51 protein-coding genes (1 of these 51 only partly in view) are annotated in these 56381 nt (G+C 72.8%); 26 read left to right on the top strand and 25 right to left on the bottom strand.

Going from position 1 to position 56381, the window contains the following annotated elements:
* A protein-coding gene (locus AB0H82_RS07465; RefSeq protein ID WP_362989833.1) for a SpoIIE family protein phosphatase crosses the window boundary here: on the bottom strand, positions 1–2077 show its 5' portion. 305 nt of this gene lie to the left of the window's left edge; the window shows 2077 of its 2382 coding nt (coding positions 1–2077); its start codon is at positions 2075–2077; the stop codon falls past the left edge of the window.
* Positions 2078–2271: 194 nt separating this feature from the next.
* Here AB0H82_RS07465 and AB0H82_RS07460 point away from each other — a divergent pair, with 194 nt between their 5' ends.
* The 6 genes from AB0H82_RS07460 to AB0H82_RS07435 all read left to right on the top strand — a co-directional run bounded on the left by AB0H82_RS07460 (position 2272) and on the right by AB0H82_RS07435 (position 7003).
* Positions 2272–2961, top strand: coding sequence for a restriction endonuclease (locus AB0H82_RS07460; RefSeq protein WP_362989831.1), 690 nt, complete (start codon positions 2272–2274; stop codon positions 2959–2961).
* A 56-nt stretch (positions 2962–3017) separates the two neighbouring features.
* Entirely contained in the window at positions 3018–4193 is a 1176-nt protein-coding gene (locus AB0H82_RS07455; RefSeq protein ID WP_362989829.1) for a S1 family peptidase, read from the top strand.
* Positions 4194–4360: 167 nt separating this feature from the next.
* Positions 4361–4654, top strand: coding sequence for an STAS domain-containing protein (locus AB0H82_RS07450; RefSeq protein WP_362989827.1), 294 nt, complete (start codon positions 4361–4363; stop codon positions 4652–4654).
* Entirely contained in the window at positions 4651–5583 is a 933-nt protein-coding gene (locus AB0H82_RS07445; protein WP_362989825.1) for an anti-sigma factor RsbA family regulatory protein, read from the top strand. Before AB0H82_RS07450 ends, AB0H82_RS07445 begins: the two co-directional genes overlap by 4 nt.
* 77 nt (positions 5584–5660) lie before the next feature.
* Entirely contained in the window at positions 5661–6458 is a 798-nt protein-coding gene (locus tag AB0H82_RS07440; RefSeq protein ID WP_362989823.1) for a thymidylate synthase, read from the top strand.
* Entirely contained in the window at positions 6455–7003 is a 549-nt protein-coding gene (locus AB0H82_RS07435) for a dihydrofolate reductase (RefSeq protein ID WP_362989821.1), read from the top strand. Before AB0H82_RS07440 ends, AB0H82_RS07435 begins: the two co-directional genes overlap by 4 nt.
* A gap of 4 nt (positions 7004–7007) precedes the next feature.
* Here the strand turns inward: AB0H82_RS07435 and AB0H82_RS07430 are convergent, their stop codons facing one another.
* Positions 7008–8234 (bottom strand): FAD-dependent monooxygenase, encoded by a 1227-nt coding sequence (locus AB0H82_RS07430; RefSeq protein ID WP_362989819.1) that lies wholly within the window; start codon positions 8232–8234, stop codon positions 7008–7010.
* Positions 8231–9628 carry an MFS transporter gene (locus AB0H82_RS07425; RefSeq protein ID WP_362989817.1) on the bottom strand — a complete coding sequence of 466 codons (1398 nt, stop codon included), beginning with the start codon at positions 9626–9628 and terminating at the stop codon, positions 8231–8233. The genes AB0H82_RS07430 and AB0H82_RS07425 overlap by 4 nt, the downstream gene beginning before the upstream one ends.
* A gap of 103 nt (positions 9629–9731) precedes the next feature.
* Between AB0H82_RS07425 and AB0H82_RS07420 the strand changes: the two genes are divergently transcribed.
* Positions 9732–10364 (top strand): TetR/AcrR family transcriptional regulator, encoded by a 633-nt coding sequence (locus tag AB0H82_RS07420; protein WP_362989815.1) that lies wholly within the window; start codon positions 9732–9734, stop codon positions 10362–10364.
* A 33-nt stretch (positions 10365–10397) separates the two neighbouring features.
* Here AB0H82_RS07420 and AB0H82_RS07415 read toward each other — a convergent pair whose 3' ends face one another.
* From AB0H82_RS07415 to AB0H82_RS07395, 5 genes are all read right to left on the bottom strand, one after another.
* Complete coding sequence (locus AB0H82_RS07415) at positions 10398–10940, bottom strand: putative immunity protein (protein WP_362989813.1); 543 nt, start codon at positions 10938–10940, stop codon at positions 10398–10400.
* A 77-nt stretch (positions 10941–11017) separates the two neighbouring features.
* On the bottom strand, positions 11018–12133 hold the full coding sequence (locus AB0H82_RS07410) for a DUF5937 family protein (protein ID WP_362989811.1): 1116 nt from the start codon (positions 12131–12133) through the stop codon (positions 11018–11020).
* A 109-nt stretch (positions 12134–12242) separates the two neighbouring features.
* Positions 12243–13343 (bottom strand): C45 family peptidase, encoded by a 1101-nt coding sequence (locus AB0H82_RS07405; RefSeq protein WP_362989809.1) that lies wholly within the window; start codon positions 13341–13343, stop codon positions 12243–12245.
* A 9-nt stretch (positions 13344–13352) separates the two neighbouring features.
* Positions 13353–15017 carry an amidohydrolase family protein gene (locus AB0H82_RS07400; RefSeq protein WP_362989807.1) on the bottom strand — a complete coding sequence of 555 codons (1665 nt, stop codon included), beginning with the start codon at positions 15015–15017 and terminating at the stop codon, positions 13353–13355.
* The gene (locus AB0H82_RS07395; RefSeq protein ID WP_362989805.1) at positions 14996–16465 is read right to left on the bottom strand and encodes a cytosine permease; all 1470 of its coding nucleotides are present in this window, start codon (positions 16463–16465) and stop codon (positions 14996–14998) included. Before AB0H82_RS07395 ends, AB0H82_RS07400 begins: the two co-directional genes overlap by 22 nt.
* A gap of 85 nt (positions 16466–16550) precedes the next feature.
* Between AB0H82_RS07395 and AB0H82_RS07390 the strand changes: the two genes are divergently transcribed.
* On the top strand, positions 16551–17231 hold the full coding sequence (locus tag AB0H82_RS07390) for a TetR family transcriptional regulator (protein ID WP_362989803.1): 681 nt from the start codon (positions 16551–16553) through the stop codon (positions 17229–17231).
* 26 nt (positions 17232–17257) lie between these two features.
* On the opposite strand, the gene AB0H82_RS07385 is transcribed toward AB0H82_RS07390, so the two are convergent.
* The 5 genes from AB0H82_RS07385 to AB0H82_RS07365 form a co-directional block, all read right to left on the bottom strand.
* Positions 17258–17908 (bottom strand): DUF6629 family protein, encoded by a 651-nt coding sequence (locus AB0H82_RS07385; RefSeq protein WP_362989801.1) that lies wholly within the window; start codon positions 17906–17908, stop codon positions 17258–17260.
* Positions 17909–17969: 61 nt separating this feature from the next.
* A complete protein-coding gene (locus AB0H82_RS07380; protein WP_362989799.1) occupies positions 17970–18743 on the bottom strand; it encodes a polysaccharide deacetylase family protein in 774 nt (257 codons plus the stop codon).
* Positions 18744–18861: 118 nt separating this feature from the next.
* Positions 18862–19230: a hypothetical protein gene (locus tag AB0H82_RS07375; protein ID WP_362989797.1), complete on the bottom strand. Its 369-nt coding sequence runs from the start codon at positions 19228–19230 to the stop codon at positions 18862–18864.
* A gap of 155 nt (positions 19231–19385) precedes the next feature.
* Complete coding sequence (locus AB0H82_RS07370; RefSeq protein ID WP_362989795.1) at positions 19386–19889, bottom strand: metallophosphoesterase; 504 nt, start codon at positions 19887–19889, stop codon at positions 19386–19388.
* Positions 19890–19966: 77 nt separating this feature from the next.
* Positions 19967–20437, bottom strand: a complete 471-nt coding sequence (locus AB0H82_RS07365; RefSeq protein ID WP_362989793.1) for an MSMEG_6728 family protein — start codon at positions 20435–20437, stop codon at positions 19967–19969.
* A 262-nt stretch (positions 20438–20699) separates the two neighbouring features.
* On the opposite strand from AB0H82_RS07365, the gene AB0H82_RS07360 reads away from it, so the two are divergent.
* The 7 genes from AB0H82_RS07360 to AB0H82_RS07330 all read left to right on the top strand — a co-directional run bounded on the left by AB0H82_RS07360 (position 20700) and on the right by AB0H82_RS07330 (position 26933).
* On the top strand, positions 20700–21230 hold the full coding sequence (locus AB0H82_RS07360; protein WP_362989791.1) for a DUF4232 domain-containing protein: 531 nt from the start codon (positions 20700–20702) through the stop codon (positions 21228–21230).
* Between the two features lie 239 nt (positions 21231–21469).
* The gene (locus tag AB0H82_RS07355) at positions 21470–21580 is read left to right on the top strand and encodes a keywimysin-related RiPP (RefSeq protein WP_107098009.1); all 111 of its coding nucleotides are present in this window, start codon (positions 21470–21472) and stop codon (positions 21578–21580) included.
* Positions 21581–21606: 26 nt separating this feature from the next.
* Positions 21607–23481 carry a lasso peptide isopeptide bond-forming cyclase gene (locus AB0H82_RS07350; protein ID WP_362989789.1) on the top strand — a complete coding sequence of 625 codons (1875 nt, stop codon included), beginning with the start codon at positions 21607–21609 and terminating at the stop codon, positions 23479–23481.
* A 50-nt stretch (positions 23482–23531) separates the two neighbouring features.
* Entirely contained in the window at positions 23532–23786 is a 255-nt protein-coding gene (locus tag AB0H82_RS07345; RefSeq protein WP_362989787.1) for a lasso peptide biosynthesis PqqD family chaperone, read from the top strand.
* Positions 23783–24226, top strand: a complete 444-nt coding sequence (locus AB0H82_RS07340) for a lasso peptide biosynthesis B2 protein (protein WP_362989785.1) — start codon at positions 23783–23785, stop codon at positions 24224–24226. Before AB0H82_RS07345 ends, AB0H82_RS07340 begins: the two co-directional genes overlap by 4 nt.
* 89 nt (positions 24227–24315) lie before the next feature.
* The gene (locus tag AB0H82_RS07335) at positions 24316–26142 is read left to right on the top strand and encodes an ABC transporter ATP-binding protein (RefSeq protein ID WP_362990054.1); all 1827 of its coding nucleotides are present in this window, start codon (positions 24316–24318) and stop codon (positions 26140–26142) included.
* On the top strand, positions 26139–26933 hold the full coding sequence (locus AB0H82_RS07330; protein WP_362989783.1) for an ATP nucleotide 3'-pyrophosphokinase: 795 nt from the start codon (positions 26139–26141) through the stop codon (positions 26931–26933). The genes AB0H82_RS07335 and AB0H82_RS07330 overlap by 4 nt, the downstream gene beginning before the upstream one ends.
* A 79-nt stretch (positions 26934–27012) precedes the next feature.
* Here the strand turns inward: AB0H82_RS07330 and AB0H82_RS07325 are convergent, their stop codons facing one another.
* Genes AB0H82_RS07325 through AB0H82_RS07285 form a run of 9 tightly spaced genes read right to left on the bottom strand, consistent with a single transcriptional unit; the run spans position 27013 to position 37048 of the window.
* The gene (locus tag AB0H82_RS07325; protein WP_362989781.1) at positions 27013–29109 is read right to left on the bottom strand and encodes a methyltransferase domain-containing protein; all 2097 of its coding nucleotides are present in this window, start codon (positions 29107–29109) and stop codon (positions 27013–27015) included.
* Between the two features lie 21 nt (positions 29110–29130).
* A complete protein-coding gene (locus tag AB0H82_RS07320; RefSeq protein ID WP_362989780.1) occupies positions 29131–30069 on the bottom strand; it encodes an alpha/beta fold hydrolase in 939 nt (312 codons plus the stop codon).
* Between the two features lie 55 nt (positions 30070–30124).
* Positions 30125–30571 (bottom strand): hypothetical protein, encoded by a 447-nt coding sequence (locus tag AB0H82_RS07315; RefSeq protein WP_362989778.1) that lies wholly within the window; start codon positions 30569–30571, stop codon positions 30125–30127.
* Complete coding sequence (locus AB0H82_RS07310) at positions 30568–31500, bottom strand: Gfo/Idh/MocA family oxidoreductase (RefSeq protein WP_362989776.1); 933 nt, start codon at positions 31498–31500, stop codon at positions 30568–30570. Before AB0H82_RS07310 ends, AB0H82_RS07315 begins: the two co-directional genes overlap by 4 nt.
* A complete protein-coding gene (locus AB0H82_RS07305) occupies positions 31497–32657 on the bottom strand; it encodes an Ldh family oxidoreductase (RefSeq protein ID WP_362989774.1) in 1161 nt (386 codons plus the stop codon). The genes AB0H82_RS07310 and AB0H82_RS07305 overlap by 4 nt, the downstream gene beginning before the upstream one ends.
* Positions 32654–33949 carry a M20/M25/M40 family metallo-hydrolase gene (locus tag AB0H82_RS07300; RefSeq protein WP_362989772.1) on the bottom strand — a complete coding sequence of 432 codons (1296 nt, stop codon included), beginning with the start codon at positions 33947–33949 and terminating at the stop codon, positions 32654–32656. Before AB0H82_RS07300 ends, AB0H82_RS07305 begins: the two co-directional genes overlap by 4 nt.
* Positions 33946–34920 carry a sugar phosphate isomerase/epimerase family protein gene (locus tag AB0H82_RS07295; RefSeq protein WP_362989770.1) on the bottom strand — a complete coding sequence of 325 codons (975 nt, stop codon included), beginning with the start codon at positions 34918–34920 and terminating at the stop codon, positions 33946–33948. The genes AB0H82_RS07300 and AB0H82_RS07295 overlap by 4 nt, the downstream gene beginning before the upstream one ends.
* Positions 34910–35962 (bottom strand): Gfo/Idh/MocA family oxidoreductase, encoded by a 1053-nt coding sequence (locus AB0H82_RS07290; RefSeq protein ID WP_362989768.1) that lies wholly within the window; start codon positions 35960–35962, stop codon positions 34910–34912. The genes AB0H82_RS07295 and AB0H82_RS07290 overlap by 11 nt, the downstream gene beginning before the upstream one ends.
* 54 nt (positions 35963–36016) lie before the next feature.
* On the bottom strand, positions 36017–37048 hold the full coding sequence (locus AB0H82_RS07285) for a polyprenyl synthetase family protein (RefSeq protein ID WP_362989766.1): 1032 nt from the start codon (positions 37046–37048) through the stop codon (positions 36017–36019).
* A gap of 463 nt (positions 37049–37511) precedes the next feature.
* Here AB0H82_RS07285 and AB0H82_RS07280 point away from each other — a divergent pair, with 463 nt between their 5' ends.
* The 7 genes from AB0H82_RS07280 to AB0H82_RS07250 all read left to right on the top strand — a co-directional run bounded on the left by AB0H82_RS07280 (position 37512) and on the right by AB0H82_RS07250 (position 46659).
* Positions 37512–38717, top strand: coding sequence for a DegT/DnrJ/EryC1/StrS family aminotransferase (locus AB0H82_RS07280; protein WP_362989764.1), 1206 nt, complete (start codon positions 37512–37514; stop codon positions 38715–38717).
* A complete protein-coding gene (locus AB0H82_RS07275; RefSeq protein ID WP_362989763.1) occupies positions 38714–39832 on the top strand; it encodes a DegT/DnrJ/EryC1/StrS family aminotransferase in 1119 nt (372 codons plus the stop codon). Before AB0H82_RS07280 ends, AB0H82_RS07275 begins: the two co-directional genes overlap by 4 nt.
* Positions 39833–39861: 29 nt before the next feature.
* Positions 39862–40674 carry a methyltransferase domain-containing protein gene (locus AB0H82_RS07270; RefSeq protein ID WP_362989761.1) on the top strand — a complete coding sequence of 271 codons (813 nt, stop codon included), beginning with the start codon at positions 39862–39864 and terminating at the stop codon, positions 40672–40674.
* Positions 40671–41627 carry a UbiA family prenyltransferase gene (locus AB0H82_RS07265; RefSeq protein ID WP_362989760.1) on the top strand — a complete coding sequence of 319 codons (957 nt, stop codon included), beginning with the start codon at positions 40671–40673 and terminating at the stop codon, positions 41625–41627. The genes AB0H82_RS07270 and AB0H82_RS07265 overlap by 4 nt, the downstream gene beginning before the upstream one ends.
* A gap of 11 nt (positions 41628–41638) precedes the next feature.
* On the top strand, positions 41639–42940 hold the full coding sequence (locus tag AB0H82_RS07260; protein ID WP_362989758.1) for a nucleotide sugar dehydrogenase: 1302 nt from the start codon (positions 41639–41641) through the stop codon (positions 42938–42940).
* Entirely contained in the window at positions 42940–44187 is a 1248-nt protein-coding gene (locus tag AB0H82_RS07255) for a benzoate/H(+) symporter BenE family transporter (RefSeq protein ID WP_362989756.1), read from the top strand. Before AB0H82_RS07260 ends, AB0H82_RS07255 begins: the two co-directional genes overlap by 1 nt.
* Before the next feature lie 162 nt (positions 44188–44349).
* Entirely contained in the window at positions 44350–46659 is a 2310-nt protein-coding gene (locus AB0H82_RS07250; protein WP_362989754.1) for a LuxR C-terminal-related transcriptional regulator, read from the top strand.
* Positions 46660–46677: 18 nt separating this feature from the next.
* Here the strand turns inward: AB0H82_RS07250 and sigJ are convergent, their stop codons facing one another.
* Together sigJ and AB0H82_RS07240 are read right to left on the bottom strand one after the other, a co-directional pair.
* Positions 46678–47589 (bottom strand): RNA polymerase sigma factor SigJ, encoded by a 912-nt coding sequence (gene sigJ, locus AB0H82_RS07245; protein ID WP_362989752.1) that lies wholly within the window; start codon positions 47587–47589, stop codon positions 46678–46680.
* 213 nt (positions 47590–47802) lie between these two features.
* Positions 47803–49320 carry a DHA2 family efflux MFS transporter permease subunit gene (locus tag AB0H82_RS07240; protein WP_362989750.1) on the bottom strand — a complete coding sequence of 506 codons (1518 nt, stop codon included), beginning with the start codon at positions 49318–49320 and terminating at the stop codon, positions 47803–47805.
* A gap of 190 nt (positions 49321–49510) precedes the next feature.
* Here AB0H82_RS07240 and AB0H82_RS07235 point away from each other — a divergent pair, with 190 nt between their 5' ends.
* Positions 49511–49996 carry a nuclear transport factor 2 family protein gene (locus tag AB0H82_RS07235; RefSeq protein WP_362989748.1) on the top strand — a complete coding sequence of 162 codons (486 nt, stop codon included), beginning with the start codon at positions 49511–49513 and terminating at the stop codon, positions 49994–49996.
* A complete protein-coding gene (locus AB0H82_RS07230; protein ID WP_362989746.1) occupies positions 49989–51722 on the top strand; it encodes an AMP-binding protein in 1734 nt (577 codons plus the stop codon). The genes AB0H82_RS07235 and AB0H82_RS07230 overlap by 8 nt, the downstream gene beginning before the upstream one ends.
* A gap of 97 nt (positions 51723–51819) precedes the next feature.
* Here the strand turns inward: AB0H82_RS07230 and AB0H82_RS07225 are convergent, their stop codons facing one another.
* Positions 51820–54108, bottom strand: coding sequence for a LuxR C-terminal-related transcriptional regulator (locus tag AB0H82_RS07225; protein ID WP_362989744.1), 2289 nt, complete (start codon positions 54106–54108; stop codon positions 51820–51822).
* Positions 54109–54481: 373 nt separating this feature from the next.
* On the opposite strand from AB0H82_RS07225, the gene AB0H82_RS07220 reads away from it, so the two are divergent.
* Both AB0H82_RS07220 and AB0H82_RS07215 read left to right on the top strand, forming a co-directional pair.
* The gene (locus tag AB0H82_RS07220; RefSeq protein ID WP_362989742.1) at positions 54482–55369 is read left to right on the top strand and encodes a winged helix-turn-helix domain-containing protein; all 888 of its coding nucleotides are present in this window, start codon (positions 54482–54484) and stop codon (positions 55367–55369) included.
* A 122-nt stretch (positions 55370–55491) separates the two neighbouring features.
* Positions 55492–55911, top strand: a complete 420-nt coding sequence (locus AB0H82_RS07215; RefSeq protein WP_362989740.1) for a hypothetical protein — start codon at positions 55492–55494, stop codon at positions 55909–55911.
* Positions 55912–56381: the final 470 nt, after the last annotated feature.

Below are 56381 nucleotides of genomic sequence, written 5' to 3'. Positions count from 1 at the left end.
TGGCCAGCTCCCGCGCGTGGCCGGGAGCGACCGGTTCCGCGGGCAGCTCCCACTCGGTGACCTGCGCGGTGTCGAGTTCGCGGGTGCGGACGAGCAGCAGGGCTGTGTCGTCGCCCGTCGAGCCGCCCGGCAGGAGCTCCGCCACCGCCCGGTCGCACAGCTCTTCGAGCGACGCGTGCCGGTCGCTGAGCACCCGACCCAGGGTGTCGAGTCCATGGTCGATGTCGCGGTCACGGGCCTCGACCAGGCCGTCGGTGAAGAGCGCCAGCAGACTGCCCACCGGCAGCTCGATCTCCATCGACTCGAACGGCAGGCCGCCGAGGCCCAGGGGCGGCCCGGCCGGCAGATCGGGGAAGGACAGCCGGCCCTGCGGGTCGACGACCGCCGGCGGCAGGTGCCCGGCCCTGGCCATGACGCAGCGCCGCGACACCGGGTCGTAGACCGCGTAGAGGCAGGTCGCCCCGGTGGTCACGTCGGTGTAGCCGCCCGGCGGCCCGGGACCGCCCGAGTGCTCCTCCGCCGACTGCCCCACCAGATCGTCGAGCCGCGAGAGCAGCTCCACGGGGTCCATGTCCAGCTGGGCGAACGCGCGTACGGTCGTGCGCAGCCGTCCCATGGTGGCGGCCGCCTGCAGCCCGTGGCCGACCACGTCCCCGACCACGAGCCCGACCCGGGTCCCGGAGAGCGGGATGACGTCGAACCAGTCACCGCCGACCCCCGTCACGTCGTCCGTGGGCAGATAGCGGTAGGCCAGGTCGACCGCCGACTGCTCCGGCAGCTGCTGCGGCAGCAGCTGCCGCTGGAGGGCCAGGGACGCGGTGCGCTCCCGGGTGAAGCGGCGGGCGTTGTCGATGGACACGGCCGTACGGGCGACCAATTCGTCGGCCAGCGCCACCTCGCCGCTGTCGAAGGTGGCGGGACCGGTGCCGCGCACGAAGGTGACGAGGCCCAGAATGCTGTTCCCGGCCCGCAGCGGCACGACCAGGGCCGCGTCGTCGAGCACGAGGCCGCCGGAGGAGAGACTGCGGTACTGCGGCGAACCCGGCGGATACTCCACGGGCCGAGGCCGGCCCGGCTGCCGCGCACAGTCGGCTTCCCCGGCCGAGCAGCGGGCGACCCGCACCAGCGACTTCGCCGCGACGCCGCTGTTGGCCGGCACCTCTCCCTCAAGGACCGCCTCCGCGAGGTCGACCGTCGCCGTGGCGGCGAACTCCGGTACCGCCACCTCGGTGATCTTCTCGGCGGTGACCCGCACATCGAGGGCGGCGCCGATGCCGCGGCCCGCCTCCACGAGCAGGGCCAGCCGTCGCTGGGCCTTGTACCGGTCGGTGATGTCGAACGCGTCCTCGCAGACTCCGAACACGTGTCCGTCGGCGTCCTGGAGCCGGTAGTAGGCGCAGGACCAGAGGTGGTCGTTCTCCGGGTCGCTGGGAGGCCGGCCCTGGAAGTGCAGGTCGAGGAAGGGTTCGCCGGTGTCCAGGACGTGCTGCATGACCGTGTCGAGGGTGGGCGGATGGCCCTTGCTCACGAAGCGCCCCTCGGAGTACATCTCGTCGGCCCGAGAGCCACGGAACTCTTCGAACGGCCGTCCCATCTCCAGTTCGTACGCCGTGTTGCACCAGGTCAGGCGCAGATCGGTGTCGTAGATGGCGAGGCCGACGGGGGACTGGGTGGCCAGCCCGTGCAGCAGCGCCTGCCGGGACTCCCACAGCCGCAGGTCCCGCAGCTCGGTGACGACGACGACGCGCACCGCGGTCCCGGCACCCGCCAGGGGACACACCGCGGTGGCGACGGTCAGCTCGTGCCCGTCCCGGTGCCGGGCGACGCGGAGCTCGTTGCCCCTGGATCCGGCGGGGAGCGGGCGGGCGGCGGGCGCCGGGCCGGGCGACAGCAGGAACGTCGCCAGGGGCCGGCCGATGATCTCCTGCGGCCGGTACCCGAGGAGCCGCTCCGCCGCGGGGCTCCACCCCATGACCGTGTTCCGGGCGTCGACGACCGCCGTGGCCGCCCTGGTGACGTCGAGGGGACCACGGAAGTCAGCGCTTGCCTCAGCGTTCCATGCGTTCCATGCCGTCATGGCGCCACACCAGCCCCGTTCATTCCCTACAGAATCCGTCCTCCCCGGGGCGGGCACAACTGCGGTTCACCCACCCAAGTCGGGCCCGGCGCCGTCACCACCGGGCGGCCGGGCCCTCTTGCCGGGCCCGGCCGGGCCTCCCAGACTGCGGGGCAGGGGCGCGGGGAGCAGGGGAGTGGGGGAGTGGGGGCGCGATGGCGGCACGACGGAGCCGGCGGTCGAGGAAGCGCACGCGCACGCGGGTGCGGGGCTGGGGCGTGGTCGCGACGGTGGTCGCCGCCGTGTGGGTGGCGGGCGGCCGGCCGACGGTGTGGCCCGTGCTCGTGGCCGTGCTCGGCGCCGCCGCGGTGGGCGGGGCCGGGTGGGGGCTGTGGCGTGCGCACCGCCTCGCGGTCGCGCGGGACCGGCGGTGGCGGGAGGACGAGGAGGCGAAGGCGCGGGAGTTGTCGATGACGGAGGTCGACGCGCTCTCCTGGCAGGATTTCGAGCGGTACGTCGCCGATCTGTGCCGCAGGGACGGCTGCACGAGGGTCGTCGTCAGCGGCAGGAGCGGCGATCTGGGCGCCGACGTCGTCGGCCACCTCGCCGACGGCCGCAGGCTCGTCGTCCAGTGCAAGAAGTACGCGCCGCACCGCAGCGTGTCCTCGCAGGACATGCAGAAGTTCGTGGGCACCGCCCGCCCGGAGCACGGCGCGGACGTGGCCCTGTTCGTCACCACCTGCCGCACGTTCACGAAGGCCGCGCTGGGCCTCGCCGTGCGGCAGGACATCGTGGCCCTGCACCGCGATCTGCTGGGGGCCTGGGTCAAAGGTGCCCATCTGGAGTCGCTGATCCCGCTGAACGGGCGCGGCGGCAGCGCACCGCAGAGGCGCTCGCCGACCTGAACGCACCTCTCGTCGCATCCGTATCAGGGTGCGGTATCCCAAGAGGAGGCGACGAGTTGAGGCACAAGCGCATACCCGAGCGAAAGGCCGTTCTGGCCGTGGCCGCGGCGACGGGCATCGCCGCGGTGGGAGTTCTGCTGCAGCACGCCGGTGCGGCGCAGTCCGGGGAGGGGACCGCTTCGAGGACCGTCTCGGGGCCCGAGTCCCGACGGATCAGCGCGGCATCGGCGACGGAGCTGGCCGGTCGGCTGGCCCCGCGACTGGGCGACGCCTACGGCGGGGCGTACTACGACGCGGACAGGCGGCGGCTCGTCGTCAACGTCGTGGGCGACGACAACGACGTGACCGCCCGGGTGCGGGAAGCCGGTGCGGTGGCGCGGAGCGTGCGCAACAGCACGGACGCGCTGGGTGCCGCCGGACAGACACTGGCCCGCCGGGCCGCCCTGCCCGGAACCGCGTGGGCCACCGACCCCAGGACCAACCGGATCCTGGTCACGGCGGACCGCACGGTCACCGGGGAACGCTGGGACAGGCTGGAGGCGGCCGTCGCGTCGCTCGGCACGGGAATGGCCCGCATCGAGAAGTCCGCCGGAGAGTTCAAGGCCTTCGCCTCGGGCGGTGACGCCATCTTCGGGGGCGGCGCGCGCTGTTCGCTCGGGTTCAACGTGACGGCCGGGGACGGACGCCCCGGCTTCCTCACGGCGGGTCACTGCGGGGTCGCCGCCCAGCAGTGGTCGGAGGAGCAGGACGGCGCGCCGATCGGGACCGTCGAGGCGGCGACGTTCCCGGGGGACGGCGACTTCGCTCTCGTCACGTACGACGATCCGGCCGCGGCCGCCCCGGCCGAGGTCGACACGGGCAACGGCCGGACCACCCCGATCGTGCGGGCCGCCGACGCGGCGGTCGGCCTCGAAGTGTCCCGGATGGGCAGCACCACCGGCCTCCGCGACGGAGTGGTCACCGGGCTCGACGCCACCGTCAACTACCCGGAAGGCACGGTCACCGGACTCATCCAGACCGATGTCTGTGCCGAACCGGGCGACAGCGGAGGTTCACTTTTCACCCGGGACGGGAGTGCGATCGGCCTCACTTCGGGCGGCAGCGGTGACTGCACCGCGGGCGGCGAGACGTTCTTCCAGCCCGTCACCACGGCACTGGCCGCGGTCGGCGCCGAGATCGGCACAGGGGCCGGCACAGGGGTCGGCACAGGGGCCGGTAAAGGGAGCGGATAGGGGCCTGCGCTGATCGATCTACTCCAACTCGCCTTGCTTTCAAGCCAGGCGGGGGATACTAGTGATGCCTGGAAGGAAAGCGGGAGGGCGATGTGGAATACCCGGAGGAGGGGTACTTGTCGGCAGGCGAAGCAGCGCCCTCGGACTCTCGGCTGAGAATCCGCCCCTTGAGCGACCGGACCGGTCTCGCAGTGGCCGGGGAGGTCTGCCTGCCCACATATCCCGTGTGGGAGCGGGCTCTGAAGCAGGTGGTGGTGGCCGGGGAGCACCGGCCGCCGTACCATCTGGATCTCTCGGCGCTGACCTTCATCGATGTGGCCGGAGTCACGGATCTCGCGGTGGCCGCCCAGGGCCTGGCCGACGGACAGCGGCTCGTGCTGGAAGGACCGCCGCCCGCCATGACCCGTCTGCTCGAGCTGTTCTGGCCCGATCTGTCAGCAATCGAGGTGTCCACCCCATGAGTGCCACGGCTCAGACCGAACCCTTTGTCCATCCGGCGCTGTTCTACCGGGGGCGAGAGGAGTACCTGGCGGGCACCGTGCCGTTCGTCCTTGAGGGGCTCGACGCGGGCGAGGCGGTGGCGGTGGCGGTCCCCGAGGCCAACCTCGACCTGATCCGCACCGCCCTGGGCGTGCGGGCCGAGAAGGTGCAGCTCCTCGACATGGCGCAGGCGGGGCGTAACCCCGGCCGGATCATCCCCCGGGTGCTGCGGGCGTTCGCCGACGCGCACCCCGGGGAGCGGGTCCGGATCATCGGCGAACCGATCTGGGCCGGGCGCACCTCCACCGAGTACCCCGCCTGCGCACAGCACGAGGCACTGATCAACCTGGCGTTCCGGGGCCGTGAAGCAACGATCCTCTGTCCCTACGACGAGGTGAACCTGGAAGAGACGGTCCTGGCCGACGCCCACGCCACCCACCCCACGATCATCCGGTCCGGCACGCAGGACACGAGCACGGCATACGCTCCCGAGGCGGTCGTTTCCCGCTACAACCAGCCCCTGACGGCGCCCGACGGCGTGCCGCAGGTGTCCTACGCCAAGCAGTCCCTGTCCGACGTGCGGCACCACGCCATCCTCAGAGCGGCCGAGCTCGGCCTGCCCGAGGCGAGACTGCAGGACTTCGCCCTGGCCGTCGCCGAGCTGACGACCAACAGCGTGGTGCACGGCGGCGGGTCGGGCGCGCTGCGGATCTGGACCCAGGACGACCACGTCGTCTTCGAGGTCCGGGACGCCGGCGTCCTCGCCGATCCGCTCGCGGGCCGCTCTGCCCCTCCCAGGGACCAGCGCGGCGGACGGGGACTCCTCCTGGTGCATGTGATCGCCGATCTCGTCCGCGTCCACACGGACCCGGCCCACGGCACGACGACCCACTGCTACTTCCACTGCTGACCAGCCACGATGGGCACAGGTGCGTAAACGTATCGCCGGGTCGGGGAGCGTCCGGCGTGCCGTTAGACTCGACGACTGTGGCGGACACCCAGTACGAAGACCTGTTGCGAGCGGTACTCACCTCCGGGACGGCCAAGGCCGACCGGACGGGCACCGGTACCCGGAGTATTTTCGGGCACCAACTACGCTACGACCTCGCGCAGGGCTTCCCGCTGGTCACCACCAAGAAGGTGCACCTGAAGTCCATCGTGTACGAACTCCTGTGGTTCCTGCGCGGCGACTCGAACGTGAGCTGGCTGCGTGAGCACGGCGTCACGATCTGGGACGAGTGGGCCGACGCGGACGGCGACCTCGGGCCGGTCTACGGAGTGCAGTGGCGCTCCTGGCCCACGCCGGACGGCGGACACATCGACCAGCTCAGCGAGGTCCTCGACACGCTGCGACGCGACCCGGACTCCCGCCGGATGATCGTCTCCGCGTGGAACGTCGCGGAGCTGTCCAAGATGGCCCTCGCGCCGTGCCACGCCTTCTTCCAGTTCTACGTCGCCGACGGCAGGCTCTCCTGCCAGCTGTACCAGCGCAGCGCGGACCTGTTCCTCGGCGTCCCCTTCAACATCGCGAGCTACGCCCTGCTCACGCACATGGTGGCGCAGCAGGCCGGCCTCGAACCGGGCGACTTCATCTGGACCGGCGGCGACTGCCACATCTACGACAACCACGTCGATCAGGTGACCGAGCAGCTCTCCCGCACCCCGTTCGACTTTCCCGAGCTGCGGCTGCGCGCGGCCGACTCCCTCTTCGACTACGCGTACGCCGATGTCGAGGTGCTCGGCTACCAGCACCACCCGGCCATCAAGGCCCCGGTCGCCGTATGAACGTCGGACTGATCTGGGCGCAGACCCCCGACGGCGTGATCGGCGCGGACAACGGAATTCCGTGGCGGCTTCCCGAGGACATGGCGCACTTCAAGGCGACCACCCTCGGCCACCCCGTGGTGATGGGGCGCAAGACCTGGGATTCGCTGCCGCCGCGCTTCCGCCCGCTGTCCGGCAGGCGCAACATCGTGGTGACGCGCGACCCCGAGTGGGTGGCCGACGGCGCGGAACGCGCGGGGTCCATCGCCGGGGCCCTGGAACTGGCGGCACTCCCCGCACCCGGAGCCGACCCGTCGCAGTCGGCACCCCCTGCCGAGGCCTGGGTGATCGGCGGCGGCGAGATCTACCGCGCCGCCCTGGCCTACGCCACGACGCTCTCGGTGACCGAAGTCGACTCCCCGGTGACCGGCGACACCTACGCCCCGACACCGGATGCGACCTGGCATGTCGCGGAGGACAGGGGCTGGCAGTCCTCCACCTCGGGCCTGCGCTACCGCATCCGCACCTACACCCGGCTCCACGCGGGCGTACGGGCGCCGGAGTAACCGGTCACGGCACGGGCGCGGGTTCGGGCAGCGTGAGAGCGGTGTGGGCCGGGCGTCCCGTTGTGGAGCGGGGCATGCTGGTGAGCGCGGCGCGCAGCATGTCGTTGCGCTGCTCCAGGGCCCGGGCGGTGGTGGGGAAGAGCGCGGCGTCGCCCTTGCCGACCTGTTCCTGGTTCGCGGTCACGAAGGCACGGGTGTCGCGTTCGTAGGCGGCGAAGCCCGCGGTGTGGTCGCGGTCGGCCAGGGCGGCGGCGAGCATGTACGCACCGACGAGCGCGAGGCTGGAGCCCTGCCCGGTGAGGAACGAGGGCGCGTACGCGGCGTCGCCGACCAGCGCGACCCTGCCGTTCGACCAGCGGGGCATGCGGATCTGGCCGACCACGTCGAAGAACAGGTCGTCCGCGTCGCGCAGGGCGGCCAGCAGGCCGGGAACCTCCCACCCCGCGTCGGCGAAGACCGCGGCGACCAGGTCCCGTTGGGCCGCCGGGTTCCGGAACGCGTCGAGCGGCGGTTCCGGGTGGGAGAAGTTGAGGAGGGCGTGCACGTCGTCGTGGTCGCCCGCGGCGTAGAGTGCCGCGGCCCTGCCCGGCGTGGTCCAGATCAAGGACTCGTGGGAGAGCCCGAAGGTGTTGCGCAGGGTGAATCCGGCGAAGCAGTAGCCGAGGTAGTGGTGGAACTGATTCTCGGGCCCGAACAGGAGCTCGCGGGTGTGTGAATGCAGCCCGTCGGCGCCGAAGACCAGGTCGAACGTACGCCTGCCGCCGCCGCGGAAGGTGACGTCGACCCCGTGGCCGGACTGGTGGAGCGTGTCGATGGAGTCGTCGAAGAGGAACTCCACGTCGTCACGGACCGCCGTGTGGAGGGCGTCGGTGAGATCCCCGCGCCGCACCTCCAGGTCCTGCCCCGCGACGCCGCCGGTGACGGTGTGCGGGTCGATCGAGGCGACCACGCCGCCGTCCTCGTCGAGGAAGGTCAGCCGGCGCAGGTCGATGTGCGCGTCCCGGAGGCGCGGCAGGATGCCCATCCGACGGACCACTTCGAGTGCGGTGCCGCGTACGTCGACGGGATATCCGCCGCGACGTGTCGAGCCCGCCTTCTCGACCACCGTGACCGCGAACCCGTAGCGGTTCAGCCAGAACGCGAGGGCGGGGCCCGCGACACTGGCCCCGGATATCAGAGCCGTGCGCCTCGGCGTGGTATGGACGCTGCTCAACAGACGTTTGCGGGTCATTCCTTGACTCCTTTGCTCATGGTGCGGGCGACGAGGAGGGACAGCGCCGTGACGGCGCCGGCCAAGACGAATCCGGTGGTGAAGGCCGATTCGGCGGGAACATCCGATCCGGAGGGCGTTCCGGCGGTGAGGACGGCACCGCCGATCTGCACACCCACGGCGAACCCGATCACGCGGGTGACCAGGACCAGGCTGGTGGCGATGCCGGTGTCGCTCCGGTCGACGGAGGTGGCGGTACTCGTCACCAGCGCCGTGACGCACAGACCGTTGGCCAGCGCGATCAGCAGCTTGCCGACGACGAGATGCCAGACCTCGCCGTGCACGGCCGCCAGACCGAGCAGGCCGACGGCCATGAGGACGGCCCCGGCGACGACCACGGCCCGCGAGCCGAAACGCCGCGCGCCGACCCCGCTGAGCGGCCCGGCCAGCGAGGCGGCCACGGCGCCCGGCAGCAGGAAGAAGCCGATCTCGGTGGCGCCGGCCCCGAAGCCGTACCCGTCGGCGGAGACCGCGAAGAGCTGCGGGACCAGATAGACCGCCATCGAGGTGCCGAGGCAGATCATGAACGTCAGCACACACGACTGCCACATCGCGGGCCGTGCCAGCATGCGCAGATCGACCATCGGCGAGACCGCGCGGCGCTCGACGGCCGTCCAGCCGGTCACGAAGCCGGCCAGCACCACGATGAGGGCGCCGAGCACGACCGGCCGCGAACCGAGATCGGGTGCGAGGGCCAGCACGAGCATGAGCGTGCTCAGCGCCCCGCTCAGGAGGAGCAGGCCGGGCCAGTCGACCCCGGCGTCGTCCGAGCGGCCCGGCGGATCGTGCGGCATCAGCCTGTTCACCAGCAGGGTGGCCGCGATGACCGCGAGCGTCGGCAGCGCGAACATCCAGTGCCGCGACAGCCCTTCCGCCACGGGCCCCGCGGACAGCGTGCCCGCCATCCCGCCGCCCACGAACAACCCGCTGACCACCCCGATGGCCACCTTCGACGCCCCGGCGGGCAGGTGCGCGCGCACCAGGATGAACGACAGCGGCAGCGCGCCCACCATCGCCCCCTGCAGCACCTGGCCGAGCAGCAGCACGGGCAGGTTCGGCGCGAGGGCGGACACCAGGCCTCCGGCCGAGACCACCGCCATCAGCCGGACCAGGACCCGCTTTCCGCCGTAGCGGTCGCCCAACTTGCCCGCGACCGGGGTGATGAGCGCGCCGGTGATGAGCAGCATGACGCTGAGCAGCGCCCCTTCGGCCGGGCTCATGTCCAGCTCGCGTTGGAGGTGCGGGAGCGTCGGCGTCACCACCGACTCCAGGGCGCCGGTGGCGACGGCCAGCACGCCGAGGGCCCCGACAGCGGACCTCCCGATGTGCACAGGGGGAGCCAGAGTCGCGGTCATGGACTTCCTTTCCGTCATGGTCGGGCAGGGTCGGGCGACTGAGAACGGGGGAGGAACGAGAACTACACTACACCGTGCAGTGTAGGACGGTTAGGATGGCGACATGCCGACCACGAAGACACTGCGCGAGGGGTCCACGCCGAAGCGGGCCGCGATTCTCTCGGCGGCCCGGGAACTGTTCCTCGCCGACGGCTTCGACCGGTCCAGCGTCGACGCGGTCGCCGCCCGGGCCGAGGTGTCCAAGCGGACGGTCTACGACTACTTCGGCGACAAGCGGACGCTGCTGCACGCGGTCGTGGACGTCGTCGGCCAGTCACTGATCACCACGATCCGGCGCACCCTCGACGACACCCTGACCGACCTCACCGAGGCCGCCGAACTGGAGGACGCCCTGGTCGCGTTCTCGATGCGCATCGCGACCGACATGCTCGGCTCGGCGGAGTACGCGACGCTGCAGCGACTGGTCCGGGCGGAAAGCGGCCAACCGCCGCACCAGGGCGAGAACCCCCTGGCCGACGCCCCCGACGAGGCTCTCGCCGAGCGGTTCGCCGCCTTGGGTGAGGCCGGGCTGCTCGACGTCCCCGATCCGCGGCTCGCGGCCGACCAGTTCATCGCGCTCACCTTCAGCGTCGCGATCAACAGGCTCGGTTCCGCGAACGCCGTGGAGGACACGCGCGTCCGGCCGCTCGTCGTCGAGGGAGTGCGGACCTTCCTCCGGGCGTACCGGACCTCGTAGGCGCGAGCGGCGTACCGGGGTGGCGAAGGGTGGTTATCGGCCCGCCGCACGCAAGGACGCGTCCAGGACACTCATGAGCTCCGCGACGCGGCTCTTGCCGGGCGGCGCGAGCGGATACCGGCAGAGGACGTCGATCAGGGCCGGGGTGGCGCGTCGCCGGGCCCGCTCGATCAGTTCGAGTCCGACGGCAGGGCCGGCGCCCGCGTTCAGTTCGCCCACGCGTGCCGCGCTCGCGGCGGCCCGCAGGATGTGCCCCACCTGGGAGGCTTTCGCGATCGGGTGGAGGTAGGCCGCGGCAGCGGCGTCGCCGGCGGCGCGCGCGGCGAGCCGCGCGGCCTCCGTGGTCGCTTCCCGCGCGGCGCGGTGCGCGTCCAGGGCGGTGGTGCGCTGGAGCTTGGTCCGCCGCGCGCCGTTCACGAACTCCCGTGCCGCGCCGACGGCCGCGCGGGGCCGGGGGTCGTCGGGGCTGTCGGCCTCGAAGACGGGGAGGACCTCCTCGGCGCTCACCACGGCGTAGCGCGCGACGGCCCGCAGCTCGTCCATGGTCAGCTCGAAGTCCCCGGATACGCTCGTCATGGCACCGACTCTGCCACGAGCGGGGCGACCGGAGCCGGCCGGTGCCGGCGGTTCCGCCGACACGGCCTCCTCCCTCGTCACCGCAGGATCGACTCAAGGAAGTCGCTGCCCAGCCGCGCCACCACGGTGACGTCCAACTGGTGCTGCACGTACCTGCCGTGCCGCCGCGTGGTGAGCATTTCGGCCTCGCGCAGGGTCTTCAGGTGGCGCGACACCTCGGACGCGGAGAGGCCGAAGCCCTGCGCCAACTCGCTCGTCGTGTACGGGGCGCGGGCCAGCGCCCAGCACAGCCGTATCCGGGCCGGATGGGCCACCGCCATCAGGCGCTTCTCCATCAGCTGCGACGTGCGGGGGCCCGGCCTCAACTCCGGCGCGGAGACGGGGTAGCCGACGACCGGACGCCACCCCGGCGCCTGCCGCACGATCAGGTGCGGCCAGCCGAACGTGCTCGGCACGAACGTGACGCCGGGTTCCACGCCCGGCTGCATGGCCGCCGTCCACCCGTCGGCCAGCTTGTCGATGCTGATGCGGCGGCTCCGCGCGGTCTCCTCGATCGTGACGGTCGGTGACACGGCCTCCAGCGCGTCGGCGAGGCCCTTGCGGCGCAGCAGGTCGGTCTTCCCCCGTGCGTCCGCCGCGAGCTGGGGGCGGACCCGCTGCCAGACGTCGGCGAAGAACGCCTCGTCGCAGTCCTCCAGGAGGCGCCGGACCCAGGTGCGGACCGTGGCCGGGTCCTTCAGGAGGTGCTGGGCGAAGCCGAGCTGCCGCGGGCCGCGCGCGGACGCCCGCTCCAGGGCGGCGTCCCGGGCGGCCTCGTCCACCAGGGGGGAGCGTCCGCCGCCCGAGCGCAGCGTGCAGCCGGAGGCGTTGATTTCGAGCGCGGCCGCGACGTACGCCTCGTCGTCGAGTGCGTCCACCTCGTCCAGCTCCTCGGCGAGCGTGGCCGGTGGCATGGAGCCGCGGGGCAGCAGGATGTCGGACCGCGTCGACCGCCACAGGAACTCCGCCTCCGCCATCCGGCCCAGCAGGTCGGGCTTCAGCCCCGCGGCCGTCGTCGTCGCCCAGCCGTGCAGGCCGGGGTGGTGGGCCGGCTCGGAGAGCACGTGCAGGGCCGCCCCCAGCTCGGCCAGAGGGGACGGCCCGAAGACGATGCGCTCCGTCGGGAGCCCGGAGATGTCGATGTCGACGCTCATGGTCTTCATGGTGCACGGATCCGCCGGCGGGCGGCGCCCCGATTGGCGGCGTTCGTCAATCGGCGCGGCAACCGCAGTGGTCGTGCGCACCGTTGGTGGCAGGCGCTTCTCAGCCGGACATGGGCTCGGCCGTCAGTACGTGCCAGTCCGCGGTGCCGATGTCGGCGGGGGTGCCGTCCAGGACGCGGGCCGTGCGGGTGGCCGGGTCCAGGGTGACCGTGGCGAGGGTGGCCCAGCGTTGGCCGAGGGGCTTGGCCGGGTCGGGGAGGCAGGTGACCGGTGGTTCGTCCGCGCCGGTGACGAGGAGGGAGGCCAAGGCCTCGGCGTCGGAGGGGAGCCGGGGTGTCCGGTGCAGCCGGTCGGCCATGAAGGCGCGGCGTTCGGCCGAGTCGGGCTGGTAGAGCCAGGACTTCTCGTCGGCGGTGAGGGCCGGCGTGAGGAAGTGGTTGGTGCGCAGCAGGACGCCGCGGCCGCCGCGGTCTTCGGGCCGGATCTCGTGTACGCCCGCGGGGCTGATGTCGAGCAGCACGGCGTCCCCCGCCGCGTCGAAGAGCGCGAAGGAGCCCGAGGAGGCGAGGGGTGCGGAGCGTACGAGCTCGACGGCCTCGGCGACACCGCCGGCCTCCGCGAGGACGACGGCGGCGAGGACGTGCATCGGGACGCCGCCGACGGTGTCGCGGAGATGGCCCAGAATGTTGAAGTGCAGGGCGAGCCCCGCGCTGTTGAGACCGATCTTGCCGAGGATGCCGTGCTCGGTGAGGCCGACGACGGTGTGGCGGGCGCCGCGTGACTCCAGGGTGTGCCAGTGGTCGGCCAGCTCGACGTGCCAGTCCCAGGTCTGCGCGCCGAGACCGCCGTATACGACGGTGGTGCACTCGCCGGGCGGCACGGCGGTGGAGCGGGCCAGGATCTCCGTGCGCGCGTTGAGGACACCGACCTGCCACTCCTCGACACCGGCACCGTGCGCGAGGCCGGCGATCTCGGCGCGGGCCGCGGGCCGGAAGCCGCCGATGACGTCGAGGGTGCGTTCGGCGTCGTCGCGGGCGCCGTTCAGGGTGATGCCGCCGAGGGCGAAGAGACGGGCGTAGACGTCGAGCGCGGCGGGGATGCCGGTGCGCAGCCGTGCGCCGCGGGCCACGCCGCGCGCGTACGGGTCGGCGGCGGACACGGCGATGTGGAGGCGGTCGGCGGGGCGGGGGATGGCGGGCATCGGGATTCCTCAGTGAGCGGTGCGGGAGTGGCGCAGGACTTCGCCGCCGACGACGGTGGCGAGGACAGGGTTGCGGGCCTGCTCCTCGGGGGCGAGGTCGAGGGGATTGTGCGCGAGGACGGTCAGGTCGGCCAGGAAGCCGGGGGCGATCCGGCCGAGTTCGTGATCGGCGCCCGCCGCGCGCGCGGCGGCCCGGGTCATACCCGTATACGCCTCCCGCGCGGTGATCGCCTGGGCGGGCTGGACCGGAGCGGTGCCGGGTTCGTCCACCGGGCGGCGCAGCTGGCAGTCGGCGAGACCGGTGCGCGGGTCGCCGGGACCGATCGGCCAGTCCGAACCGAGGGCGACGACCGCGCCGTGGTCGAGCAGGTCACGGGTGCGCCAGCCGCGCGCGGCGCGCTCCGGCCCGATCCGCCGCGACCAGTTGTCGGTGCCGTCGGCGCGGGTGTGCCGGGTGCCGTGCACGGGCTGGAGGCCGGCCACGACGCCGAGTTCCGCGAACCGGTGGAGGAGGTCGTCGGGAAGGGACTCGACGTGCTCGACGCGGTGCGGGGCACGGCCCGCGGGGCCCGCCTCCTCCAGTACGTCGAGTGCGTGGCGCACGGCCTGGTCGCCGATGGCGTGGGTGGCGGTGGGGATGCCGCGTTCGGTGAAGAAGCGGACGGCGGCGCGGTAGGCGTCCAGGTCGCGCCAGAGGGGAGCACGGTTCTCGCCGTGCCGGTCGGGGCGGTCGAACCAGGCGGTGCCGTTGTCGGCGGTGCCGTCCAGCATGAACTTGGCGCCCTCGACGTGCCATCGGCGCCCTGCCAGCCCCTGCTGCTCGGCGATCCGCTGCCACGCCCCGGGGGCCGAGTCGGCGGGAACGAGAGGGGAACAGCAGATGCGCAGGGGAAGTTCACCGTGCGCCTCGATGTGCCGGTAGACGTCCTCGGACGGGTCGGTGAAGTCCAGGGCGTGCAGTCCGGTGAGGCCGCCGCGGGCGAGGATCTCCAACTGCGTACGGACGTGGGCGGCGGCCGTGGCGACGGGCACCTCGGGGTAGTGGGCGAAGACGAGATCCATGGCCTGGAGTTCGAGGACGTAGCCGGTCGGGCGGCCGTCGGGTCCTGTGACCACGCAGGAGGCGTCGGTGAAGGTCTCGCGGCCGGTCAGCCCCGCCCGTCTCGCGGCTTCGGGGCTGATGACCAGGGCGTGCGCGTCCTGGGTCATGAGGGAGACGGGGCGGCCGGGGAAGCGCTCGCCGAGTACGGCGCCGGAGGGCTCTTCGCCGAGGGCCGCGAAGACGTTGACATCCAGGTCGTAACCCGTGATCCAGGCATCGCCCGGGGCGCCTTGGGCATCCTGGATGTCCTCGGCGGCCCGGGTGACACGGGCCAGGACCGCGTCGAGGGTGCCCGCCCCCGACAGGTCCACGCCCCGGCCGATCTCGATGGATCCCCACACCGGGTGCGCGTGTGCGTCGACGAGGCCGGGCAGGACGGTGGCGCCGGGGAAGTCGTGGACCACGGTGGAAGGGCCGCGCAGGGCCGCGATCTCGTCGGCGGCCGCGACCGCGACGATCCGGCCGCCCGTGATCGCGAGGGCGTCGGCCGGGGAAGCGGCCCAGTCCTCCTGGTGGTCGGCGGTCTCCAGGGGTTCGATACGGGCGGCCGTCACGATGACGTCGGCGTGCACAGGGATGCGCCTTTCGCGGTGGGGGAGTTGGGCGGTTCGAGGTCGTCGGGTATGTCGGTGCCGATGGTGCGCAAGGCGCGTGCGGTGGCCCAGTAGACGAGGGCGGCGATGCCCATCCCGGCCGGAATCGCCAGGTCGACACCGGCGGACGCGGTCGCGAGCGGGCCGGTCCAGAAGGTCGTGCTCACCCACATCAGCGCGGCGAGGCCGCCGGTGAGCAGGGCGAGGAGGCCCGGCCAGTGGAAGCCGCCGCGGTACCAGAACGGGCCGCCGCGCTCCTGGCGCAGCAGGCGCTCGCCGTCGTAGCGGTTCCGCCGCAGCGCCAGATCGGTGACGGCCACCGCCATCGCCGGACCGGTGACCACGACGACCAGTTGCAGCATCGTGTTGACGCTGGTCAGGAAGTCGAAGACGAGGATGGCGTACAGGGTCATCGCGGTGCCGAGCCCACCGATCACGAGGACCGCCGGGATGCGGGCGATCCGTACGCCCACCGACTGGACGGACAGGCCGGCGCTGTACGCCGTCATGCCGTTGTTGGCGATGGTGTTGAGGACGACGGCGATCACGAAGACGGGCACGAACCAGCCGGGCAGGAGCTGTTCCAGGGCGGCCTGCGGGTCGGCCATGTCGAGGCCGGTCGCCGCCAGCGCGCCCACCGAGGTGAAGACGGTGCTCGGCAGATAGGCGCCGAGGGCCGTCCAGCCGGCGATGGCGGTGACGGAGCCGGCGCGCGGCAGGTAGCGGGCCAGGTCGGGGCTGTTGCTGTACGAGAGCGCCGTCGACCCGACGACCGTGAGGCCGGTGCCGAGCGCGGCCGCGAGGGAGGCGCCGTGCAGTGGTTCCGCCGGGGTGTACGACCAGTCGACCGCGTCCAGCACGTAGCAGGTCACCACGACGAAGACGACGGTGAGCAGGACGCTCAGGGCGGTGTAGAGGCGGACGATGGTCGCGTAGCCGTAGATCGCGACGAGGAGGGTGACGCCGGCGATCAGACAGATCACCACGGCGTCGAGGACGGGGGAGCCGGGCAGGCCCCACTGTCCTGCCAGACCGATGCCGGCGACGGAGGCGGCCGACCAGTTCAGGGCGAGGTAGGCGGAGGCGATGAGCCAGCCGGTCACGATGAGGACCATCTTGTTGCCGACCACGCCGTAGAACGCCCGGGAGATCACCGAACCGCTCGTGCCGGCCGCCGGGCCGCTCGCGGCCACCACGCCGGTGCAGATCCACAGCAGGTTCCCGGTCAGGATCACGCCGAAGGCCTGCGGCAGGGAGAGCCCCGCCAGGATCAGCGAGGCGCCCACCGCGAAGCTCAGATAGCTGACGTTGGGGGCGGCCCAGACGGCGAAGAGCTGACGGGGGCGTCCGACGCGTTCCGCGTCGGAGACCAGGTCGATGCCCCGGGTCTCGGGCTGACCTGCACGTACTGAGGGTGGTGTGGTCATCCTGGCCTCTCGGGTGACGCCCGGTCGCGCTTATTGGGCGACTGTCCAATTCGCTGTTGGGCGCTAATCCAATAGGCTGCGCGGTATGACGTCAAGACCCCTGCGGGAACGACCGGCGCGCAGCAGGAAGCCCCCCGAGGAGCGGCGCGCGGAGATCGTGCGGACCGCGGCACGCATCGCCCTCGCGCAGGGCCTTGAGCTGGTGACGCTGCGCCGCGTGGCGGACGAACTGGGGGTGCGGCCCAGCCTGATCGGCCATTACTTCCCGGCCTCCGACGACCTGGTGGCCGAGGCGTTCGCGTACGCCGCGACGCGCGAGCGCGACTCGCTGCTGCCGCGGGAGGAGGCGGGCCTGCCGCCGGTCGACCGGCTCGCGCTCTTCGTCGTGCGGCTGACCGACGGCGAGTACGTGGACCTGAGCCGGCTGTGGCTCAACGCCCGCCACCTCAGCCGCTTCAAGGAGCCGCTGTCGCGGGCGGTCGACGCGCAGGAGGCCGGGACGCGGGGGGCGCTCGTCGAGCTGATCGAGGAGGGCGGCCTCAAGACGGCGGGGGGCGCGCTCAGGGCGGCGCTGCACATTCTGATCGCGGTCGACGGCATGGGAACGTACGCCAACACCGCCGGTCAGGGTGACGACGCGCTGTCGGCCGGCCCCGACCTGGGCGACCTGGTCATCGAGACGGCCGAGATCCACTTGGGGCTCGCCCCCGGCACGCTGCGCGAACGGGCCCGCGCGCACGCGGTGGAACCCCGCGACGTGGACTGAAGCCGACGCCACCGCTTACGAGTTGCTCACCCCGGCGACACGTGTCCGGGCGGCCGTGGAGCCGGCGGGCGGCGCCGTCCGGCCCAGAGCGCCAGGACCACCGAACACACCGCGGCGAACGCGCACCACGTCGAGATGTACTCCTGCCGCCACAGCGCGAAGGACACCGCGGCACCGACGGTGACGAGGACGCCGAACAGGACGAGACCTCGGTCGCCGGACAGGAGGAGCGAGCCGATGGTGGCGAGGAGATAGCCGACGACGATCAGCTCTGCCCGCGGGAGCCCCACGGAGTATCCGACGGTGTGTCCCCGGATCTCGGCCGTCACCGTGCGGGTCGCCAGGGCGGACGCGAGCGCGGCCGCCGTCGCGACCCCCACCGCCAGCGGCAGGAGCAGTCGGCGCCGGGCGCTCGGCGGCGCGGCGCACAGCACGGCCGCCGGTACCCACAGCGCCAGCAGCGGCAGCGCGACGACGGCCCAGGCGAGGGTGGCGGGCCCGGTGCCGCCGTCGTTGCGCCAGACCTCGGCCTCGATGATCTGGTGGGCGCCCAGGAGGAGCGGCAGCGCGGCGAGCGGCAGGTCGCGGGGGCGCCGGGCGGCCAGGGCGACCGAGACGACTCCCACCGCCGCGATGCCCGTGCCCGCGACGAGGTCGGCCGTGGCGCTCCAGCACATGCGGCAACGCTACGGCCACCGGGGCGCGGCGGCGCGCCGGACTCCGCCGCGGGGTGGCGGGTCAGCGCACCGGGAAGCCGAAGGTGTAGCCCTGCTCCTTGAGCCGGGGGAGGAGGCGGCGCAGGGCCTCGACGGTCTGGGTGCGGTCACCGCCCGCGTCGTGGAAGAGGAGCGTCGGCCCGTTGGGCAGCTCCCGCTCGACGGTGGCGACGATGGCGTCCGTACCCGGGCGTTCGAAGTCCTTGGTGTCCACGTTCCAGCCGAGCGGGCGCATGCCCCGGGAAGCGGCGAGCTTGCGGCTGTGCGGGGTGAAGGCACCGCCGGGCGCGCGGTAGTACATCGGGCGTACGCCCCCGGACGCCTTGGTGATCATGCGTTCGGCGTCGAGTATCTGCCGGGACTGGTAGGCCTGGGAGTCCTTGTCCATGGACGTGTTGTGCGACACCGAGTGGTCGCACAGCCGGTGCCCGGCCGCGACGACCTTCTTCACGAGGTCGGGGTGGGCCTGCGCCTGCGTCCCCACCATGCAGAACGTGGCCTTCACCCCGTACTCCCGCAGCAGGTCGAGCACGCGCGGGGTCCATACGGGGTCGGGGCCGTCGTCGATGGTGATGTTGATGCCGCGCTTCCCCTTCTCCGAGGCGTGCGCGATGGTCGCCGCGACGGGCTCGACGGCACTGCCCGGCTTGGCCGGCGCGGCCGCCTCGGGTGCGGAGTCGCCCGCGGAACCGGCCTGCGCGGTCCACACCGAGGCACCGGTGGCGAGCATCGTCACCCCGAGCGCCGCCCCGACCACCTTGCCGTACCAGCCCCGCCCGCCGCCGTGCCGTGCCATGTCCGCCCCTTTGCGCAGTCTCTCGCCGATCCCCGGTCACCTTGTGACCACCCGGCAGGACGAGGAACGTCGGCGGAGGGATGCGTCTGTTACCGATCACGGACAATTCCGAGAGAAATCACGGACAACTCGGCGCGGGCGACGATGCCGGTTCTGGACGTGACGTCAACTTGTGCGTGGCGGGCGCCATATGGTGCTGCTCCCCGGGGTGGCGTCGGCCGCCGCTTCCCCGTGCGGCATCGAAGGGGCGGCCGGGCCCGCGCCATTGGCCCTCCGCGTCGGCGAGCGGTCCGACGGCGTCGTCCGGCCCGCCGTCTGCCTCGGCGAGCAGGGCGCGGCACACGGTCAGGGGGGCGCGGGCGGCGGACGCGTCCCGCTGCTCGGTTCCGGCGGCGGCGAATTCGGCGACGAGCCGTCGGGCCCGCGCCGTCTGCCCGCTGCCGTGCAGGGCTGCCACGGCGGTGGGCGCCACCTCGGCGGCCCTCACGCAACCGCCCGTCCTGGCGGGCGGCCTGCGCGAGATCGCGGCGGGCCCCGGGGGCATCGCGCAGCACGTGCAGCGCCGTCAGCTCGCGCAGTTCCGACCCGTACTCCGCCCCGGAGGCGCCGACCCGCACGCCCGGGGCGGCGTCTCCGGGGCGTTCAGTGCTTCAGGGGCAGCCGGTGCCAGGTCAGGTCGTGCAGGGTGGCGTCCGTGACCGTCAGGGTGAGGAACGTGCAGTACGGCTGGCGCCTGCGGTCCGTGGGGGAGCCGGGGTTGAGGAGCCGCAGGCCGCCGGGGGCCTCGGTGTCCCAGGGGATGTGGCTGTGGCCGAACACGAGCACGTCCAGGTCGGGGAAGCGCTCGGCGCACCGGCGTTCGCGCCCGGCGGCCGGCCCGGTCTCGTGGACGACACCGAACCGGAGCCCCGCCAGCTCGGCCCGCTCGACCTCGGCGAGCCGACGGCGCAGCGGCGGGCCGTCGTTGTTGCCGTACACGGCGATCAGCCGGCGCGACCGGGACTCGAACAGATCGAGCGTGGCCTCGTCGATCCAGTCCCCGGCGTGGATCACCACATCCGCCCGGTCCATCTCGGTCAGCAGGTCGTCGGGCAGACGCTTCGCCCGTGCCGGGACATGCGTGTCGGAGGTCAGCAGCAGCCGCATGGGGGCAAGCGTAGGCCGGTGCGTGGCCCCGCGCGTCTGGAGCGTGGAGAGGGGGGTGGAGCGGGGTGGCGGAAGGGTTACGAGGGGGCACGGTCGGAGGACGGCCAGACGTAGGGCAGGTCGTCGGGGACGTCCGGGAAGAGGGGGGAGTAGATCTCCGGTGCCTTGCGCACCAGGGCCGACTGATGGCTGCGGTGGAAGGCCGCGTCTCCCAGCCAGGGAGGCAGCTCGCCGTCGTCGGCCAGCTCCTCCCGCGCTCGCACGGAGGCGCCGGGACGATGCCGGGTGAAGTCGGTGACCAGGGTGGCGGCACAGGTGTCGGGGCGTCCCTCCGCCACCCACACCGCGCACACGTCCAGGCCGTAGCGGACCAGGGCCTCCTCGTAGCCGGTCCACATGCGCACCGCGGGGTGGTGCCGCCATCCGTAGCCGGGCACGGTCAGGCCGCGCAGCACCTGAAGGGCCTCGACCCGCTGTTTGCCCAGGCGGGCCCGGTCAAGGACCGCGGCGGAGCGCGTGAAGTCGGAGTAGGGGAGGAAGGTCTGCACGTGGAATGCCTACCGCGGCGGACCCGATCCCACCCCTCCCGGTACGGCCCCGCCCCTCCGCACGGCGTCCCGCCCGCCCGCGCGGTCCGTCCCAGCCGCTCGTTCCAAGGTGTGGGCATCTGTGCTGGTCAACGGCCGTTCCGGCGTTCCAGCATTCCGTACCACCGGACTTTTGTGGCGGCCGGGACGGATCACGGCCCAGGCTGTGGATCGTCCGAGCGACTCGCCGGACGAACCACTCACCGCACTCATGGAGTTCTCGATGCGCTCACGTCTTGCCACCCGTACCGCTCGTCTCGCCCTGACCGCCGTCGCCACCGCGGCCCTCGCCACCACCGCCGCCGGTACCGCCCTCGCGGTCGGCGGTCAGAGCAAGGCCCCCGTCGAGCAGCTCTGCGGGACCAACGACCTGACGTTCAAGGTCACCGAGAAGACCCAGGCCGGTGGCTACCTCCTCGTGACCGCCAAGGCCAGGCCGGGCATCACCTGCTACCTGGAGGGCACCATCCCGTCCGCCGCGTTCGGCTCCCACCCCGACCGGCAGGTGGCCCCCGTCGAGCAGGCCGTCACCGAAACCGTCAAGCTCTCCGGTTCCACCGCCGCCTACGCCGGCATCAACCCCAAGTCGACCAACGACAACGACGGCGCGGAGTTCGACCAGCTGATCATCGCCGTCGCCGGGGACGAGGAGGGTGCCGTCTCCGTCCGTCTTCCCAGCACGACCCTGGTCGACAAGCCGCTGAGCACCAACTGGCACGCCGACCCGGCCGACGCCGGTCCGTTCAGCAGCTGACTCCAGCAGCGGTGTCATCGGTATTTCGGGGGGAGCGCAGGTCGAAACGTTTCTCCTGGTTTCACCATATTGTCGTATTTATGTCCTCGGTCTTGTCATGCGCTCCGGTTGTGCACATAGCTAGGTGGTGCGACCACTTCCTCGCCCCGGGGCTCCCGATGAGTCCCGGGCAGGTCGACGGAGCCCAGTGCGCCGTCGACCAGGGAAGGGGGCGTCAATCCTCAACCCGAGGAGAAGTCATGAAGAAGGCCTACGAAGCACCGGCACTCGTCCGGCTCGGGACATTCCGGAAGAAGACCGGGCTGCTGCAGCGGTCCGGCAACGACCGGCTCATCCTGAGCAAGAACTGACGACCGACGGTCCTTGACCCGACGTCATGACTGAATCGCACGAGAGTGCGGGGACGGGCCCCGGCGACGCGCATTTCGCGGTCTTCACCGACCGCGAGGACGCGGCCGCCGTGGCCCGGTCCTTCACCCACTCCGGAACACGCGGAACACTCGAAACGCGCGAAACACGCGAAACGCGCGTCCTGGAACACCCGTCGGGCCGGCCCTGGCTGGTGGGGCAGTGGGACGACCAGGAGATCGTCACGGCACGCGCCGGACGCACCGCACTGGCCGTCGTCGGCTGCTGCCCCGTCGACCCCGCCGAACTGGAGGCCAGGGCGGGCCGGTTGCGCGACCTGGCGGAGCTGGACGCGCTGGCCCGCTCCCTGCCCGGCAGCTTCCACCTCGTCGCCGCCATGGACGGACGGCTCAGGGTGCAGGGCACCGCGTCCGGGCTCCGGCTGGTCTTCCACGCCGCCGTGGACGGCGTGCGGGTGGCCGCCACCCGCGCCGACGTCCTCGCCGCCGCGCTGGGCCACGACCCCGACGAGGAGCAGCTCGCCGTCCGGCTGCTGTGGCCGGTGCCCTACCCGCTGTCCGAGACGTCCCTGTGGCGTGCCGTCACCGCCGTACCACCGGAGGACGCGCTGATCGTCGACGCGGACGGGCGGACCGTACGCCACGCGCGGTGGTGGACCCCACCGGAGCCGGTGCGGACGCTCGCCGACGGCGCCCCGGCGGTCCGCGAGGCCCTCGTCGCGGCCGTCGACGCCCGCACCCGGCAGGGCGGTGTGGTCAGCTGCGACCTGTCCGGCGGCCTGGACTCCACGTCCATCTGCTTCCTGGCCGACCGGTCGCCCGCCAAGGTGGTGGCCAGCACGTGGCCGGGGCGCGACCCGGCCGACACCGACCTGCACTGGGCGGAGCAGGCGACGAAGCACCTGCCGGACGTCGAGCACGTGGTGTGGGACGCCGACGCCTCCCCGCTGGTCTACGACGACCTGCTGGGCATCGACGACCTGCTGGACGAACCGACCATCGGCGTCATGGACCGTTCGCGGGTGCTGCACCACCTGCCGGGAATGGCGGAACGCGGCAGCCGGCTGCATCTCACGGGCATCGGCGGCGACCACGTGGCCTGGTGCTCCGAGGCGTACTACCACCGACTGGCGCGCACCCGCCCGCTGTTCGCGCTGCGACAGCTGCGCGGCTTCCGGGCCCTGTGGCAGTGGCCGCTCGGCGCCACGGCCCGTGCCCTGGCCGACTCCCGCCCGTACGGCGGGTTCCTCGCCGACGCGGCAGGCACCCTTCGCGCACCGCTCCCCGCCACGGCCACCACCAGCCTCGGCTGGGGCATGCCCCCACGCCTCTTCGACTGGGTCACCCCCGACGCCGAGCACATGGCCCGGCGGGCGCTGCGGGAAGCAGCCGCGACGGCCGCGCCGCTGCACCCGGACCGCGGCCTGCACACCGACCTGGAACAGATCCGCTCCTGCACGCGCATCATCCGCCAGTGGGACCGGATGGCGGCCCGCGCCGGCGTGCCCATGGCATCGCCGTTCCTCGACGACCGGGTCATCGAGGCCTGCCTCGCGATCCGGCCGGCCGAACGCGTCACGCCCTGGGCGTACAAGCCCGTCCTCACCACCGCGATGCGCGGCATCGTGCCCGAGACCTGCCTGCGGCGCACCACCAAGGCCGCCGCCGCCATGGACGCGGCCGACGGCCTGCGACGGCACCGCGCCGACCTGCTGGCCCTCTGGGAGGACTCCCGGCTGGAGCGGCTCGGCCTGGTCGACGGCGAGGCGCTGCGCCACCTCGCGCAGCGCCCCTCCGCCCCCGGGCTGCGCGACGCGATCCTCTACTCCACCATCGCCGCCGAAGTATGGCTGCGCGGCTCGTCCCCCGCACGCACCCGTTGAGCCCGTGCCCACCGGGCCCGCCCGCCACCGGAGAAAGGCAGTCACCCACCATGGCACTGCGGTTCGGCCCCGACGTCTCCACCACGGAGACCGACTACGGCACCGTCCTCCTGGACCAGCGCAGCGGAAACTACTGGGAGCTCAACCCCACCGGCACCCTGGTGGTGAAGACCCTCCTCGGCGGCGGCGACGAAACGGCCGCCGTCGACGCGCTCGTCACGGAGTTCGACATCGGCCGGACCCGCGCCGAGCAGGACGTCACGGCGCTCGTGCGGGAGCTCCGGGAGTCGGGGCTGGCCTCATGACGACACCGAGCGCCCTGGAACGGCCCACGGGCGTCCCCTTCGCCCGCCGGCTCGCCGCCCGCCTCGTGCTGCTCCCCGCCGTCGTGCTCTCGTTCCTGCCCCCGCGCCGGATCCGTGCCGTCCTGGCTGTCGTTCGGCGCGGAGCCGCGCCGGCCACCGCCGCACAGGCCAAGAGCGCCCGGGACGCGATGTGCGCGGTCAGCCTGCTCTGCGCCGGCCCGAAAGGCTGTCTGCCCCGCTCGCTGGGCGCCGCCCTGCTGTGCCGGCTGACGGGCGGCTGGGCCACGTGGTGCACCGGGGCGAGCGTGGTGCCGCCCTTCAACGCGCACGCGTGGATCGAGGCGGAGGGCCGCCCCGTCGGTGAGGACGTGCCCGACGGCTACTTCGCACGGCTGATCGCGGTGGAGCCGCCGACCGCGAACCGGCCGCCCCGCCGATGACGGACTCCCGGACGCAGCCGGACCGCCACGCGCGGGAGGAGCCCCCCGTGAAGGCGCCGGGCCGCTCCACACGGGCCGCGGTGGCCACCATGTACCGGCTCACCGCCGGGCACCGGCCCTCCGTCGTCGTGGCCACCGTGCTCACCCTCGTCGGCTCCGCCCTCGGTCTCGCCCAGCCCCTCGTCGCCCAGCAGATCGTGGACGCGAGCGGGCACGGGCGGGCTTACTGGCCCCTGTTGCTCGTCCTGGCCGCCCTGTTCGTCAGTGAGGCGGCCACCGGCGCCGTCGGCCGCTTCGTCCTGGAGCGCATGGGCGAAAGAGTCGTACGACAACTCCGCCACGGCCTGGTCGCGCGGCTGCTGCGGCTGGAGATGCGGGAGTACGACCGGCATCGCACCGGCGACCTGATCTCCCGCGTGACCACCGACACCACCCTGCTGCGGGAAGTGGTCTCCCAGGCCCTCGTCGACCTCGTCACGGGAGCCCTCGTCGCGGCCGGCGCGATCGCCCTCATGATGTGGATCGACCCGCTGCTGCTGGCCCTGGTCGCCCTGACCGTCGCCATCGCGGCCGCGGTCGTGGCCTCGCTCCTGAAGGGCATCCGTGCCGCGTCGGAGCACATGCAGACCTCCGTCGGCGCGCTCGCCGCCGACCTCGAACGCGCGCTCGGCGCCCTGCCGATGGTCCGCGTCCACCGGGCCGAGGACCGCGAAGCGCGCCGCATCGGTGAGCGCGTCGAGTCCGCTCACGACGCGGGCGTGCGGACCGCGAAACTCGCGTCCGTGATGAGCCCCGCCGTCGAACTCGCCGTCCAGGGCTCCTTCCTGCTCGTCCTGGTCATCGGCGGCCTGCGCGTCACAGGCCACGCCAACTCCCTCGGCGACCTCGTGGCCTTCCTGCTGTACGCCTCCTACCTCGTCCTGCCCCTGTCCTCGGTCTTCCGCGCGGTCGGCCTGATCCAGCGCGGCATGGGCGCCTACCAGCGCATCGAGGAAGCCCTGCATCTGCCCGCCGAGCCCGCACCGGCCGGCCGCCTTTCCGTACGAGCCCGCACCAGCGAGGCCACATCGCACGACGCACCCGCCCTCGAACTGCGGGACCTCACCTTCGGCTACGACCCCGCCCGGCCGGTCCTGCGCGGCGTCACCTTCTCCGTGCCCCACCGGCGCCAGACGGCCCTGGTCGGCCGGTCGGGCGCCGGAAAGAGCACGATCTTCGCCCTGGTGGCCAGGTTCTACGAACCGGACTCCGGAACCCTGCTCTTCGACGGGCGGCCCGCCACCGAACTCACCCGCGCGGAATGCCGCGCGCGGATCGCCGTCGTCGACCAGAACACCCATGTCGTCCACGGCACCCTGCGCGACAACATCACCTACGCCGTGCCCGACGCCACCGACGCCGAAGTGCGCCGCGTCATCGAGCTGGCCCAACTCGACCATGTCGTACGGCGGTTGAGCGGCGGCCTGGCCGGCATGCTCGGCGACCGGGGCAACACCCTCTCGGGAGGCGAGCGCCAACGCGTCGCCCTGGCCCGCGCCCTGCTCGCCCGCCCCGCCCTGCTCCTGCTCGACGAACCCACCTCCCACCTCGACGCCATCAACGAGACGGCGCTCACCACGGTGATGAAGGACGTCGCGCAGGAATGCGCCCTCCTGGTGATCGCACACCGGCTCTCCACCGTCCAGTACGCCGACCGCATCGTCGTACTGGACAGCGGCCGCGCCACCGCCCACGGACACCACGAGGAGCTGCTCACCGCCAGCCCCCTCTACCGCGAACTGGCGGCCGGCCAGATACTCCGCCCGGCCGCCGGCAAAGATCACTCCACCGGACCTCCGGGCGACACTTCCGCCCCCGCGTGCCAGTTGTGCCTCGCGTCACCACTCCCACGCGAAGGCAGGGACTCACCCGGATGAACATCACCCGTACCGTCACCAGGGCCGCGGTCGCGGCCGCGCTGACCACCGCACTCTCGACCGGGGCCGCCGCCACCGGCATGGCCGCCCCCGCCGGACCGGACAAGGCGGGTGCCCGGACCGCAGCCGCCGAGCGGCCGGGGGACGGGTGGACCGGGGAAGGCGGGCTGACGCTCAGCCCGGCCGACAACGAACGGGTCGACGACTACATCCAGGACGCCCGTCGGGCCGAGCGGGGCATCAGCCCCCAGGTGCGGTCCGCGGCCTGGATCGCCGGTGCCGAGGTGATCGGCTTCGAGAACCGGCTGAAGTCCCCGGACTCCCTCAAGCGCAAGGTCGCCACCTCCCTCAAGGAACACCCCGGGCAGAGCGCCGAGGCCGCCCTCGCCACCCTCAACGACGCGGTGCGCTACACCCTGCAGTGGCGCGAGGACGAGTACACGGACGGCGTGACGACCGCCGCGCAGCTGCTCTCTTCGTGGGGCAACGAGAGCACGAAGTGGACCAACACCTGGGGCCGCGCACAGGGATACAAGGGACTCAACACCGGCTGGCGCGCCCCACGTTCCGGGCAGCGCTTCGAAGTCCAGTTCCACACCCCCGCCAGCAAGTGGGCCCAGGAAGCCACCCACACGCTCTACGAGGAACAGCGCCTCCCCGGTACCGGCTCCGAGCGGAAGAAGGAACTCCAGAAGCAGCAGAACGCCCTCTTCGCCGCCGTGCCCGTCCCGGCCGGCGCGGACCGCCTGACCGCGCCTCTCGCACCCCGGGTGCCCGTACCCCTGGTGTGAGCGCCTGTCCGGCCCGCGTACCGGAACATCGGTACGCGGGCCGGACATACGCGGCCCTGACGGGCGCCATGCCGTTTCCCTACGGGTTTTCCCTGCCGCCACCGGCCTCCCCGACCGCGACGTACACCCAGCCGCCGTACCGCGTCAGCACGCGGTGGCGGGCGGCGCCCTCCTGGATCGGCTCCCACGGGTGGCGCAGGACCATGCTGGTGTCGCCGCCGAAGGGGGCGATCATCGGGCCGAGCGCGGGGATCAGCCGGTCCGGCCACCAGCGGGGCAGCCGGTAGTCGAGGACCACCCAGCGGCCGCCGGGTGCGAGCGCCTCGTAGCCGCGTTCGATCACCTTGGCGTACTCGCTGATGAGGGTCAGCGAGAAGCAGGCGGTGATGCCGCGTACGTTCTCCGGATAGTCATAGGTCGTCAGGTCGGCCTGCACCAGGGAGACTTGGGAGAGCCCGGCGCGCCGCACCCGGTCCTCCGCCTGTTCCAGCATGGCGTCGGTGAGGTCCACGCCTATCACCCGGCCGGTCGGGCCCACGGCCTCGGCGAGCAGCGGCAGATTGTGGCCGGTGCCGCAGCCGGCGTCGACGACGGTGTCGCCGGGGCGCAGGGCGAGCTGCTCCAGAGCGAGGTGCTTGTAGGCCATCGTGCGCTGGCCGATGAGGTAGAGGCGGTTGGAGGTCAGGTCGTAGCGCTTGGCCCGTTTGCGGTAGACCTGCACCATGCGTTCGGACTCGGCGGTCATGGGCGTTCCTCGGGTAGGCGGGCCGGCGGGCGGGGTGGTCGGTGACGTCGGGTTCCTCGGGCCGCGCAGCACCGAGGCCAGCACTCTCGGCCGGAACACGGCCTGCGGCGGGGCCAGCAGGTGGGTCATGTCGAGCAGGGCCATGGCCGCGGCCCGGTCGGTGGTCGCCACCTTCAGGAGCCGGTCGGTGTAGCGCTTGCCGAGCCGCGCGGCGAGCGGCAGCGGACCGTCGGAGGCTCCCGGGTACGCCAGGTCGGCGTTGCCCGACAGCATCCACGCCGCCTCCACGCAGTCGGCGACCGGCTTGCGCAGCGGGGCGGTCAGGCCGGCCGGGATGCGGTCGGCACCGGCAGGCACGGTCCGCTCCAGGGCCCCGCGCAGCACGAGCGCGCTCATGCCGGCGACGGAGATGCCCTGTCCGTAGGCGGGGTTGAAGGCGCCGACGGCGTCGCCGAGCACGAGGAAGCGGTCGGGCCAGCGCGTCAGCCGTTCGTAGTGGCGCCAGCGGTTCTCCGTACGGCCGGAGCCGTACACGTCGCCGAGGGGTTTCGCGTCGCGGATCGCGTCGTACAGGGCGGTGCTGCGCAGCCGCTTGGCGAAGTCGACGAAGCCCGCGTGGTCGAGCGGCGGACGCTCGCCGCCGAGGCCGGCCACGGAGACCATCCAGCGGCCGTTCTCGATGGGGTTGAGGATGCCCGAGCGGGGCTCCTCCGGTGTGGACTGGAGCAGGATGCACTTCCAGTCGGCGGTGTGCCCGGGGGCGGGTTCGAGGACGCAGGTGGAGTAGGCGCAACCGGCGTCGACGACGCTCTCCTCGGGCGTGCCGTAGCCGAGGTCCCGGAGCCAGGCCGGGGCCCGGGAGCCGCGACCGGTGGCGTCCACGACCAAGTCGGCGCCCTGCTCGTACGGTTGGCCCCCACCGGCGCGCGCCGCGGAGCCCCGGTCGCGGAGCAGCACCCCGCGGACCGAGTCGCCCTGTCCGGCGACGAGGCCCACGGCCTCCGTCTCCTCCAGGACCTCCACGGTGGGCAGGCGCCGCAGCCGGCGGCGGACGGCCCAGTCGAGGAGGTCGCGCGAGCCGGACAGGACCGTGTGCGGGCCCTCGAAACGGTCCACCCAGCCGCCGGGCACCATGAGCAGCATGTCCTGCGGCATGCGGACCTCGACCATGCCCAGGTCGCGCAGCTCGCCCAGGAGCCCGGGGAAGAGCTGTTCGAGGGCGCGCTGGCCCGCGCCCAGCAGGTTGTGGGTGTGGCGGGCCTGGGGCACGCCGCGGCGCCAGCGCGGTTCGTCCGGGTAGCGGTCGCGTTCGACGAGCGTGACCCGGCCCACGTGCGGGGCCAGTGCGGCCGCCGCGCAGAGTCCGGCGAGGCTGCCGCCGAGGACCACGGCGTGGCCGCCGGCCGGTGGACGGGTGCTGCGGTCCGTCATGTGCTGTCCCCTCCTCTCGGCTCAGCGCTCACGGGCGGGGCACCTGCGGTCGAGCCACTCGTGGGCGGCGGCGTACCAACTCGGCGCGGTGCGGTGGACGTTGAGGGAGTGCGCGGCGTCGGGGACGACGAACGCCTCGATGTCGGTGGCGCCGGTGTAGAACTTCCGCTCGTACGCGACGACGGACGCGGCGTCCTCGGTGGAGGCGTCACCGCCACCGAAGAGGCGGTCCTCCCGGCCGACGACCAGCAGGACGGGCACCTGGACCTCGGCGGCCACCTCCGGCTGGTAGATGGCGTCCAGGGTGAAGCCCTCCCCGGCGGTCACCGTCGACTTGGTGTCCTCGTGCCAGGCGGACGCACCGGGGTCCATGCCGGCCGGGTGCTCGTACAGGGCGGCGCGGCGGCCGGGGCGGGTGGTCAGGTAGTTCTCCGGCGGGTTCGTCGGGGCGAGCGCCTCGTCCTCGGCGGCCGGGTACAGGGCGGGCATCGCCTCCGGGTAGAGCGGGCCGATGGCGTGCAGCAGTCCGGTGACCACCAGGGCGTCCAGATCGCGGTGGCGGGCCGCCTCGATCAGGGCGATGCCGGAGCCCAAGGAGTGGCCGACGGCGACCACGCGGCGGAAGGCGGGCCGTCCCGGTGCGCCTCGGCGCAAGGCGGTCACCACCTGGTGCACGGCCTCGACGTTGCTCTCGACCGTGACCTGCTCGGCCGGCGGGTGCTCGCTCGCGCCGGTGCCGGGGCGGTCGAGGGCGAGGACGGCGTAGCCCTCGCCGAGCGCGTGCCGGGTGTAGTCGAGGGCGCCGGGAGCGGCCCAGTAGCGGCGGTCGTAGGTGAGCCCCGGCAGCAGCAGGAGGACGGTGTCGGGCGCCTCGCCGGGCGGCAGGGACAGTTCCGCGTCGAGCCGCCAGGTGGTGCCGGGGGCGTGCGGAGGGGTCACGTCGAAGGTGACGGAGCTCATGCGAATTGCACCCTTCTACTGTCCGGATTCTCGATGCGGTTCAGCGGTTCCAAGGTCAGCTCCTCGCTCCCACGGGCCCGGCCGCGCGGACGTCCGCCGAAACCTGGCGGAAGCACAGCGGTGTCTCCGGCCGCAGGCCCAGGTCGGGGCCCGTCACCAGGTCGTCGACGGCGATCAGCACGTTGTAGTGGTTGGGGAAGTGGCAGGAGTCGAAGCCGAGCACGGTGCCCGCGAGGCGGCCGTCGACCCACACCTCGTCGCCCCGGTCGATCACCCCGGCGCCCTGGATCTCGGCGAAGCCGAGGAAGCCGACCCGGTCGATGCGGGATTCGGGCGGGCTGTCGGCCTGGTCGGTGGTGACGAGTTCGTGCACCTCGCCGGCGCGCACGCAGCGGCTGGTGAACTCCTCCAGGCGCATGCCACGGTCGTCGCGGCGGTGGGTCAGCACCTTCACCACCGTGGCGTGCACGGTGCGTTTGCCGCCGTCCTCGTCCGGGTTCACCGGGTGGCTCCTTCCGCGCGGTAGACGGCGTCGACGAGTTCGAGGGCGGCGAGGCCGTCGCGGGAGGCGTCCTGCCCGCCGCGGAGCCGGGTGTCGAAGTCGGTGAGCACGCCGACGTACTCGTGCCAGAGCGAGCCCTTGAACTCGGGGTGCCCGTCGAGCATGTCGGCGAACAGCCGGGTGCCGTCCCGGAGTTCGACAGTGACGTCCTTGACCTCGCCCTCGTAGGACCAGTCGAGTTCGACCCGGGCGGTGACCCCGGCCGTCGAGCGCAGGTCGACCGAGGCCTGTCGGTCGGTGCCCAGCTCGTCGCGGACGACCTGGGCCCCTGTCAGTTCGACGTCGCCGAGGAAGAGCCGCACCAGGTCGAAGGCGTTGGGGCCGTTGTCGGCCACGCAGCCGCCGCCGCAGCGTTCGGCGTCGAGGTACCAGCGGTCGCTGCCCGCGTGCTCCTCGATGCGTTCGAGGTAGCGGACGGTGAGGGAGGCGACGGGGGAGCCGGCCGCCGAGACGTCGTCGAGCAGGCGCAGGACCGCGGAGTTGTAGCGGCGGTGGAAGGAGGTGAAGAGGGTGACGTCCTTCTCCCCGGCCAGCGAGGTGAGCGCGCGGCCGTCCTCGACCCGGATGGCGAGCGGCTTCTCCACACAGACCGCGACGCCCGCGGCGAGGGCGTCCCCGCACACGGTGGCGTGCGCGTCGTTGGGGACGTTCACGACGACCGCGTCCACGTCGGCGTCGGCGAGGAGTTCGGCGTGCCCGGTGTAGCACTTGGCGACGTTCCGGAACGGCTCCAGGGCGGCGGGCCGCAGATCGCACACGGCGGTGAGATCGAGGCCCGGCAGCCGGTCGAAGCCGGCGACATAGAACTTCGAGATGACACCCAGGCCGATGAGGCCGACGCGGGTCCGCTCCGCCGGACGGCGGGTCACCGGACACCCGCCGAGGGAAGAGCGTCCTGGGCCGGGACCGGCTCGGGGAACGCGAGGTCCTGTTCGGCGGCGAGCGCGGTCAGTTCGGCGTGACACCGGCCGGACAGCGGGACGCCGTGCGCCCTGCGGTGCGCCGCGGTCAGTTCCTCGGGCCGTCCGGGGTAGCTCACCGGGCGGGCGGGGTCGAGGGGCGGGCAGTCGAGGAGCGCTCCGAAGAGGCCGTCGGCCTCGGCGCGGAAGTCCGGGCCGGGGCGGAGCGCGCCGGGGGCCAGGACGAGGGCGGTGAGGCCGATGTCGTCGTCGCGCCCGGAGGGCCGCCCGTCGCCGGTCAGGGCCTCCGGGGCGGGGCCGAGCCCGGCGCCGGGCACCAGCGCGGCGAGCACCTCGACCATCAGACCGAGCCCGTACCCCTTGAAGGCGCCGGTGGCGGGGTCACCGCCGAGCCAGCGCAGGAAGCCCTCACCGGCGTCCAGGGCATGGGGGTCGGTCACCGGACGGCCCTCGGCGTCCTCAAGCCAGCCCTCCGGTATCGGCTCCCCGGCGCGGGCGGCGGCCCGCACCTTGCCGGTCGGCACCACGGTGGTGCTCATGTCGAGGACGTACGGCGGCCGGTCGCCGGCGGGCGCGGCGACGCTGAACGGGTTGGTGCCGAGCATCGCGGCGCGGCCGCCCGGCGGGCGGGCGATGCGCTGGCGGCCGCAGTTGGAGGCGAGGAAGGCCACCATGCCGCGCCGGGCTATCCGGGCCGTGTGATGTCCCGCGCAGCCGAAGTGGGTGGCGTCGCGCATGGTCACCAGGGCGATGCCGGTCTGCGCGGCGCGGTCGGCGGCCAACTCCAGCGCCTCGGTCGCGGCCCACAGGCCGAGGGAGCGGCGCCCGTCGAGGAGGACGGCGGCACCGGTGTCGGTGATCTTCTCCGGCTCCGCGGTGGCGTCGATGCGGCCCGCGTCGAGGGCGGGCAGGTAGAGCCGGGTGAGGTTGGCCAGGCCGTGCGAGGTGAGTCCGGTGAGATCGCCGTGGACGAGGGCCTCCGCGGCGGTGCGGGCCCGGTCCTGCCGCACCCCGCGGCCGGCGAGGACCTCGGCGCTGAAGGCCACGAGGGCGTCGTACGGGACGGTCACCCCGTCGTGCGGCGGGGCATCGGTCGACTGGGTCACTGTCGCTTTCCTCCTGTGGTGGCGTGCCGCCGGGCGGCGAAGCGGACGAGGATGCCGCTCACCGCCCCGGCGAAGGCTTCGAGATCGGCCAGGTCGGCGTACTCCCCGGCCGCGTGCGCGTGGTTGCGGTCGAGGTCGCCGGGGCCGAGGACGGCGGTGTGCGCGCCGGGCAGGCCCGCCATCCACATCGCGTCGCAGGTGAACGCGGGTTCGTCGGCGGGCCATCGGGAAGGCCCGCCGTCCCGCGTCAGCAGGTCGAAGGACCAGGGGTCGTCCAGAGGCGGGAGCGCGGGCAGCCCGCGCTTGTGCCACTCGACGCGGGTGATCGCGGCGGCGTCCGCGGCGGTGCGGGCCAGGTCCCGGTGGGTCCGGTAGGCCTCGGCGAACTCCCTCACCCCGTCGGCCACTTCGCGTTCCAGGCGGGCGGCCAGGGCCTGTCCCGTGGCGGAGTCCGGGTAGGAGCAGTTGAGCAGCAGTCGGCCGGTCCCGTACACCCGGTTGTGGAGGTGCCCGGTGTGCAGGCCCGCGACGCAGACCTGGCCGCCGTCCGCGTGCTCCGGGAGCCGGGCGGCGAGGCGCTGCGCGAGGTGCCCGAGCAGGACGGTGGCGTTGTGCCCGGCGGCGGGCCGGTCGTCGATGGCGTCGTCACCGTCGACCCGGACGCAGGCGGTCATCGCGGCCGTGGACCGCGTCAGCAGCCGCATCCCGGTGGGCTCGCAGAACAGGTTGAGCCTGCCGTACCAGCCGCGGCGGATCAGCGGGCGGGTGCCGAACACCCCCATGGCGCCGCCCTCTTCACCGGCCACCGCCTGGATGAGCACGCGGGTGCCTGCGAGCAGGTCGGGGGCGGCGTCGAGCGCCGAGCGGACCCCGGCCAGCAGGGCCACGGCGGGGCCCTTGGCGTCGATCGCGCCGCGCCCGGTGAAACGCTCCCCGTCGAACCCGACCGGTTCGACACCCGCGACGGTGTCGAGGTGCACGTTGAACATCACCGTGTCCGCCTGCGGCAGTTCGGGGCCGGCGGCGAGGACCAGCGAGGGCTGTACGGTCAGGAAGCCGGGGTCGTCCGCCACGGCCCGCCGCACGGCGAGCGGCACCTGGTCGTCCGTCAGCTCGGCCGCTTCGGCGGCGGCGTGGTGCACGGCCTCGAACCCCAGAGGGCGCGCGGCATCCGCGTAGGCGCGCTGGGCCTCCCTCAGCCGGGGCTCGCCCTCGCCCTCCAGTGGGCCGACGGTGGGGAGTTCGAGGAGGTGCAGGAGCAGGGCGTGATCGGCGCGGGTCAGTCGCGTCATCGGACGGCCTCCCGGTCGGGGGCCCCAGGGGCGGGCAGCCGCGCGGCCAGGGACTCCAGGGCGCGGCCGTACCGCACGAACTCGGCCGTGCCGTCGCTGCCCGCGTCGGTACGGCCCTCGTGCGGGCGGACCGTGCGGTGGGGCTCGATGGTCCAGGTGCCGGTGTAGCCGTGGTCGAGCAGGAGCCGCAGACAGTCGGCGACCCGGCAACTGCCCTCTCCGGGCAGGGTGTAGACCGCCTCACCGCCCTCGGGCCTGGCGTCCTTGATCTGCACGTGGTCCACCCACGTGACGAGTTCGGTGAGCACGTCGTACGCCTCGTAGCCGTACGCCACGCCATTGCCGGTGTCGAACAGCAGCCGCAGCGCCGGGCTGTCGACCTCCGCCAGCAGCCGCAGCGCGCGGGCCGGGTCGGCGCCGGCCCAGCCCGCGCAGTTCTCGTGCAGCAGGACAAGACCGGCGTCCTCGGCCTGCCGGGCCAGGCGCGTCAGCCGGCCGATCGTGCGGCGGGCCCACTCCGGCTCGTCGAGCGGGGCGCCGGGGTCGTTCGGGTAGGACATCACGCGGACGTACCGGGTGCCGAGCGCGGCGCACCGCGGGGCGAGGCGCTCCAACTCGCCGCGGTCCAGCTCGAAGTCGCCGGTGACGGGGCGGGCCCAGTTGGCGATGCGGGAGTTGACGCACACCACGTCGAGGCGCGCCTCGCGCAGGGCTGCGGCGACCCGGTCGAACGCGGCGTCGTCGAGGTCGGCGAGGGCGGTGCCGTCGATGTCGCGCAGCTCGATCGCGGACCAGCCGAGAAGCTGATGGGCGCGGATCTGGCCGGCGAGGTCGGGGGCGGCCTCGTCGCCGATGCCCGCGTAGCGGATGCCGGGCGGCGGCGAGAGGCGGGGCTCCCCGGCGGGGTGCCGGGGCCCCGTTCCGCCCCGGGGCCCCGCTTCGGCCCGCGGCGATCCCGTGTCATCCCGCATGGCTCACCTGCCGACCGCCGGGCCCGGCGGGGGAGTGGGGGTCGGCCGGGCCGGGCCGCCGGGTCGTGTCCTTGGCGTCGGCGAGCAGCTCCACCACGCGGGCGGAGAGGCGCAGTTGGGCTGCCAGGTCGGTGCCGTCGCGCAGGGCGCGGTAGGTGTCGACGAAATAGGCGGACAGCGCGTCGTCGGGGAAGACCTCCCACGTCTCGGGGCGGCCGGTGCGGCTGAACCGCAGCTGGGCGTAGTGGTCGTCCTCGCCGTTGGGGTAGTGCGCGACCGCACGGCCGTCGGTGAACTCCAGCTGGACACGGCGCTCGCGGACCGGGGCGGTGAGGTCCGAGACGATCCGGCTGGTCGCCTCCTGGTGCCGGAAGACCAGCTCGGCGCGGCCCATGCCGGGGATGGTGGTGTCACCGATCCGCATGTCGGTCAGCTCGGCGGCGGCCAGGACGGCATCCCCGGCGAGCCGAAGACAGAGCCCGAGGGAGTGCGGGGGTTCCACATCGAACGCGGTGGGGTGGCCGCCGTCGGTCAGCGTGCGGCTCATGCGCGGCTTGCTCTGCCGTATGTCGATGGAGCGCAGCTCGCCGAGTGCGCCCTCGGCGACGACGCGTTCGAGCCGTGCGGTCAGCGCGCTGGCCAGCCAGGGGGCGACGATCGCCAGGCGCAGCCCCTCGGCGCGGGCGAGGGCGAGGATCTCGTGGACGGACTGACGGTCGACCGCCAGGGGCTTCTCCACGATGATCCGGCGGAACCCCGCGGCGGCCAGTTCGTGCAGCAGGCCGAGGCGGGCCACGGGCGGGGTGCACAGGTGCACGACGGTGTGCTCGGGGTCCAGCAGGGTGCGGGCCTCGGCGATCGAGGCGACGGGGCGCAGGCCCTCGGCCCGTGCGGCCGCCGCGGGGGCCGGCGGGTCGAGCGTCAGGACGGGGGCGGGGTCGAAGAGGTCCGTGTGTCGCCCGGCGGCGCGCAGCTTGCGCAGGACCGCCCAGTGCAGCCCGAGGCCCGCCCGCCCGAGCCCGATGATCAGTGTTCGGTCCATGCCGGTGCGGTTCCTTTCGGTGGTTCCGGTGCGGTCCAGTGGCGCCGGTGCGCCTCAGCGATCCCGGTACGCCACGCGCGTGGTGAGGTCCATGAGTTCGGTGCGCCAGCGGGGTACCAGAGGCGCGTCGGCGAGCGCTTCGCGCGCCTGGTCGACGAGGTCCGCGATGCGCTGCTCGACCTCGTCGGCCACACCGGTCGTGACGAGCAGCTCGCGCATTCTGGCCGCGCCGTCGGGGGCGGCGGGGGTGGCGGCGAGCTCCCGGATCCGGTCGTCCCGGCGTACGGCGAGGCTCAGCAGATAGCTCATCTTGAAACGGTCGAGGTCGAGACCGGCGGGTTTGCCGGTGTCGTCGGCGTCACCGAAGGCGTCGATGAGGTCGTCCCTGAGCTGGAACGCCTCGCCCAGCGGCAGGCCGTACCTCTCGAAGACGGCGGCGAGATCGGGCCGGCCCGCGAGGGCGGAGCCGAGCTGGAGGGGGCGCTGGATGGTGTAGCGGCCGGACTTGCAGACCGCGATCCAGCGGGAGAGCTCCGGGTCGGCCACGCCCTCGGCGGCGACGGTGATGTCGAGGTACTGGCCGACGGTGACCTCGACCCGGGTCTCGTCCCACACCGCCTGGGCCGCCGCGGGCAGGGAGTGGGCGAGCCGGTCGGCGTAGACGTGCGCGAGGTCGGCGGCGAGGTTGGCGATGCCCTCTCCGTAGCGCCGCGGTTCACCGCGCAGCAGGCGTGCCCGGTGCTCCTTGGCGTGCCGTTCGTGCGCGGTGACGGCGCCCCGGCGCAGTGGCGAGTCGTCGAGGACGTCGTCACGCAACAAGGCGAAGGTGTGCAGGAGTTCGAGGGCGGCGGCCGCGTCGACGGCCTTGTCGTGGCCGGGGGCGCCGCCGGCGGCGAGGTGGCCGAGGAGACAGAAGCGGGGGCGCAGCAGCTTGCCCTTGGCGGTGGTGATGGCGGTGACGCTGTCGACGAACGCGGCACAGCGCTGATCCACCGCGGTCCAGCGCGCGCTCTCCTGGGTGAGGACGGTGTCGATGCGCTCCTGGACGGCCTCCAGCGACCGGGTCAGCACGCCGTCGTCGTTCATGCGGTGCCTTTCGTTCGGGAGGGCGGAGGTCCGCACACGATGTCCTCGACGCGGGTGCTTTCGGATTCTCCGTGCTCGGCAGGAAAAGCAGTGTTCACACGAGGCGCCGCCGACTTGTCCGGTCCTCCGGAATCGCCATGAAATCTCAAAGAGAGCACATCCTCTGTCACCCGCTCATCGGACTCTGGTACGTGATGCGGAAACGCGGCGGTACCCTGGAAAAGCTGCGGTGAGGGGGCGTTCCGTGTCAAGCGACGGCCCCTCCCGGCCCCTTGTCGAGGCCGGTTCTCGATCTTCAACCACCCTGCCTGACCTGGTAGTTCGTGACCCCCTGTGGTCCGGCATGACTGATACTTGCCGGTCCCCCCTCCCCGGTCCCGGCAAGGGTTTGTCATTGCCGCCGGGAAATCGACCGGCTTAGCTTCGCACATCCATATCTCCGTCCTGCTACACGGAGGACTGTGTGATCACCCCTGCCCGGAGCACCGACCGAAATGCGGAACGAGAAATCGGAGACCCGGTTCCGTTCTTCACCCAGGCCGACACATTCAACGACTGTTGGCCGGACATCAAGCGCCACCTGAACGAGATGTTCGACCGTGGAAAGTACTCCCACGGCCGGCAGGTCGCGGAATTGGAAAAGGCGCTCGCCGCGTACACGGGAGCACGGCACGTGGTGGCGGTGAACAGCGGGACGGACGCCCTCGTCCTGCTGCTGCGAGCCTGCGGTGTCGCCCCCGGCGACGAGGTCGTCGTGCCGGCCTTCAGCTTCGCCGCCACGGCCACTTCGGTGGCGCTGGCCCGCGCCAAGCCGGTGTTCGCCGACATCGAACCGGACAGCTACTCGCTGGACCCGCGGTCCGCCGAGGCGGTCATCACCCCGCGTACCAAGGCGATCATGCCGGTGCACCTGTTCTGGCAGCTCGCCGACATGGGCGCCCTCGGCGCCCTGGCGGAGCGGCACGGCGTGAAGGTGGTGGAGGACAGCGCGGAGGCGATCGGCATGCGCCGCGACGGCGTGCACGCAGGACTGCTGGGCGACGCCGGTGTCCTGTCGTTCTTCCCCACCAAGACCCTGGGCGCGCTGGGCGACGCGGGCGCCGTCCTGACGGACGATCCGGAGATCGCCGAACAGGTGGCGATCCTGCGCCACCACGGCCGGATGGGCCGCACCGTGGACCACATCGCCGGCATCTCCAACCTCTCGGGAGCCTCCGGCACCAACAGCAAGATGGATGACATCCAGGCATCCGTGCTGCTCGGCAAGTTGCCCCGGCTCGACGCGGCGATCGACCGCCGCAAGGAACTGGCGGCGGCGTACACCGAGCAGCTGCGCGACATGCCGGGCGTCCTGCGGGTACCCACGGTGGTCGACCGCGGCGCGGTCGCGGACCCGGTCTTCTATGTGTACGTGATCGAGGTGGAGCGGCGGGACGCCCTGGTGGAGCACCTCACCCGGGAGGGCATCGGCACCGAGGTCTTCTACCCCATCCCGCTCCACCTCCAGCCCTGCTTCGCCGAACTGGGCCACCGCCGGGGCGACTTCCCGAACGCGGAGGCGGCCTGCGAGCGCACCGTCGCCCTCCCCTTCCACCCCGACCTCGCCCTCGACGAAGTGCACCGGGTGTGCGAGGCCGTCCGCCGCTTCTACACGGGGGCCGCATCATGAGGACTCTGCCCTTCTTTCCCCCCGATCTCTTCGAGGAGGACCGCGAGGCGCTGCTTTCGACCGTGCACGAGCTGGGCACGGGCCCCGGCCAGCGGTTCATCCTCGGCGAGCGCACCGCCGAACTGGAGGCGGCGCTGCGCGACATGACCGGCGCCGGCCACGTCATCGCCTGCGCCAGCGGCACCGGAGGGCTTGAACTGTCCGTGCGCGCGCTGGGCATCGGGCCGGGCGACGAGGTGATCGTGCCCGCCTTCTGCTGCCAGCCCGTGGCCAGTTCGGTGGCGAACACCGGGGCCACCCCGGTCTTCGCCGACATCGACCCGTGGACGATGGTCCTGGACCCCGACGCCACCAAGTCGTTGATCACCGAGCGCACGAAGGCGCTGATGCCGGCCCATGTCTTCTCGATCATGGCGGACATGGAGCAGCTGGGGGCGATCGCCCGCGAGCACGGTGTCGCACTGATCGAGGACGCGGCAGTCGCCCAGGGCGCCGTCCTCGACGGACGGCCCGCCGGGCGGTGGGGCGACCTCGGTGTCTTCTCCTTCTTCCAGGTCAAGGCGTTCGGCACGGCGGGCGAGGGCGGGGTGGTCCTCACCGACGACCCCGAACTGGCGCGTACCGTCCGGATGCTGCGCAACCACGGGCAGGACGGCGTCCACCGCTTCCTGCACCACCGGATCGGTCAGAACAACCGGTTCGACGAGGTGCTCGCCGCCTTCCAGCTGGACCGGCTGCCCGGCTTCGCGGACCGGCTGGAACGCCGCGCGCGGATCGCCGACTACTACACCGAGCGCTTCGAGCCGCTGCGCGACCGCGGAGTGCTCGCGCCGCCCGCCGGACGCAACGGCCGCTGCTACTACGTCTATTCGCTCCTCGTCGACCGCCGCGAGGACCTGCGCTCCTACCTGACGGAACGCCAGATCGGCAGCCACATCTACTACCCCGTGCCGCTGCCCCGGCAGCCCGCCTTCGCACCGTGGGCCGCACCGGACGGCAGCTGGCCTCACGCCGAGCTGGCCTCCGCACGCAACCTGGCCATCCCGATCTGGCCCCACCTCAGCGACGCCGAGGTCGAATTCATCGCCGACACGGTCTGCGAGTTCTACGCATGAGTACGCGGCAGCAGCCCATGGAGACCCACATGACGAGCCCACCGGCACAGCAGGAGTACGTCTTCGACCCGGTCTGGGAGAAGGAGACCGAGCGGCTTCGCACCAACGAGGCGATCTGGGACCCGGGCACCCTGGAGCGGCTCGCCGCGCTGGGTGTGGGGCCCGGCTGGCACTGCCTGGAGATCGGCGCCGGCTCCGGTTCCGTGGCGCGCTGGCTCGCCGACCGCGTCGGCCCCGCGGGCCGGGTCCTCGCCACCGACCTCCAGACCGAGCGTCTCGCGTCGCTGTCGTCGCTGCCCCAGGTGGACGCCGTACGGCACGACCTGCGGGAGGAGGACCTGCCCGAGGCGGCGTTCGACCTCGTGCACTCCCGCATGGTGCTCCAGCACCTGCCCGACAGGGCCGCCGCCGTGGCCCGCATGGTGCGCGCGCTGCGGCCCGGTGGAGTGCTGTTCCTGGAGGACACCGACTCCTCCACTCTGTTCCGCTCCGCCGTCTCGGAGGACTTCCTCCAGGACGTACGAGCCGCCGGATACGGCCTGATGCGTGAGTCGGGCCACGATCCGCGCGGCGGGCACGTCGACCACCAGCTGATGCTGGCCGCCGGCCTTGAGGTGACGGCGGAGGGCCGGGCCGTCATGGTGCGTGGCGGTTCCGACCAGGCCAGGCACTACATGCTGTGGCTGGAGTTCATGCGACCACGCATCGTCGGTGCCGGGCTCCTGGACGACGCCCGGATCGACGCGGCCCTCGCCGAGATGGCCGACCCGGCCCACCACTGGCTCAGCCAGGTGCTGATCAGCACGGTCGGGCGCAAGGGCGGGGCGGAGCCGGGACGATGACGGCGACGACCGCGGCGCCCCCGCGCCAGGGCGTCCGGGAACGGGCGGGCGCCTACGCGAAGCTGGCGAAGCTCTCCTTCTTCGACTACTACCTGTGTGTCTTCGTGGTCCTGGCGCTGCTGCCCGCCGCTGCCTGGGACGAACCGCGCACCTGGTGGGTCCTGGTGCTGTTCGACGCCGGCTGGGTCGGGGTCGTGGCGGCCACCGTCGCACTGGACGACGTCACGGGCGTGCGGGACGGCAGCGACGCCCGCAACTACGACCCGCAGGAGTCACTGCGCGCCCGGGACCGCAAACCCCTGCTCGACGGCCGGCTCACCCTGCGGCAAGCGCTGCGCTTCGGCTGGGGATGCGCCATCGGGGGCAGCGCCCTGTGGGCGCTCACCGCGCTGGTCGCACCGCACCGGCCCTGGTGGGCGCTGGCGGCGGCCGGCTTCTCGGTGGTCATCAGCGTGCAGTACTCCTACGGCCTCAAGCTCAGCTACCGGGGCGGCCAGGAGGCGGTCATCTGGCTGAGCACCGGCCTGTGCGTATTGATCCCGTTCGCCCTGCTGAACGGGGAGATGACCGGAGCGGCATGGCTGGCGTGCTTCCTGTTCGGCCTGTGGAGCCTCATGGTCTCGGTCTACTCCAACATCAACGACGTGGACGGCGACCGGGTGGCCGGCCGCCGCAACCTCGCCACGAGCGTCCCCCCGGGCGTCTACCGCGGCTTCATCGCCGGGCTCTCGCTGGCCGAGACCGGCGCGATCGCCGTCACCGCGGCGGTCGGCGCGGTGCCGTGGTGGTTCTGCGCGTTCCTGCTGCCCGTGGTGGGTCTGCGCGCCCGGCAGGCACACGCCGGGCTGGTCGCGGGCGAGGTGCTCTCGGCCCGCAAACAAGGCGTCACCATCCACCGCTGGGGCGTCGTCCTGCTGGTCGCGGCGAACCTGGCGCTCGTGCACAAAGGCTGAAAGGGCACACGATGTCCCCAACGAAGAACGACGCCGTCCCGCAGAGCTCGGGCCGCCGCGTGGTGGTGGTCGGCCAGGGGTACGTGGGCCTGCCGCTGGCCGTACGGGCCGTGGAGGCGGGCCACACCGTCGTGGGCTACGACGTGGACGGCGGCCGGATCGCCCGGCTGGCGTCGGGCGACTCCTACGTGGAGGACGTGGACGAACGGCGGCTGGCGAAGGCGCTGGAGTCCGGCGCCTACCACCCCACGACCGACGTCGCGGCGCTCGACGGCTTCGACGTGGCCGTGGTCACCGTGCCCACCCCGCTTCTCGACGACGTACCCGACCTGACCTGCATCGAGGAGGCGGCGCTCACACTGGCCGCGCATCTGCGGCCGGGCGCGCTGGTCGTCCTGGAGTCCACCACCTACCCGGGCACCACCGAGGACGTATTCGGAGCGCTGCTGCAGAAGGAGAGCGGCCTGTGCCCCGGCACCGACTTCCACCTGGGCTACAGCCCCGAGCGCATCGACCCCGGAAACCGGCGCTGGACCCTGGAGACCACCCCCAAGATCGTGTCGGGCGTGGACGCGGAGTCCCTGCGCCGCACCGCGGAGTTCTACGACACGGTGGTCGAGCGGACCGTGCCGGTGCGCGACACCAAGACCGCCGAGCTGACCAAGCTCCTGGAGAACACCTACCGGCACGTCAACATCGCGCTGGTCAACGAGATGGCGGTGATCGCACGCGAACTCGGGGTGGACGTCTGGGAAGCGATCGACGCGGCCTCCTCCAAGCCCTTCGGCTTCATGCCGTTCACGCCCGGCCCCGGGGTGGGCGGGCACTGCCTGCCCGTCGACCCGCGCTATCTCTCCTGGCGGGTGGAGCGTGAACTGGGCCGCCGGTTCCGGTTCGTCGACCTCGCCAACGACGTCAACAGCCAGATGCCGCACTACGTGGTCCAGCGCCTGGTCCAGGCCCTCAACCGGCTCCAGCGCCCGGCGAACGGCTCCCGGGTGCTGCTGCTGGGCCTCGCGTACAAGCGCAACACCGGCGACGCCCGCGAGTCGCCGGCGGTGAAGGTCGCCGAACTGCTGCTGCGCACCGGTGCGCAGGTGCACGCGGTGGATCCCCACGTACGGGAATCCGTGCCGCTGGACGCCCGGGTGCGCAGGGTGGAGCTCACCGAGGAGGAAGTGGCCGCCGCGGACGCGGTGGTGCTGCTCACCGCGCACGACGACTTCGACTACGACGTGGTGCTGCGCGGCGCCCGGCACGTCCTGGACTGCCAGCGGAGGCTGCGGCCCGCCGCCCACGTCGAGCTCCTCTGATGGCGGAGGCCCACGGCGGCCGCGCCCGGCGGGTGTGGCAGGACGCGTCCGTGTCCGCGGTCGTCGCGGGCGCCGTCGCGGTCGTCGTCTCCTTCGCGGGACCCCTGACCGTCGTGGTCCAGGCCGCGCACGCCGGCGGCCTGGACGAGGCCCACCTCTCGTCGTGGGTCTGGGCGATCGCCGTGGGCAGCGGGGTGACCGGGTTCGTACTGAGCCTGCGGTACCGCGCGCCGATCGTCGCCGCCTGGTCGACCCCGGGCGCGGCGCTGCTGGTCACCCAGCTCGACGAGGTGCCGTACGCGACGGCGATCGGGGCGTATCTGGCCGCCGCCGCGCTCACCGTCCTGGTGGGGGCGACGGGCTGGTTCGACGCGCTGATGCGGCGCGTTCCGGCCGCCGTCGTCTCCGCCGTACTGGCCGGGATCCTGCTGCGGTTCGGCCTTGATGCCTTCCGGGCCCTGGAGAGCGGTCCCGCGGTGGCCGGGGTGATGCTCGCCGGGTACGTCGTCTGTCAGCGGGTGGCGCCCCGGTATGCCATAGCGGCGCCGCTCGCCGCGGCCGTCGCGGTGGCCGGCCTCACCGGCACACTGTCCCTCGGCGACACCCGGCTGTCCCTCGCCGCCCCGGTCTTCACCGCGCCCGCGTGGCCCGGCGAGGCGCTGGTGAGCCTGACGCTGCCGCTGTTCCTGGTCACCATGTCGGCGCAGAACGCGCCGGGGGTGGGGGCCCTCAAGGCGGCCGGGTACGCGGTGCCCTCGGGGCCGCTGGTCCGTGAAACGGGTGTGGCGTCCGTCGTCCTCGCGCCGTTCGGGGCACACGCCCTCAACCTCGGCGCGATCACGGCGGCGATCTGCGCCGGCCCGGACGCACATGAGGACCGGGCCCGCCGCTATGTGGCCGGACTGAGCTGCGGGGTGCTGTACGTCGCGGTCGGCCTGTGCGGGGCGACCGTCGCCGGGCTGTTCGCGGCGCTGCCGCGGGAGCTGATCTCGGCGGCCGCGGGCGTCGCCCTGCTGGGGGCCCTGAGCGGCAGCATCTCGGGCGCGTTCGCCGAGGCGGACAACAGGACCGCCGCGATCGTCGCATTTCTCACCACCGCGTCCGGTCTCACCTTGTGGGGACTCGGAGCGGCTTTCTGGGGTTTGATCTTCGGGATGTCCTGCCGGGTGATCCTGAGGAAATCGGAGCGGAATGAGAATTCCGGTGCCGGTCGCTCGTCCCAAGATCTGGAACGGCGGCGAGAGTAATTCCAAGAAGGTGAAAAATAAGGTTCCCCGGAAGATATGCGGTCCGTATGCTCTGACCTGAGTTTCACGCATCGTGGGCTACGGGGGTAGTGTTATGCGGAATGCAATGCTTCAGTTATCGGGATACAAACAATTCACCTCCTTCGCGATCGGGATATCCCCATGACCGCCGGGGCGCTCGGCGCCGGTCAACTGTGCCCCCGGCCGACCCTCGACCTGCGGTCCCGCGTACCCGGCCACCGCGACACGCTGATCGGACGCGACCTTGAGGTCCTCACCCTCTCCGCACTGCTCGGCGAGGAAGCACACCGGCTGATCACCCTGACCGGCCCCGGCGGTGTCGGCAAGAGCCGGCTGGCCTGCGCCGCCGTGGCCGACGCCCGGATCGCCCGGGTCGCCTATCTGGACCTGCACGGGACCACCGGGTGCGACGGCCTGGCCGAGACCCTGGCCGCCCTCCTGCCGGACGAGCCGTGCCTGTTGGTGCTCGACGGCTGCGAACAGGCCGCCGACGCCACGGCCGCCGCGGTCGACATCCTGCTGAGCCACGCGCCCGCACTGCGCGTCCTCGCCACCAGCCGCCGCCCGCTGCGCCTGTACGGGGAGCGGTTCCTCCCCGTACCCCCGCTGCCGGCCCCGCCCTCGCCGTACCGGCAGGACGTTCTGCAACTCCAGGACTACGCCGCGGTGGAGCTGTTCGTCGACCGGGCCCGGGCGATCGACCCGTCGTTCGCGCTGACCGCGCAGAACGCCCGGGCGGTGGCGGAGATCTGCACCCGCATGGACGGACTGCCGCTGGCCATCGAACTGGTCACCGAGAAGCTGCGGCTCTTCCCGGTGGACAGCCTGCTGACCCGGCTCCGCGAGGGCCGGCCGGTGCTGGGCGGCTACCACGCCGCGCGCTCGCCGCTGCACCGCAGCGTCCACTCGATCACCGAGCACAGCTTCCGGCTGCTCGACGAGGAGCAGCGCGCCCTGCTCACCCGCCTCTCGGTCTTCACGGCCGGTACGAACCTCCCCACCGCCGAGGAGTTCTGGGAGCTCCCCGCGCACCGGACGGAACAGGCGGTGGAGGCGCTGGTCGGCCACCATCTGCTGCGGGTGACGCCGGGCGGCGGGGAGCCACGGTTCACGATGTTCAACACCGTCCGCGAGTTCTGCCTGGAGCGGCTGTCGGCCACCGGCGAACTGCCGGACGCCCGGCGTCGGCACGCCGAGCACTTCCTGTCGCTCGCCCTGGAGGCGGAGCCCCACCTGACGGGGCCCCAGCAGGCCAAGTGGCTCCAGCGCCTTGCCCCGCTGCACGAGGACCTGCTTGCCGCACTGGCCCATCTGGAGACGAGCGGCCGCCGGCTCGACGCGGCGCGCGCCACCCTCGCCCTGCACCGCTTCTGGCTGGTGCGCGGTCACCTCGACCTCGGCGAGCAGTGGCTGGCCAAGGCGGCGGAGGCGTTCGTCGCCGCCCCCGGGCACGAGGAGCCGTCCGCGCGGGCCCACGCGGCACGGGGCGAGGTGGCCCTGGCGCGCGGCAGCGTGCGGCTGGCGGCGGACTGCTTCTGGCGCGCGGCCTGCGCCTTCCGCGAGCAGGGCGACACCGCCCACGAGCGGGCGGCGCTGGCGTGGCTCGCCTTCACCCACCAGCCCGCCGGGCCCGAGGCGATCCGCAAGGCCGCGGCGCAGCTGCTCCGTGTGGCGTCCGACGAGGGGGCGACCGTCGAGGTGGCGAACGCCGCCCTGCCGCTGGCGGCCGGGAGCTGGTCCACCGACGCCAAGCTCACCGCCGACCTGCTGGACACGGCCGACACCCTGTTCATGCGGGCGCGGGACGTCCGGGGCGAAGGGCTGGTCCTCGGCCTGCGCGGCGCGGTGGCCGACGCGCGGGGCGATCAGACGCTGTCGGAGCGGTTGCTGTGGGAGGGCCTGTACCGGCTGCGGTCCATCGGGGAGCACATGGTGCTGCCCTCGGTGCTGGAGGGGCACGCGGTGCATGTGTGGCGCCGGCTGCCGCACCAAGGACACCGCGTGGCGCGGCTGCTCGCGGCCGCGTCCGCGCTGCGGGAGTCGACCGGGGCGCATCCGCCGTTGCTCGTCCACGGCGCGGCCGCCGCCCTGCCCGACGCGCGCCGCCAGCTGTCCGGATCCGAGTACGCGGCGGCGTGGCGGGAGGGGCGGGTGCTCTCCGCCGTCGCGGCCGCGGGCGAGGCGCTCGCCTTTGGTCCGCCGCCCGCCGGGTCCGCGTCGGCGGACCACCGTCCGGCGCAGCTCACGGCCCGTCAGTACGAGGTGGCCGAGTTGGTCAGCCAGGGGATGACCAATCGCCAGATCTCGCAGCGGCTACGCTTGTCGGAGTGGACCGTGGTGAACCACGTCAGGGAGGTCATGCGCCGCCTCGACGTGCCGTCCCGCCTTCATGTGGCGAAGTGGGTGCTGGGGCGGGAGTACCGCGACGCGGTGGACACCGTGGCGGAGTGACCGCCCCTCGGCCGCCGGTCAGCGGGCGGCCGGGATCCGGCGCAGCTTCTCCGGGTTGCGTACGGCGCGTACGGCGGTGATCCGGGGACGGTCGCCGACCAGGTCGACGTCGACGGCGACCACGGCGAACACCCCTGCCGGTGTGGCCAGTACGGCGGCGGGCGCGCCGTCGTACTGCTCGTCCATCCGGACCACGAGCCCGGCCGGATAGCGGCCCGCGGTGGACGCGAAGTACTCGGCGACCGCGGAGGCTCCGTGCAGCGGGACGCGCGGGGTCTCCGCGTGGCCGTTGCCGTCCGCCCACATGGTCACGTCAGGGGCCAGCACCGTCATGAGCGCCGCCACGTCGCCGCCGAGGCAGGCGGCGACGAAGTGCTCGGTGATCTCGCGGACCCGCCGGCGGTCCGACTCGAAGCGCCGGTTCCGCAGCCGGACATGGCGCCGGGCGCGGCTGCCGAGCTGTCGTACGGCCTGTTCGGTGCGGTCGACCGCCTCGGCGACCTCGGGAAAGCTGAACCCGAACACCTCGTGCAGCACGAACACCACCCGCTCCAGCGGGGACAGCGTCTCCATCATCACCAGGACGGCCATGCTCAGTGACTCGCCGAGCAGCGAGGACTCCACCGCGACGTCGGACGAGACCAGCAGCGGTTCGGGCAGCCAGGGCCCGACGTACTCCTCGCGTCGGGTCCGGCTGCGGCGCATCTCGTCGATGGAGGTCCGGGTGACGGCCCGGACCAGGTAGCCGCGCGGATCGGCGACGGCGTCCGGGTCGACGCGCTGCCACCGCAGCCACGTCTCCTGGACGACGTCCTCGGCGTCGGCGACGGTACCGAGCATGCGGTACGAGATGCCGAACAAAAGCTGCCGGTACCGTTCGAACGGATCCGAGGTGCCGGATCGCTCGGAGACGGCTGTCGCCTCGGCCATGACTCTCCGTTCCACGTGCACTCAGGTTCAGGACGCGCCGCCGTCGATCGCCGACTGCCCTGCCGAGTCTACAATCCCGGGCCTCCACCCCTCGTGCCGAATCCTGCCGTTCTCCATGCGGAATCCACCGATTCCGTCTGCGGAATTCCTTTACCGGATCAGTTCGTGTTCAGTAAATGCGACGGGCCGATAGGGAGCACGGAAAGAATTCGGCTAGTCCCTGGCCCGGGCGACATCCGCCTTCGCGGCCGGCTCCGCGGCCGGTTCCGGTTCGGGACGCGGGGCCGGCGGCAGGAGCATGGCGAGTGCGGAGCCGACGACCGCCACCGCGACCGTCAGGAACAGCCCGTAGCGCACCGCGTCGGTGAGCCCGTCGGCGTACATCGAGTCCGTCAGCCGGCCTGCCTGCTGTCGCACCTCCTCCGGGACGCCCTCGGCGGCGAGCCGGTTCTGGAGCAGGGCACCGACCGCGGCACCTCCGACGACCGCGCCGATCTGCCGGAACGTGGTGAACATGCCGGAGGCGACACCGGTCAGCCGCGGCGGGATCTCCTGCATCGCGAGCGTGCTGGTGGGCGCGAAGACCAGACCCATGCCGACACCGAAGACCACCTGGCCCGGAATGATGGCCCACACGCTGGAGTCCGGCCGGGCCATGACGGCGGTGAGGGCGATACCGGCTCCGAAGATCAGCAGCCCCGGGATGAGGAGCTTGCGGCCGCCCAGCTTGCCGACGGCGCCGCCGGCCAGGGGCGCCACGAACATCGAGACCAGCGGCCCGGGTACGAGGGCGAGACCGGCCTCTCCCGCGGAGAGCCCGAGCACGGACTGCAGATAGAGGGTGAGCGGCAGCAGCACCCCGATGGAACCGAACAACAGCATCGCGCCGAGCAGGGCCGAGACGGTGAACCCGCGGCTGCGGAACAGCTCGAACGGCACCAGCGGACGTCGGTCCTGACGGGCCCTCTGGTGCACCGCGAAGACCCCGAGGAGCGCGACGCCGAGCACGAGGACCAGCGGGATGCTGAGGAAGGACTCGATGGTGCCCCAGTCGTAGCGCTCGCCCTCGATCAGCCCGTACACGATGAGGGTGAGGCCCGCTGTGGACAGGAGGGCGCCCGACAGGTCCAGCGAGGACTGCTGCCCCGCCCGGACGTCGGGCACCACGACGAGCGCGCCGATCAGTGCCGCCGCGCCGATCGGGAGATTGATGAAGAAGATCCAGCGCCAGTCGAGGCCGGAGACCAGCGCGCCGCCGACGGTCGGCCCCGCGACCGTGGCCAGACCCGCGACGGCCGACCACACGCCGAAGGCCGCCCCGCGCCGCTCCGCCGGGAAGACGGCGCTGATCAGGGCCAGGGTCTGCGGCATCATCACCGCGGCGCCGAGCCCCTGGACCGCCCGGGCCGCGATCATCTGCCCCGGGGTGTCCACGAGGCCGCACACCACCGACGCCAGAGTGAAGACCGCGAGTCCGGCGGCGAAGACCCGCTGCGCCCCGAAGCGGTCGCCGAGCCGCCCGGAGAGCAGCAGCAGCGCCGCGAAGACGAGCATGTAGGCGTTGGCGAACCAGAGGATGTCGTCCAGTGACGCGCCGAGCCCCGCCGCCATCTCGGGAATGGCGATCGTGACGATCGTCGTGTCCAGCAGCGTCATGAAGGAGCTCGCGCAGAGCACCGCAAGCACCAGCCAGGGGCTCCGCTGCCGAGTGTGTGGTGCGTCCGTGACCATCCCGCGGCCTCTCGTTCGTCGTCGTGTGAGGTGCTTCAACAGGACCGACGCAGCCGGAGGCGAAACCGTGACATGGGCGCGGAAGGAATCCTGGGAAGGGGCGGGCCTGTCACACTTCGCGGCGCCGCTGCGTCGGTACTGGTGAGAGTGAAGGCAGCGCACCACGACACAGGAAAGGCAGGAGCGGACATTGAACGGCGAGACGCTCATTCAGCGATACATCCGGGCCCTCGGGGAGCAGGACTGGGACGCTCTCACCGAGCTCTACGACGAGGACGCCGTCTTCTACACGCCCCTCAAGTGGGGGGTCAAGGGCGTCCCGTTCATCCTTCAGTTCTGCAAGGCCGTGCACCAGGGGTTCCCCGGCGTACGGGTGGCCCTGCACGACGAGTTCTCCAACGCGGACGGCACCCGGGTGGCGTTCCGCTTCTCGATGCACTGGCACAACACCGGCCCGTTCCTCGGGCAGGAGCCCACCGGCGAGCGCGGGACGAGCATCGAGGCCCACACCGTGCGGGTCCGTGACGGCCGCATCACCGAACAGGTCGTGGCCGTGGGGTCGTTGCACCTGCCATACATCCAACTCGTGCGCTGGGGCATGGAGTTCCCCCGCGACCTGGTCGACCCCGCGCCCGAGATCGTATCCGCACCCCATGACGGGGGAACGCGTGGCTGAGCCCGCCGCTTCCCCCGCCCCCGGACCGGGCGCACCCGGGCCGCGCGATCCGGGCGCCGGGGAGATCCCCTTCGGGACCCGGCCCCCCGAGGACGTCGCCACGCGCATGCGCGAGCGCGGCTGGTGGCGCGACCGGTCCATCATCCAGGACCTCCTCGACACGGCCGCCGAGCACCCCGACGCACCTGCCGTCGTCGCCGCCCGCACGGACGCGGCCGACCCGGTCACCATCGGATACGCCGAACTCGCGGGCCACGCCGAGCGGTTCGGCGCCGCCCTGCTGTCCCTGGGGATCCGCCGCGGCGACCGGGTCGCCTTCCAGCTCCCCGGCTGGTGGGAGGCCGCGGCGCTCACCCTGGCCTGCGCGTGGACGGGCGCCGTCGCGGTGCCGCTGCTGCCCACGATGCGCAGCCGGGAGACGGAGCGCCTGCTCCGGATGACAGGGGCGAGCCTCTGCGTCGTCCCGGACACCTGGAACGGATACGACTACGCTGCGGCCCTCGAAGAGATCGCGCCCGGGCTCCCCGAGCTGCGCCACCTCGTCGTCCACGGAGACCAAGTGCCCGACGGGGCCGTCGACTTCGCCGCGCACTTCCTGCACACCGCGCACGAGGCCCGGCTGCCGCACCCGATCGAGGTGCCCTCCGGACGCGACCTCGACTCCGTGATCCTGGTGATGTTCACCTCCGGCACCACCGGCGAGCGCAAGGCCGTGCTGCACACCGAGAACACGCTCCACGCCGGGACCGCAGCGGCGTCCGACGCCGCCGAGCGGGGCTGGGACAAGGGTGAGGTGTTCTGCTCGCCCCACCCCGTCTCGGGGCTCGCCGGTCTCCTGTACTGCCTCTGGGGGCCGATCCTCGCCCGGGGCACCGGCGTGTACCTGGACACCTGGAACGCGGCGGAACAGCTGAAGCTGATGGCGAAGGCACGGGTCACCCAGGTGTTCGCCGCACCGCCCTTCGCGACCCAGCTCGTCGAGGCCCAGCGGGCCGACCCGCACGAGCTGCCCGCCCTGCGGTTCGTCATGTGCGGGGGCGCGCCCGTGGTGCCGAAACTCGTGGCCGACGTCACCGACGCCTTCGCGGTGCCGGTGCGCACCTGCTGGGGGATGACCGAACTCGGCATGGGCATCCGCACTCCGGAAGGGGGGCCGCCGGCCGGTGCCGTCCGCAGTGACGGGCGTCCCCTCGCGGGCCTGGAGATCTCCCTGCGCGAGGTCCCGGGGGAGGACGGCGTGCACCGGCTCTGGGTCCGTGGCCCCTCCGTCTGCGTGGCCGTGTGGTCGCCCGGTGCGGACGGCGGTACGGCGCGGCCGACCTGGACGCGGGACGAAGGGTGGATGGACACCGGCGATCTGGTCCGCGACGACGGCGCGGGCGGTGTGCGCTTCGAGGGGCGGGCGAGCCGCCGGGTCGGCGGGCCGTACATGATCCCCGTGGCGGACGTCGAGGGGGAGATCCTGCACCACCCCGACGTGCGCGAGGCCGTGATCATCGGCTACAGCGGGGAGGACGGCCAGGAACACGCCTGCGCGGTACTCGCGCCCCGCGCGGACCGGACGCCCGACCTGGCGGAGCTGCGCGCGTTTCTCGCCGGGCGCGGAATGACGGAGTGGTACATCCCCGAACGGGTCGTCGCAGTCGCGGAGCTTCCCAAGAACGAGAACGGAAAGGTCCTCGTCGGGGAATTGCGCCCGCTGCTGGCCCGGGAGCCCGTCTCATGACCCCGGCCGGGCGGGCGTCCGACGACCGCCCGGCACACCGGGAGGCGGCCTCGGCCACGGGCGTGTCCAGGCCCTGGCGTCGCCCGCCTCCCGGCCGCTACCGCGTCTGCCGCTGAGCCACCCACTGGGCGATGTGGACGCGGGACGGCACGTCCAGACGGCGCATGATGTGCCGTACGTGATTCACCACGGTCCACTCCGACAGGTTGAGCCGAGCGGCGATCTGCCGGTTGGTCAGTCCGTTGCTGACGAGCAGGGCCACCTCGTACTGGCGGGCCGAAAGGCGCGCGGAGTCGGGTGCCGCGGACGGCGGGGGCCCGGTGGGCAGCGGCGCGGCCAGCGCCTCCTGGGCCGCGGCCCACGGAGACAGCGCCCGCCCCTCCCGCCGTACCGCCTCGTACTCCGGGCCGGAGCAGAACTCGCGCAGCTCCCGCGCGGCGGAGGCGGGCACGGCCGCGGCCGGGAGCGGGTTCGCCCCGGTCGCCTCCCGGATGGCCGCCGATGCGGCGAGTATCCTCGCGATCCGCTCGCCCTGCTCCGGCAGGCGCTGCCACAGCAGATAGGCGCGGGCTTCCAGGGCCGGAGGCAGCATGGTGCACTCCCCGACGGCCTGCAGCCGGAGCAGGCCCTCGTGGAGCAGGCTCTCCGCCCGCTCCTGATCGCCGCGCGCGATGCTCACATCGGCGCGCTGGACCAGCACGAGTCCTTGGCCGCGTACGTCCTGCGCCCGCGCGTACACGGTCTCCGCCGCGTCGAGCAGCTCCGAGGCCAGTTTGGCGTCCGTCCGGCGGGTCTGCGCGGCGAGTGCGAGTGCCGCCTCCCCGACCTCTTCCGCCGCCGGGGACGTCCGCGCGGCCGTGAGGACGTGCTCCGCCGGGGCGCGGGAGCCGGCGGATGCCGTGTCGGGCCGCGCCGCGGCGAGCCGGGCGCGGGCGGTCAGCTCCAGATGGTGCTGCCCGCACTCCGCGTAGGCGATGGCGGCCCGCTGGAAACAGTCCGCCGCGAGACGGCTGTCCCCGGCGGCCATGGCGAGGGCGCCTCGCGCGGCCTCGGCCCGCGCGGTGAGGTGCCGATGCCCGGCGCCGGTGAGCAGCACGGCCGAGGCGTCCGCCAACCACCGCTCACCGCAGGCGAGGTGACCACGCGTCAGCCAGTACCGGCGCAGGGCGAGCGCGGCCAGGGCGGTGTCGTGCTGCCGCCCCCGCGCGGTGAGATGGGAGAGGGCGGCCCGGACGTTGTCGTGGTCCGTCGCCAGCCGGCCGAGCCATGCGCGCTGCCGGGGCCCGGCCAGGTGCGGTTCCGCCCGCAGCACCAGCGCAAGGAAGTGCTCGGCGTGCTGGTCGCGGACCTGGTCCAGGGTGCCGGCCGCTTCGAGCCGCTCCAGACCGGACTCCCGGACGATGTGGTACATCGAGCACCGCGTCTCCGTGTCCGCGGTGTGCACGCGCAGCAACGCGTGGGCGGCCAGGGCCTCGACGGTCTCCTCGGCCCTGTCGGCGGGCAGGCCCCAGAGCTCCCCGACGGTGGTGAGGCTCATGCTGCCGACGGCCACCGAAAGCCGGGTGAGGAGATCGAGCCGGCGCTCGTCGAGCCGGTCGTAACTGCGCTCCGAGATCGCGCTGATGGAGCGGTGCCGGGGCGAGCGTGCCGGGTGGCTGCCCCCGAGGACCGGCCTGCCGTCCCGCAGCCGGGTCAGGAGGACGTCGAGGTCGAACAACCGCAGCCGGTTCGTGGCGAGTTCGATGGCGAGGGGGATGCCGTCGAGGCGGGCACAGATCTCGGCGACGGTCCGGGCGTTGTCCGCGGTGAGGGTGAAGGAGGGGACGATCCTCCTGGCCCGGTCGAGGAAGAGCGTCACCGCCGGGTGCTCCTGGAGCTCCGACACGTCCTGGTGGTAGGGAGGCGAGGGCACGGACAGCGGCCGCACAGGGACCACCTGCTCGCCGCGGACCCGCAGCGGCCGGCGGCCGGTGGCAAGGACCCGCAGCAGGGGCCGCTCGTCGAGGAGCGCGTCGACCATGGCCGACGCGGTGTCCCCCGACGGCTCGAAGCCGTCGAGGACCAGCCAGGCCTCGGCCGACGGCGGTGGTACGTCCATGGCCTCGGCCAGCGCCTGGGAAGCCTCGATCTCATGGGCGTCCACATGCCGCACGACGGGCGGCGCGGCGTGCGCCACCGCGGCCTCGGCGAGCCGTGTCTTGCCGACGCCGCCGGGCCCGACGAGGGTGATCAACCGGGCTGTGGGCCGGCCGAGTCGCGCGGAGAGGTTCACGAGGTCGAGGCTGCGTCCGACCAGGGGAGTGCGCGCCGACGCCGAGGGCCGCGACGCGTGTCCGGAACGCATGCCCGGCGGCTTTCCGCCCCAGGCCGCGCATTGTGCCTTCATGGGCAGACCTTGGTTCCGCGCGATTGGTTCTCGGTCGTGTTCCCCTGTGCATTGATCATTTCTGCCGCCCCCGTAGATCTTGAGAAAAGAATCTTGACGCCAAAACCGCGCTGTTGGTTTGTTATTTGAGTCTATGGGTTGGCGCGTCGGTTCCGCATGAACCTTGCGCGGCTCCCCGGTGAGCAATTGCCTTGCGCATGACCGGGATTGGCCCTCGTCCCGGATCCCGTGCGTGTCACAGTGTTGGTCGAGCGTCCAAGGCCGACCGGGGGGAGCCATGCTGCGCATCCATTTCACTGGCAGTGATGTGGAGAACGTGAGGCTTGCCCGGCGACCGGACCCACTGTGGGAGATCGTGTGCAGCTTGTGCCGTTTGCAGACCCGTGAGGGTGCCCTCGCCTTCGCGCCGTGGCGGCGGATGGCCGGCGGCCTGATCCGCCGGGGCGAGGAGGCCCGAGGGGTGGCGTCGGCGCTGTCCAGTCTGGTCCCGCGTGCCGCGTACTTCCCGGACTTCCTCACCCCGCCCGTCGAAGGCGGCCCCCCTGAGCTGCGGGAGGGCGTCGACCGGGTGCTCGCGACACCGAGGCGCCGACTGCGCCACGAGCTGGCCCTGCTGTCGGCGAGCGGCGGACGGCCCTGGGCGGGCGCGGAGCTGGCGCGCGGTGACACGACTGCGCTGACGGCGCTGGGCGGGAACCTCCGTACCTACCACCGGGAGTTCATCGCGCCGGTGTGGCGGCACATCGACGCGGCCACGGCGACGGACCGGGCGCTGCGCACCCGTGCCCTCGTGGACGGCGGGACGCGGGCGCTGTTGGACAGTCTGCGGCCGATGGCGGTGTGGGAGCCGCCCGTGCTGACGGTCGACTACCCGGTCGAGTACGACCTGCGCCTCCAGGGCCGGGGCCTGCTGCTCGTCCCGTCGTACTTCTGCTGGCGGCGCCCCATCACACTGGCCGACAGCGAACTGCGGCCCGTACTCATCTACCCGGTCGACAAGACGCCGCCATGGTCCACCGCCTCCCCGGCGTCGCTGGCCCGCCTGCTGGGGCCCACCCGCGCCGCGCTCCTGTACGAGGCCGCCGTGCTCGCCTGCCCCACCACCTCCGAACTCGCCCACGCGACAGGGGTATCGCTGCCGAGCGTCAGCCAGCAGCTCGCCGTGCTGCGGGAGGGCGGACTCATCGCGTCCCGACGCGACGGCAAACGCGTCCTGCACACCGCGACGCCCCTGGGGCATCAGCTCCTCGGCAGTCGCTGAGACGCCACCACCCGCCCGACGTTTTGGCCGGAGCCAAAACCACATGCGCTGCGATTCCCGGGCCGCCCAGGCTGTGCACGGAGGACACGAACCACACCGCGCACGACCGAGGAGGCAAGCACATGCTGATCAAACACTCCGTACTCGCGACGGCCGTCGCCCTGGCCTCACTGACGGCGACCCTGGCAGCCACCCAGGCCCAGGCGGCCCCGGTGTCGCCAGAGGCGGTCTCACCGACGGTCAAGCCCGCACCCGAGAGGGTCTTTCACACGACGGACGGGCTGAGCTCCTGCCCGAAGGGCCGCTTCTGCACCGAGACATGGGACGAGGCGAAGAAGAGCTGGAAGATCCACGTGTTCTGGCAGTGCGGACTCTACGAGCTGACCAACTGGGAGCGCGTGGGCGCCTACATCAACAACCAGGACGGTGCGTACGCCAAGGTGCTCAACAAGGAAAGGAAACTCGTGTGGCCGGAGATAGCGCCGAACAACAAGAAAAGCTGGGGCAACTGGTCGGACGCGTGGTTCATCCGCCCTTGCTGACGGACCCCCGCCGCACGTGAAGCTCCCTTCGCCCTCGTGCGGGAATTTCGTGCGGTGATACGGAGAACTCCGCCGGCATTGGGGCTTCGCGACGAACTTCAGCTCTTCGCTCTCGTCTGGCGTCGCAGGCATGCAGTCGCAGGCATGCATCCGAGGAGGAGCCGAAGGTGACCGAAGATCTGCACGAGCCGTGGTCGGCGCCGACACGCCCAACGACCTGCTCATGTCGGTGGTGGAGCGGCCCCCGCACCGCTGGGCGGAGTTCTTCCGTGAACGGCGGCTTCCGCAGCTGCGCGAGGACGGCGTGGACATACAGGTCCTTCCGGTGTTCGTGGACGACCGGTTCCGGCCGGAGGGAGCGCTGAACCGCACCCTGCGGATGGTCTCGCTCGCCCACTGGGGGCGCTCCGCGCTCGCCGACGGCAGCGGGGAGGGCGCCACCGGCTCCCGGCTCACCGGCGCCGGTGTCG

This window comes from Streptomyces sp. NPDC050732, from assembly GCF_040654255.1.
Taxonomy (GTDB): Bacteria; Actinomycetota; Actinomycetes; order Streptomycetales; family Streptomycetaceae; genus Streptomyces.
Note: the sequence above shows the minus strand (reverse complement) of the source record. Positions and strands in the feature narration are given on the sequence as shown.

Bases quoted from the DNA above. Each gene is read 5' to 3' on its own strand.
- AB0H82_RS07460 (WP_362989831.1), top strand. From the start codon at position 2,272: ATGGCGGCACGACGGAGCCGGCGGTCGAGGAAGCGCACGCGCACGCGG.
- AB0H82_RS07445 (WP_362989825.1), top strand. From the start codon at position 4,651: ATGAGTGCCACGGCTCAGACCGAACCCTTTGTCCATCCGGCGCTGTTC.
- AB0H82_RS07435 (WP_362989821.1), top strand. From the start codon at position 6,455: ATGAACGTCGGACTGATCTGGGCGCAGACCCCCGACGGCGTGATCGGC.
- AB0H82_RS07430 (WP_362989819.1), bottom strand. From the start codon at position 8,234: ATGACCCGCAAACGTCTGTTGAGCAGCGTCCATACCACGCCGAGGCGC.
- AB0H82_RS07425 (WP_362989817.1), bottom strand. From the start codon at position 9,628: ATGACCGCGACTCTGGCTCCCCCTGTGCACATCGGGAGGTCCGCTGTC.
- AB0H82_RS07420 (WP_362989815.1), top strand. From the start codon at position 9,732: ATGCCGACCACGAAGACACTGCGCGAGGGGTCCACGCCGAAGCGGGCC.
- AB0H82_RS07415 (WP_362989813.1), bottom strand. From the start codon at position 10,940: ATGACGAGCGTATCCGGGGACTTCGAGCTGACCATGGACGAGCTGCGG.
- AB0H82_RS07410 (WP_362989811.1), bottom strand. From the start codon at position 12,133: ATGAGCGTCGACATCGACATCTCCGGGCTCCCGACGGAGCGCATCGTC.
- AB0H82_RS07405 (WP_362989809.1), bottom strand. From the start codon at position 13,343: ATGCCCGCCATCCCCCGCCCCGCCGACCGCCTCCACATCGCCGTGTCC.
- AB0H82_RS07395 (WP_362989805.1), bottom strand. From the start codon at position 16,465: ATGACCACACCACCCTCAGTACGTGCAGGTCAGCCCGAGACCCGGGGC.
- AB0H82_RS07390 (WP_362989803.1), top strand. From the start codon at position 16,551: ATGACGTCAAGACCCCTGCGGGAACGACCGGCGCGCAGCAGGAAGCCC.
- AB0H82_RS07385 (WP_362989801.1), bottom strand. From the start codon at position 17,908: ATGTGCTGGAGCGCCACGGCCGACCTCGTCGCGGGCACGGGCATCGCG.
- AB0H82_RS07380 (WP_362989799.1), bottom strand. From the start codon at position 18,743: ATGGCACGGCACGGCGGCGGGCGGGGCTGGTACGGCAAGGTGGTCGGG.
- AB0H82_RS07370 (WP_362989795.1), bottom strand. From the start codon at position 19,889: ATGCGGCTGCTGCTGACCTCCGACACGCATGTCCCGGCACGGGCGAAG.
- AB0H82_RS07360 (WP_362989791.1), top strand. From the start codon at position 20,700: ATGCGCTCACGTCTTGCCACCCGTACCGCTCGTCTCGCCCTGACCGCC.
- AB0H82_RS07355 (WP_107098009.1), top strand. From the start codon at position 21,470: ATGAAGAAGGCCTACGAAGCACCGGCACTCGTCCGGCTCGGGACATTC.
- AB0H82_RS07350 (WP_362989789.1), top strand. From the start codon at position 21,607: ATGACTGAATCGCACGAGAGTGCGGGGACGGGCCCCGGCGACGCGCAT.
- AB0H82_RS07345 (WP_362989787.1), top strand. From the start codon at position 23,532: ATGGCACTGCGGTTCGGCCCCGACGTCTCCACCACGGAGACCGACTAC.
- AB0H82_RS07340 (WP_362989785.1), top strand. From the start codon at position 23,783: ATGACGACACCGAGCGCCCTGGAACGGCCCACGGGCGTCCCCTTCGCC.
- AB0H82_RS07335 (WP_362990054.1), top strand. From the start codon at position 24,316: ATGTACCGGCTCACCGCCGGGCACCGGCCCTCCGTCGTCGTGGCCACC.
- AB0H82_RS07330 (WP_362989783.1), top strand. From the start codon at position 26,139: ATGAACATCACCCGTACCGTCACCAGGGCCGCGGTCGCGGCCGCGCTG.
- AB0H82_RS07325 (WP_362989781.1), bottom strand. From the start codon at position 29,109: ATGACGGACCGCAGCACCCGTCCACCGGCCGGCGGCCACGCCGTGGTC.
- AB0H82_RS07320 (WP_362989780.1), bottom strand. From the start codon at position 30,069: ATGAGCTCCGTCACCTTCGACGTGACCCCTCCGCACGCCCCCGGCACC.
- AB0H82_RS07300 (WP_362989772.1), bottom strand. From the start codon at position 33,949: ATGACGCGACTGACCCGCGCCGATCACGCCCTGCTCCTGCACCTCCTC.
- AB0H82_RS07295 (WP_362989770.1), bottom strand. From the start codon at position 34,920: ATGCGGGATGACACGGGATCGCCGCGGGCCGAAGCGGGGCCCCGGGGC.
- AB0H82_RS07290 (WP_362989768.1), bottom strand. From the start codon at position 35,962: ATGGACCGAACACTGATCATCGGGCTCGGGCGGGCGGGCCTCGGGCTG.
- AB0H82_RS07285 (WP_362989766.1), bottom strand. From the start codon at position 37,048: ATGAACGACGACGGCGTGCTGACCCGGTCGCTGGAGGCCGTCCAGGAG.
- AB0H82_RS07275 (WP_362989763.1), top strand. From the start codon at position 38,714: ATGAGGACTCTGCCCTTCTTTCCCCCCGATCTCTTCGAGGAGGACCGC.
- AB0H82_RS07270 (WP_362989761.1), top strand. From the start codon at position 39,862: ATGACGAGCCCACCGGCACAGCAGGAGTACGTCTTCGACCCGGTCTGG.
- AB0H82_RS07265 (WP_362989760.1), top strand. From the start codon at position 40,671: ATGACGGCGACGACCGCGGCGCCCCCGCGCCAGGGCGTCCGGGAACGG.
- AB0H82_RS07260 (WP_362989758.1), top strand. From the start codon at position 41,639: ATGTCCCCAACGAAGAACGACGCCGTCCCGCAGAGCTCGGGCCGCCGC.
- AB0H82_RS07255 (WP_362989756.1), top strand. From the start codon at position 42,940: ATGGCGGAGGCCCACGGCGGCCGCGCCCGGCGGGTGTGGCAGGACGCG.
- AB0H82_RS07250 (WP_362989754.1), top strand. From the start codon at position 44,350: ATGACCGCCGGGGCGCTCGGCGCCGGTCAACTGTGCCCCCGGCCGACC.
- sigJ (WP_362989752.1), bottom strand. From the start codon at position 47,589: ATGGCCGAGGCGACAGCCGTCTCCGAGCGATCCGGCACCTCGGATCCG.
- AB0H82_RS07240 (WP_362989750.1), bottom strand. From the start codon at position 49,320: ATGGTCACGGACGCACCACACACTCGGCAGCGGAGCCCCTGGCTGGTG.
- AB0H82_RS07225 (WP_362989744.1), bottom strand. From the start codon at position 54,108: ATGAAGGCACAATGCGCGGCCTGGGGCGGAAAGCCGCCGGGCATGCGT.
- AB0H82_RS07215 (WP_362989740.1), top strand. From the start codon at position 55,492: ATGCTGATCAAACACTCCGTACTCGCGACGGCCGTCGCCCTGGCCTCA.